This window comes from Tenacibaculum gallaicum (assembly GCF_003387615.1).
GTDB classification, from domain to species: domain Bacteria; phylum Bacteroidota; class Bacteroidia; order Flavobacteriales; family Flavobacteriaceae; genus Polaribacter; species Polaribacter gallaicus.
Genome location: NZ_QUNS01000004.1, coordinates 115,343 through 173,013, shown reverse-complemented (window position 1 = coordinate 173,013; position 57,671 = coordinate 115,343). Strand labels below are relative to the sequence as shown.

At 30.2% G+C, this 57,671-nt stretch carries 54 protein-coding genes (1 of these 54 cut by a window edge); 34 read left to right on the top strand and 20 right to left on the bottom strand.

All coding sequences use genetic code 11. From position 1 onward, the window contains the following. Positions 1-56 precede the first annotated feature (56 nt). The 9 genes from C7448_RS09565 to C7448_RS09525 all read left to right on the top strand — a co-directional run bounded on the left by C7448_RS09565 (position 57) and on the right by C7448_RS09525 (position 8,074). Positions 57-272 carry a hypothetical protein gene (locus C7448_RS09565; RefSeq protein ID WP_115901151.1) on the top strand — a complete coding sequence of 72 codons (216 nt, stop codon included), beginning with the start codon at positions 57-59 and terminating at the stop codon, positions 270-272. 121 nt (positions 273-393) lie between these two features. Beyond that, positions 394-1,206 (top strand): outer membrane protein assembly factor BamD, encoded by an 813-nt coding sequence (locus tag C7448_RS09560; protein WP_245939461.1) that lies wholly within the window; start codon positions 394-396, stop codon positions 1,204-1,206. Positions 1,207-1,209: 3 nt separating this feature from the next. Next, entirely contained in the window at positions 1,210-1,530 is a 321-nt protein-coding gene (locus C7448_RS09555; RefSeq protein ID WP_115901149.1) for a DNA-directed RNA polymerase subunit omega, read from the top strand. Between the two features lies 1 nt (position 1,531). Continuing rightward, the gene (gene coaBC, locus C7448_RS09550) at positions 1,532-2,743 is read left to right on the top strand and encodes a bifunctional phosphopantothenoylcysteine decarboxylase/phosphopantothenate--cysteine ligase CoaBC (RefSeq protein ID WP_115901148.1); all 1,212 of its coding nucleotides are present in this window, start codon (positions 1,532-1,534) and stop codon (positions 2,741-2,743) included. Then, a complete protein-coding gene (porD, locus tag C7448_RS09545; protein WP_115901147.1) occupies positions 2,736-3,626 on the top strand; it encodes a type IX secretion system protein PorD in 891 nt (296 codons plus the stop codon). The genes coaBC and porD overlap by 8 nt, the downstream gene beginning before the upstream one ends. 129 nt (positions 3,627-3,755) lie before the next feature. Continuing rightward, positions 3,756-5,408 carry a DNA repair protein RecN gene (gene recN / locus C7448_RS09540; RefSeq protein WP_115901146.1) on the top strand — a complete coding sequence of 551 codons (1,653 nt, stop codon included), beginning with the start codon at positions 3,756-3,758 and terminating at the stop codon, positions 5,406-5,408. A gap of 50 nt (positions 5,409-5,458) precedes the next feature. Continuing rightward, positions 5,459-6,271: an enoyl-ACP reductase FabI gene (locus C7448_RS09535; RefSeq protein WP_115901145.1), complete on the top strand. Its 813-nt coding sequence runs from the start codon at positions 5,459-5,461 to the stop codon at positions 6,269-6,271. A 70-nt stretch (positions 6,272-6,341) separates the two neighbouring features. Continuing rightward, on the top strand, positions 6,342-7,121 hold the full coding sequence (locus C7448_RS09530) for a DUF3050 domain-containing protein (RefSeq protein WP_115901144.1): 780 nt from the start codon (positions 6,342-6,344) through the stop codon (positions 7,119-7,121). Positions 7,122-7,126: 5 nt separating this feature from the next. Next, the gene (locus C7448_RS09525; protein WP_115901270.1) at positions 7,127-8,074 is read left to right on the top strand and encodes a glycosyltransferase; all 948 of its coding nucleotides are present in this window, start codon (positions 7,127-7,129) and stop codon (positions 8,072-8,074) included. 48 nt (positions 8,075-8,122) lie between these two features. Here the strand turns inward: C7448_RS09525 and C7448_RS09520 are convergent, their stop codons facing one another. The 3 genes from C7448_RS09520 to prfB all read right to left on the bottom strand — a co-directional run bounded on the left by C7448_RS09520 (position 8,123) and on the right by prfB (position 12,577). Next, positions 8,123-10,951, bottom strand: coding sequence for a M16 family metallopeptidase (locus C7448_RS09520; RefSeq protein WP_115901143.1), 2,829 nt, complete (start codon positions 10,949-10,951; stop codon positions 8,123-8,125). A gap of 120 nt (positions 10,952-11,071) precedes the next feature. Continuing rightward, positions 11,072-11,413, bottom strand: a complete 342-nt coding sequence (arsC, locus tag C7448_RS09515; protein WP_115901142.1) for an arsenate reductase (glutaredoxin) — start codon at positions 11,411-11,413, stop codon at positions 11,072-11,074. Between the two features lie 69 nt (positions 11,414-11,482). After that, positions 11,483-12,577, bottom strand: a complete 1,095-nt coding sequence (prfB, locus tag C7448_RS09510; RefSeq protein ID WP_115901141.1) for a peptide chain release factor 2 — start codon at positions 12,575-12,577, stop codon at positions 11,483-11,485. 36 nt (positions 12,578-12,613) lie between these two features. On the opposite strand from prfB, the gene C7448_RS09505 reads away from it, so the two are divergent. After that, the gene (locus C7448_RS09505; RefSeq protein WP_115901140.1) at positions 12,614-13,636 is read left to right on the top strand and encodes a threonine aldolase family protein; all 1,023 of its coding nucleotides are present in this window, start codon (positions 12,614-12,616) and stop codon (positions 13,634-13,636) included. On the opposite strand, the gene C7448_RS09500 is transcribed toward C7448_RS09505, so the two are convergent. The 3 genes from C7448_RS09500 to C7448_RS09490 all read right to left on the bottom strand — a co-directional run bounded on the left by C7448_RS09500 (position 13,633) and on the right by C7448_RS09490 (position 15,308). Continuing rightward, positions 13,633-14,115 (bottom strand): hypothetical protein, encoded by a 483-nt coding sequence (locus tag C7448_RS09500; RefSeq protein ID WP_115901139.1) that lies wholly within the window; start codon positions 14,113-14,115, stop codon positions 13,633-13,635. The two genes, C7448_RS09505 and C7448_RS09500, sit on opposite strands and share 4 nt — an antisense overlap. Before the next feature lie 83 nt (positions 14,116-14,198). After that, entirely contained in the window at positions 14,199-14,807 is a 609-nt protein-coding gene (locus C7448_RS09495) for a hypothetical protein (protein ID WP_115901138.1), read from the bottom strand. A 6-nt stretch (positions 14,808-14,813) separates the two neighbouring features. Further along, entirely contained in the window at positions 14,814-15,308 is a 495-nt protein-coding gene (locus C7448_RS09490; RefSeq protein WP_115901137.1) for an RNA polymerase sigma factor, read from the bottom strand. Between the two features lie 226 nt (positions 15,309-15,534). Between C7448_RS09490 and C7448_RS09485 the strand changes: the two genes are divergently transcribed. From C7448_RS09485 to C7448_RS09455, 7 genes are read left to right on the top strand one after another with little or no spacing between them, the layout of a single operon-like run. Continuing rightward, positions 15,535-15,861, top strand: a complete 327-nt coding sequence (locus C7448_RS09485) for a DUF2141 domain-containing protein (RefSeq protein WP_262510985.1) — start codon at positions 15,535-15,537, stop codon at positions 15,859-15,861. 24 nt (positions 15,862-15,885) lie between these two features. Next, the gene (locus C7448_RS09480; protein WP_115901136.1) at positions 15,886-17,241 is read left to right on the top strand and encodes a 2TM domain-containing protein; all 1,356 of its coding nucleotides are present in this window, start codon (positions 15,886-15,888) and stop codon (positions 17,239-17,241) included. A 1-nt stretch (position 17,242) separates the two neighbouring features. Then, positions 17,243-17,539, top strand: a complete 297-nt coding sequence (locus C7448_RS09475) for a 2TM domain-containing protein (protein WP_115901269.1) — start codon at positions 17,243-17,245, stop codon at positions 17,537-17,539. Continuing rightward, entirely contained in the window at positions 17,529-17,816 is a 288-nt protein-coding gene (locus C7448_RS09470; protein ID WP_115901135.1) for a 2TM domain-containing protein, read from the top strand. The genes C7448_RS09475 and C7448_RS09470 overlap by 11 nt, the downstream gene beginning before the upstream one ends. A 1-nt stretch (position 17,817) precedes the next feature. Beyond that, complete coding sequence (locus C7448_RS09465; protein ID WP_115901134.1) at positions 17,818-18,156, top strand: 2TM domain-containing protein; 339 nt, start codon at positions 17,818-17,820, stop codon at positions 18,154-18,156. Next, positions 18,143-18,451: a 2TM domain-containing protein gene (locus C7448_RS09460; protein ID WP_115901133.1), complete on the top strand. Its 309-nt coding sequence runs from the start codon at positions 18,143-18,145 to the stop codon at positions 18,449-18,451. The genes C7448_RS09465 and C7448_RS09460 overlap by 14 nt, the downstream gene beginning before the upstream one ends. A gap of 20 nt (positions 18,452-18,471) precedes the next feature. Continuing rightward, positions 18,472-19,227 (top strand): LytR/AlgR family response regulator transcription factor, encoded by a 756-nt coding sequence (locus C7448_RS09455; RefSeq protein WP_115901132.1) that lies wholly within the window; start codon positions 18,472-18,474, stop codon positions 19,225-19,227. Here C7448_RS09455 and C7448_RS09450 read toward each other — a convergent pair whose 3' ends face one another. From C7448_RS09450 to C7448_RS09440, 3 genes are all read right to left on the bottom strand, one after another. Continuing rightward, positions 19,228-20,022, bottom strand: a complete 795-nt coding sequence (locus C7448_RS09450; RefSeq protein ID WP_115901131.1) for a helix-turn-helix domain-containing protein — start codon at positions 20,020-20,022, stop codon at positions 19,228-19,230. A 5-nt stretch (positions 20,023-20,027) separates the two neighbouring features. Beyond that, positions 20,028-20,306, bottom strand: coding sequence for a putative quinol monooxygenase (locus C7448_RS09445; RefSeq protein WP_115901130.1), 279 nt, complete (start codon positions 20,304-20,306; stop codon positions 20,028-20,030). A gap of 108 nt (positions 20,307-20,414) precedes the next feature. Further along, positions 20,415-20,930, bottom strand: coding sequence for a flavodoxin family protein (locus C7448_RS09440; RefSeq protein WP_115901129.1), 516 nt, complete (start codon positions 20,928-20,930; stop codon positions 20,415-20,417). Positions 20,931-21,069: 139 nt separating this feature from the next. Here C7448_RS09440 and C7448_RS09435 point away from each other — a divergent pair, with 139 nt between their 5' ends. From C7448_RS09435 to C7448_RS09420, 4 genes are all read left to right on the top strand, one after another. Further along, on the top strand, positions 21,070-21,924 hold the full coding sequence (locus C7448_RS09435) for a PPK2 family polyphosphate kinase (protein WP_115901128.1): 855 nt from the start codon (positions 21,070-21,072) through the stop codon (positions 21,922-21,924). Positions 21,925-22,011: 87 nt separating this feature from the next. Further along, positions 22,012-22,839: a 3'-5' exonuclease gene (locus tag C7448_RS09430; protein WP_115901127.1), complete on the top strand. Its 828-nt coding sequence runs from the start codon at positions 22,012-22,014 to the stop codon at positions 22,837-22,839. A gap of 74 nt (positions 22,840-22,913) precedes the next feature. Beyond that, on the top strand, positions 22,914-23,399 hold the full coding sequence (locus tag C7448_RS09425; RefSeq protein ID WP_115901268.1) for an ABC transporter ATPase: 486 nt from the start codon (positions 22,914-22,916) through the stop codon (positions 23,397-23,399). 73 nt (positions 23,400-23,472) lie between these two features. Further along, positions 23,473-26,397 carry a glycoside hydrolase family 3 N-terminal domain-containing protein gene (locus tag C7448_RS09420; RefSeq protein WP_115901126.1) on the top strand — a complete coding sequence of 975 codons (2,925 nt, stop codon included), beginning with the start codon at positions 23,473-23,475 and terminating at the stop codon, positions 26,395-26,397. Here the strand turns inward: C7448_RS09420 and C7448_RS09415 are convergent. The 7 genes from C7448_RS09415 to C7448_RS09385 all read right to left on the bottom strand — a co-directional run bounded on the left by C7448_RS09415 (position 26,378) and on the right by C7448_RS09385 (position 33,890). Next, the gene (locus C7448_RS09415; protein WP_115901125.1) at positions 26,378-27,424 is read right to left on the bottom strand and encodes a 1-acyl-sn-glycerol-3-phosphate acyltransferase; all 1,047 of its coding nucleotides are present in this window, start codon (positions 27,422-27,424) and stop codon (positions 26,378-26,380) included. The genes C7448_RS09420 and C7448_RS09415 overlap by 20 nt on opposite strands. 3 nt (positions 27,425-27,427) lie before the next feature. Continuing rightward, positions 27,428-28,339, bottom strand: coding sequence for a bile acid:sodium symporter family protein (locus C7448_RS09410; protein ID WP_115901124.1), 912 nt, complete (start codon positions 28,337-28,339; stop codon positions 27,428-27,430). After that, entirely contained in the window at positions 28,323-28,964 is a 642-nt protein-coding gene (locus tag C7448_RS09405) for a DUF4159 domain-containing protein (RefSeq protein ID WP_115901123.1), read from the bottom strand. Before C7448_RS09405 ends, C7448_RS09410 begins: the two co-directional genes overlap by 17 nt. 517 nt (positions 28,965-29,481) lie before the next feature. Further along, positions 29,482-30,552: a helix-turn-helix domain-containing protein gene (locus C7448_RS09400; protein ID WP_147300520.1), complete on the bottom strand. Its 1,071-nt coding sequence runs from the start codon at positions 30,550-30,552 to the stop codon at positions 29,482-29,484. A 147-nt stretch (positions 30,553-30,699) separates the two neighbouring features. Next, positions 30,700-31,410, bottom strand: a complete 711-nt coding sequence (locus C7448_RS09395; protein ID WP_115901121.1) for a 16S rRNA (uracil(1498)-N(3))-methyltransferase — start codon at positions 31,408-31,410, stop codon at positions 30,700-30,702. Continuing rightward, on the bottom strand, positions 31,410-32,528 hold the full coding sequence (locus tag C7448_RS09390; protein WP_115901120.1) for a GTP cyclohydrolase: 1,119 nt from the start codon (positions 32,526-32,528) through the stop codon (positions 31,410-31,412). The genes C7448_RS09395 and C7448_RS09390 overlap by 1 nt, the downstream gene beginning before the upstream one ends. 18 nt (positions 32,529-32,546) lie before the next feature. After that, on the bottom strand, positions 32,547-33,890 hold the full coding sequence (locus C7448_RS09385; RefSeq protein WP_170137030.1) for a transporter: 1,344 nt from the start codon (positions 33,888-33,890) through the stop codon (positions 32,547-32,549). A 141-nt stretch (positions 33,891-34,031) separates the two neighbouring features. Here C7448_RS09385 and C7448_RS09380 point away from each other — a divergent pair, with 141 nt between their 5' ends. Continuing rightward, positions 34,032-34,313 (top strand): DUF4834 family protein, encoded by a 282-nt coding sequence (locus C7448_RS09380; RefSeq protein ID WP_115901118.1) that lies wholly within the window; start codon positions 34,032-34,034, stop codon positions 34,311-34,313. A 2-nt stretch (positions 34,314-34,315) separates the two neighbouring features. Further along, on the top strand, positions 34,316-36,721 hold the full coding sequence (locus tag C7448_RS09375) for a YfhO family protein (protein WP_115901117.1): 2,406 nt from the start codon (positions 34,316-34,318) through the stop codon (positions 36,719-36,721). Here C7448_RS09375 and C7448_RS09370 read toward each other — a convergent pair. Together C7448_RS09370 and C7448_RS09365 are read right to left on the bottom strand one after the other, a co-directional pair. Continuing rightward, on the bottom strand, positions 36,718-38,409 hold the full coding sequence (locus C7448_RS09370; RefSeq protein ID WP_115901116.1) for a helix-turn-helix domain-containing protein: 1,692 nt from the start codon (positions 38,407-38,409) through the stop codon (positions 36,718-36,720). The genes C7448_RS09375 and C7448_RS09370 overlap by 4 nt on opposite strands. A gap of 455 nt (positions 38,410-38,864) precedes the next feature. Beyond that, the gene (locus C7448_RS09365; protein WP_115901115.1) at positions 38,865-41,840 is read right to left on the bottom strand and encodes a DEAD/DEAH box helicase; all 2,976 of its coding nucleotides are present in this window, start codon (positions 41,838-41,840) and stop codon (positions 38,865-38,867) included. A 353-nt stretch (positions 41,841-42,193) separates the two neighbouring features. Here C7448_RS09365 and C7448_RS09360 point away from each other — a divergent pair, with 353 nt between their 5' ends. The 9 genes from C7448_RS09360 (at position 42,194) to C7448_RS09320 (ending at position 53,202) form a co-directional block, all read left to right on the top strand. Then, a complete protein-coding gene (locus tag C7448_RS09360; protein WP_115901114.1) occupies positions 42,194-42,442 on the top strand; it encodes a hypothetical protein in 249 nt (82 codons plus the stop codon). A gap of 732 nt (positions 42,443-43,174) precedes the next feature. Further along, on the top strand, positions 43,175-43,657 hold the full coding sequence (locus tag C7448_RS09355) for a glycine-rich domain-containing protein (RefSeq protein WP_115901113.1): 483 nt from the start codon (positions 43,175-43,177) through the stop codon (positions 43,655-43,657). Between the two features lie 2 nt (positions 43,658-43,659). Continuing rightward, the gene (locus tag C7448_RS09350) at positions 43,660-44,574 is read left to right on the top strand and encodes a hypothetical protein (RefSeq protein WP_115901112.1); all 915 of its coding nucleotides are present in this window, start codon (positions 43,660-43,662) and stop codon (positions 44,572-44,574) included. A 101-nt stretch (positions 44,575-44,675) separates the two neighbouring features. Further along, positions 44,676-46,964, top strand: a complete 2,289-nt coding sequence (locus tag C7448_RS09345) for a TonB-dependent receptor (protein ID WP_211321904.1) — start codon at positions 44,676-44,678, stop codon at positions 46,962-46,964. 23 nt (positions 46,965-46,987) lie between these two features. After that, the gene (locus C7448_RS09340; protein WP_115901111.1) at positions 46,988-48,208 is read left to right on the top strand and encodes a DUF4374 domain-containing protein; all 1,221 of its coding nucleotides are present in this window, start codon (positions 46,988-46,990) and stop codon (positions 48,206-48,208) included. An 8-nt stretch (positions 48,209-48,216) separates the two neighbouring features. Beyond that, positions 48,217-48,918, top strand: coding sequence for an ABC transporter ATP-binding protein (locus C7448_RS09335; protein WP_115901110.1), 702 nt, complete (start codon positions 48,217-48,219; stop codon positions 48,916-48,918). 46 nt (positions 48,919-48,964) lie between these two features. After that, positions 48,965-50,395, top strand: a complete 1,431-nt coding sequence (locus C7448_RS09330; RefSeq protein WP_211321903.1) for a DUF3526 domain-containing protein — start codon at positions 48,965-48,967, stop codon at positions 50,393-50,395. Continuing rightward, positions 50,392-51,813: a DUF3526 domain-containing protein gene (locus tag C7448_RS09325; protein WP_115901109.1), complete on the top strand. Its 1,422-nt coding sequence runs from the start codon at positions 50,392-50,394 to the stop codon at positions 51,811-51,813. The genes C7448_RS09330 and C7448_RS09325 overlap by 4 nt, the downstream gene beginning before the upstream one ends. Before the next feature lie 15 nt (positions 51,814-51,828). Then, positions 51,829-53,202 (top strand): MATE family efflux transporter, encoded by a 1,374-nt coding sequence (locus C7448_RS09320; protein ID WP_115901108.1) that lies wholly within the window; start codon positions 51,829-51,831, stop codon positions 53,200-53,202. Positions 53,203-53,226: 24 nt separating this feature from the next. On the opposite strand, the gene C7448_RS09315 is transcribed toward C7448_RS09320, so the two are convergent. After that, on the bottom strand, positions 53,227-53,829 hold the full coding sequence (locus tag C7448_RS09315; protein ID WP_115901107.1) for a class I SAM-dependent methyltransferase: 603 nt from the start codon (positions 53,827-53,829) through the stop codon (positions 53,227-53,229). A 205-nt stretch (positions 53,830-54,034) separates the two neighbouring features. On the opposite strand from C7448_RS09315, the gene C7448_RS09310 reads away from it, so the two are divergent. Continuing rightward, complete coding sequence (locus C7448_RS09310; RefSeq protein WP_115901106.1) at positions 54,035-54,343, top strand: hypothetical protein; 309 nt, start codon at positions 54,035-54,037, stop codon at positions 54,341-54,343. Between the two features lie 379 nt (positions 54,344-54,722). Continuing rightward, positions 54,723-57,089, top strand: a complete 2,367-nt coding sequence (locus C7448_RS09305; RefSeq protein ID WP_115901105.1) for an outer membrane beta-barrel family protein — start codon at positions 54,723-54,725, stop codon at positions 57,087-57,089. A 256-nt stretch (positions 57,090-57,345) separates the two neighbouring features. Here C7448_RS09305 and C7448_RS09300 read toward each other — a convergent pair whose 3' ends face one another. Continuing rightward, positions 57,346-57,671: the 3' portion of an RDD family protein gene (locus C7448_RS09300; protein ID WP_115901104.1), read on the bottom strand. The gene runs 391 nt beyond the window's last position; the window shows 326 of its 717 coding nt (coding positions 392-717); its start codon lies off the right edge, out of view — the gene reads right to left on this strand; its stop codon occupies positions 57,346-57,348.

Below are 57,671 nucleotides of genomic sequence, written 5' to 3'. Positions count from 1 at the left end.
AAAGTTATTTTTTTACTACATTAGCGTACTAGTTTAATTATCAAAATATTTTATAAATGAAAAAAGAAATTTTAAATTTAGAAGGAGTTACTCTTTTAACAAAAAGCTATCAAAAAGATATAATAGGTGGATTAAGTTACCCTACAGATGGTGGTGATGGTGTATTGTGTCCAGAATCTAACTGTTCTTCAGATTCACAATGTCCTCAATTTGGAAGTTATTGTAAGAGCGTTGGTAGTGGTGATTGTTACTGGAAAGAATGTTCACATTAATAAAAACTAAAACTTGTATTAAATAAGTGTTAAAAGTTCACCTTTTTAAGGTGAACTTTTATTTTAATAGTTTATTGTTTTCTATTATATTAATAATTATTAATTTTGCCAGATGCAAAAAATGAAAAATCTAGCGTATATTGCTGTAATGCTTTTAGTACTTTCTTCATGCGGAGAGTATCAAAAAGTATTGAATAAAGGAACTGTAGAAGACCAATACAAAATGGCTGTAAAAATGTACGAAGCTCAAAAGTACAGTAAAGCCTTACGTTTGTTTGAAAAAATAACACCTTCATACAGAGGTAAACCTCAAATGGAGCGTATTCAATTTATGGTTTCTCAATCTAACTTTAATGAGAAAAATTACGGGTTAGCAGGATATTACTTTAATAGATTTACGGGAAACTATCCTAAAAGTTCAAAGAGAGAAGAAGCCGCTTTTTTATCAGCGTTAAGTTATTACAAAGCAGCTCCAGGCTTTAGTTTAGATCCAACCGATACAAACAAAGCATTAGAAGCCTTTCAAAAATTTATAGATAGCTACCCTGATTCAAATAAATTAGAAGAAGCTAACAAGTATCATGCTGAGTTAAGAGCTAAACTTGAAAAGAAATCTTTTGAAATAGCAAAAACATATTATAGAACTGCAGAATATGACCCTAGAAATTACAAAGCGGCAATCGTTGCCTTTGATAACTTATTAGAAGATTATTTAGGAACGAAGTATAAAGAAGAAGCATTATACTATCGTTTAAAAGCAGCTCATGATTTAGCTGTTAAAAGTAGACAGAGAAGAAAAGCAGAAAGGATTAAAGATGCTATCAAAGCATACGAAAAACTAAAAAGGAATTTTCCAGAATCAAAATTCATGGAAGAATCTAATGAAATGCTAGCAGCATTAAACAAAGAACAAGAACAATTAGCTAAAAGTTAAAAAATGGATTATAAAGAAACGAAAGCGCCGTTAAGTACTATAACTTATAACAAAGAAGCTATTGAGGCTCCAACGCATAATATTTATGAAGCTATTTCTATCATAGCAAAGAGAGCTACACAAGTTAATTCTGATTTAAAAAAGGAATTAGTTGATAAGTTAGATGAGTTTGCTACTTATAACGATAGTTTAGAAGAAGTTTTTGAAAACAAAGAGCAAATCGAAGTTTCTAAATTTTATGAGCGTTTACCTAAACCACACGCTATTGCTGTAGAAGAGTGGTTAGAAGGCAAGGTATATTATAGAACTCCAGAGACAAAATAATATGTCTGTACTAAGCGGTAAAAAAGTTTTACTTGGTGTTACCGCCGGTATAGCGGCATACAAAACAGCGAACTTAGTTCGCTTATTTATAAAATCAGGCGCAGAAGTCAAAGTAATTATGACTCCTGCGTCTAAAGATTTTATAACACCTCTTACACTTTCCACCTTATCAAAAAATCCAGTTCATTCTACTTTTTATGATAAAGAAGATGAAAATGAATTATGGAATAATCATGTAGATTTAGGTTTGTGGGCAGATATAATGATAATTGCTCCAGCTACAGCAAATACCTTGTCTAAAATGACCAGTGGTACCTGCGATAACTTATTATTAGCAACCTATTTGTCAGCTAAATGTCCAGTATATTTTGCACCTGCGATGGATTTAGACATGTATCAACATCCGTCAACAAAAAACAGTTTAGAAAGCTTACAAAGTTTTGGTAATATCTTAATTCCTGCTACTTCTGGTGAATTAGCAAGTGGTTTGATTGGTGAAGGCCGCATGGCTGAACCAGAAAATATTGTAGATTTTATAGAAAAAGACATTGTATCTAAATTACCACTTCGTGGGAAAAAGATGCTAATTACTGCAGGACCAACCTATGAAGCAATAGATCCAGTACGTTTTATTGGAAATCATTCTTCTGGTAAAATGGGGTTTGAAATAGCCAAAACGGCAGCTAATTTAGGAGCTGAGGTGTTTTTAGTAGCAGGTCCATCACATCAGCAAGTAAATCATTCATTTATTAATAGAATAGATGTAAAATCAGCGCAAGATATGTATGAAGCCTGTCATAAGTACTTTGCTGAGGTAGATATAGCTGTATTATCGGCAGCAGTTTCAGACTATCGACCAAAAAATGTAGCTACTCAAAAAATAAAAAAGAAAGAAGCAGCGTTAAGTATTGAGTTAGAACCTACTAAAGATATTTTAAAATCTCTAGGAGAAATTAAGAAAAATCAGTTGTTAGTTGGGTTTGCCCTAGAAACGAACGATGAGGTACAAAACGCAAAAAGTAAGCTTACACGCAAAAATTTAGATTTTATTGTATTAAATTCGTTACGTGATAAAGGTGCTGGTTTTGCGACCGATACCAATAAAATTACAATTATTGATACTTATTTTAATGAGAAATCATTCGATTTAAAATCGAAAAAAGCAGTGTCAAAAGATATCGTTAACGAAATAATACAAAAATTAAATGCGTAAGTTTTTCTTTATAGTTTTTCTTCTTTCAGTTACTTTTTCTTCTTATTCGCAAGAGCTGAACGCTACTGTAATTATCAATTCAGATAAAATACAGAGTAGTAATAAGCAAGTTTACCAAACGTTACAAAAAGCACTAACGGAGTTTATTAATGATAAACAATGGACGAATAGAAACTTTAAGCAACAAGAACGAATTAATTGTGCATTTAATATTATTATAAACGAGCAAAACGGGAGTAATTTTTCAGCAAGCTTACAAGTGCAATCAACAAGACCTGTATATAACTCAACTTATGCAACACCAGTTTTAAATATTAACGATACGAACTTTAACTTTCGTTACAATGAGTTTGATCCGTTAATTTATAACCCAACAGTTTACGAGTCGAACTTAATTTCAACAATTACTTTTTATGTATATACAATTTTAGGCGTTGACGCAGATACTTTTGCTTTAAAAGGAGGAGAAAGCTATTTGAAACAAGCAGAAAATATTATGTTGTTAGCGCAATCTAATGGAGAATCTGGTTGGCAAAACCAAGTAGGAAAACAAAATCGTTTTGCTTTGATAGATAATTTGTTGTCTTCAAAGTTTAGTGCTTTACGTAGTATTTATTACAATTATCACCGTAACGGTTTCGATAATTTTGCAGATAACAAGAATTCGGCTAAAGAAGCAATTGAAAAAAGTGTTTTAGGTTTAGATAAGTTACACAATATTACTATTGGTAATTATATGATCCGTGTTTTCTTAGATGCAAAAGGAGATGAAATAGTGAATGTGTTTTCCGATGGAACTCCTTCAAGAAGTGAATCGCAAATGATAACGGTTTTAAATAAAATTGCTCCTACTTATAAAGACAAATGGAAGAATCTTCAGTAAAATAAGATTTGTTATAAAGGTCTTAAATGTAACGTTTATAAGCTGTTGAAAAATCGATAGACTTCCTTTGTTTTGGTTTGACTTAATTCATTCAAAATCCTTACTTTTATTCACTCTAAAGAATAGAATTTGCTTACACATTTATCTATACATAATTACGCATTAATCAATCAGTTAACGATTGATTTTACAAACGGTTTATCTATTATCACTGGTGAAACTGGAGCTGGAAAATCCATTTTATTAGGAGCATTGGGACTAGTAATGGGGAATCGTGCCGATTTGTCTTCTTTAAAAGACACTGAAAAAAAGTGTATTATTGAAGCTCAATTTTCTGTTGAAGGATATGCTTTACAGGAGCTGTTTGAAGAGTTGGATGTTGATTACGAAAAAAACACCATCATCCGAAGAGAAATTTTACCTTCCGGAAAGTCACGTGCTTTTGTAAACGATACACCAGTTACGTTATCGGTATTAAACGCTTTAAAAACGAAGTTGATTGATATTCATTCACAACACCAAACGTTGCAATTGTCAGATGTATCTTTTCAATTTTCTGTTATTGATGTCTTAGCAAAAAATCAAGCAAAAATAGCCTCTTACAAGAGGGGTTTACGTACATATAATAACTTACGGAAAGAGTTAAAAATACTCCAAGAAGAAACTGAAAAATCAAAAGAACAGTACGAATATAATTTGCACTTGTTTAATGAATTTGAAGAAGCTAACTTAGAAGAAGGAGAGCAAGAAGTTTTAGAAGAAAAACTAGATAAATTAAATAATATTGAAGAAATAAAGCTAAACTTATCAGAGGCTTTAGGAGTTTCAATAAATGAAGAAATAGGGCTTCAAAATCTATTAAATTCATTAGAAAGTAAACTACAAAAAATTAGCTCGTATTCAAAGCAGTATGAAGAGTTATCAAATCGTGTAACAAGTATAAAAATAGAGTTAGACGATATTGTTTCTGAATTAGAAAGTGCAAATGATGAAGTAGAGTTCAATCCGAATGAAATAGAAGAGTTGAATGATAGGTTACAACTAATTTATAATCTTCAAAAGAAACACTCTGTATCAAGTATAACAGAATTACAGAAAATTCATGAAGAGTTAGCAGAAAAAGTAGCACAAGTTGAAGATGCAGGGGGAGTCGTGGCTCAAAAAGAAGCAGAAATTAAAGAGGTGGCTAAGAAGTTAGATGACGTAGCAAAAATGATTACTACATCGAGAAACAAAGTGATTCCGAAGTTGAAAAAAGAATTAGAATACCTTTTATCAGAGTTAGGAATGCCAAATGCTCGTTTTGCTATTGAATTGTTATCTTCTGAAGAATACTTGTCAAACGGAAAAGACAACTTACAGTTTTTGTTCTCAGCAAATAAAGGAGGCAATTTTGGAGAGTTAAAGAAGGTTGCTTCTGGAGGTGAATTATCTCGAATCATGTTATCTATCAAAAAAATATTATCAGAAAACATACAATTACCAACGATTATTTTTGACGAAATTGACACAGGTGTTTCAGGAGAAGTATCTAATAAAATTGCAAAAATAATGCAAGATATGAGTGCTCATATGCAGGTAATAACCATTACGCATTTACCTCAAATAGCTTCAAAAGGAGTACAGCATTATAAAGTGTTTAAAGGCGAAGAAAAAGGAGTAACAACCTCTAACTTAAAGTTACTGTCAGACGACGAACGCATTAGAGAAATAGCAGAAATGTTAAGTGGAAAAGATGTTTCTGAAAGTGCTTTAACTCATGCAAAAGAATTATTAAATTAAGAGTATATTTGCTTTTAAAACAAACAACGATAGACTAAAATATTTTAAATATGTATAATTTATTAAAAGGAAAAAAAGGAATTATTTTTGGAGCATTAGATGAGAATTCTATTGCATGGAAAGTTGCTGAACGTGCTCACGAAGAAGGAGCAGAATTTGTGTTAACTAATGCACCTATTGCAATGCGTATGGGAGGTATTAAAGATTTAGCAGCAAAAACAGGGTCAGAAATTATTCCAGCTGACGCGACTTCTATGGATGACTTAAACAATTTGGTTGAAAAGTCTATGGAAATTTTAGGAGGTAAAATCGATTTTGTTTTACACTCAATTGGTATGTCAGTTAATGTACGTAAAGGACGTCATTATACAGATTCTAAATACGATTTCACAACGAAAGGATGGGATGTTTCTGCAGTATCTTTTCATAAAGTAATGAATATTTTATATAACAAACAAGCCATGAACGAATGGGGGAGTGTTGTTGCATTAACGTATATGGCAGCACAACGTGTATTCCCAGATTACAATGATATGGCTGATAACAAAGCGTATTTAGAAAGCATCGCACGTAGTTTTGGTTATTTCTTTGGAAGAGATCACAAAGTACGTGTAAATACAATTTCTCAATCACCAACACCAACGACTGCAGGTCAAGGAGTAAAAGGGTTTGACGGATTTATTTCGTATGCTGAAAAAATGTCTCCATTAGGAAACGCTACAGCGTTAGAGTGTGCAGACTATACGATTTCATTATTCTCAGATTTAACAAAGAAAGTAACCTTACAAAACTTATTCCACGATGGAGGTTTCTCTAATATGGGAGTAAGTGATGCTGTAATGGAAAGGTTTACTGAAGAATAAGATCTTTATAGAAATAGAATATAGATAAAAAGCAAATCGTTAGATTTGCTTTTTTTATTGATAGTTACAAATGAGCAACATTTTACACATAGAAAAGGAGCTAGCTCCGTTAAGAAAGCAACTAAAAGAACACGAGTTATACAGTTCGTTAAAGCATATTAACGATGTAAAAATTTTTATGGAATCACATGTATTTGCTGTGTGGGATTTTATGTCATTATTAAAAGCGTTGCAACGAGAACTTACTTGTGTGAGTTTACCTTGGTTACCTGCTGTAAATACCAAAACGGCACGTTTTATCAATGAAATTGTATTAGGTGAGGAAACCGATGTTAATGAATTAGGAGAACCAAAAAGTCACTTTGAAATGTATATTGATGCGATGCGTCAAGCAGGTGCAAGTATCGATGAAATTTCAAGTTTTATTTCGGGAGTTATTGACGGAAAACCAATTGAGGAAGCAATGCAAAATTGTTCAATAATTGAAGAAGTAAAAGATTTTGTAAACTTTTCTTTTGAAGTAATTAAAACAGGACAATCATATATTATAGCATCTAGTTTTACCTTTGGTAGAGAAGATGTAATACCAGATATGTTTTTAGAAATTGTAAAAAATACGGAAGAGAAAAAAGGGAGTTCTTACAGTAAACTCACGTATTATTTGAACAGACACATTGAGTTAGATGGTGATGAGCACGGACCTTTATCATTACAAATGATAGAAGAGTTATGTGGAAATGATGAACAAAAATGGAATGACGCATTATATTATGCTAAAGAATCTTTGCAAAAAAGAATACAACTCTGGGATGGTATAGCTAAACAAATTAATCAAGCAGCTTTAGTGTAGTGGATATACAGTTTTCAATAATAATACCTGTTTACAACCGACCGCAAGAAATTGATGAGTTGTTAAAAAGCTTAACAAAACAAGATTTCCAGAGCGATTTTGAAACACTTATTATTGAAGATGGTTCAGAAAAATCATCTGAGGAAATAATAAAAAAATATACTTCTCAACTTAATATAAAGTACTTTTATAAAGATAATAGTGGGGCAGGAGCAAGCCGTAACTATGGAATGCAGAGAGCCTCAGGAAACTATTTTATTATTCTAGATTCTGATGTTGTTGTTCCATCACAATATTTTTCAGAAGTAAAAAAAGCATTAGAAGAAAATTATACGGATGCTTTTGGTGGTCCAGATGCAGCACACCCCAGTTTTACAGCATTACAAAAAGCTATTAATTATTCAATGACTTCGGTGCTAACCACTGGAGGTATTAGAGGAAAGAAAAAAGCTGTAGGAAAATTCCAACCTCGAAGCTTTAACCTTGGTTTGTCTAAAATTGCTTTTGAAAAAACAAATGGCTTTTCTAAGATGAAAGCGGGAGAAGACATCGATTTAACCTTTCGCCTATGGGAGAAAGGTTTTGAAACACAATTAATAGAAAAGGCTTTTGTATACCATAAACGCAGAAGTACCATTAAACAGTTTTTTAAACAAACGTTTGCTTTTGGAACAGCAAGACCTATTTTAAATAAAAAGTACCCTGAAACAGCAAAGTTAACTTATTGGTTTCCGAGTTTATTTATTATTGGAATTGATTTTGCGACTATAGCAGTATTCTTTGGGTATTGGCAGTTGTTAGCTTTTTACGGAGCTTATTTTACGGGGATCTTTTTAGATTCTCTATTACAAAATAAAAACTTGCAAGTAGCTTTGTTGAGTATGGTTACGACCATTACTCAATTTTATGGTTACGGGCTCGGTTTCATGGATTCTAGATTTCTGAAAAAATAAAAGCTCCCAATTTCTTGAGAGCTTTTACTAGTTATAATTTCTTTAAAATTATTTTTCAGGATTTAAAACACCTAAGATATATCCGTCAGTTAAATATTTCTTAGCTACTTTTTGAATATCTTTCTTAGTTAAAGAATTAACTCTGTCTTCAAAAGAAGTTACATCAGAAACATCATTGTTTTGATAGTCTACATTTTTAATGGTTCTTAACCAAAAACGATTCTTTTTAAGATCTTCTTTGTAGTCAGCAATCATTCCCTTTTGAGCCTTCATCAAGTCTTCTTCAGTTGGTCCATTTTTAACAACAGAAGTAACTTCTGAAATAGAGATGTCTTTTAATTTTTCAACATTTTCAGGTGCACAAGGGTATGAAATTGTAAAGTTATACCACCCGTAGGGCATTTTTGATATGTTTCCACGAGTTCTTGAAGAATACACGCCTCCTTCTTGTTCACGTAGTTTTTCAGTTAATTTAATTCCAACTACTTCACCTAGTATTTTAAAAGCTAAAGCATCTTTTTTATTATATGTAGCTTTTCCTTGATAGGTAATGCGAACATTACTTTTAGGGTCTGTCCCTTTACTAACTGTTTTAGAATGTGAGCCATATAAAGGTCTAAAATCTGATACTTTATATGTTTCATTAGAATTTTTCCCTGGTAACCCTGCAATATATTTAGTTGCGTACTCAGCAAGTTTCTTTTCATCAACATTACCTACAAAATAGAAGTTAAAATCACCAGCATCAGCAAAACGTTCTTGATACTTTTTATAGGCTAAATTATAATCAGCATTCTCATATTTTTCAGGAGAAGGAAAACCAGTATAACGGGGATCTTTTCCGTAAATAAACTCACTCATTTCTTTTTGGAAGAAGAAATTAGGACTAGCTAATAAGTTTCCTAAGAAGCTTTTTTGTTTGTTTACATACGAATTAAAAGCTTTTTCATCTTTATTTAAAGAGGTAAAGTATAAATGTACCATTTGGAACAGTTCTTCTAAGTCTTTAGGAGTTGCTGAACCACTAAAACCTTCACTTAACCTAGAAATATATGGAGTGACACGTACAATTTTACCTGACATCATTTTAGATAAATCTGTTTTAGAAAAACCATTAATTCCAGCTTCTGAAAGACCTCTGTTAGCAAAAGAAGTAGCTTTTAATTCTTCATCAGAGTATAAAGAAGTTCCTCCAAAGCTATATGCTTCAAATAGTACTTCATCATTTTTAAAATCGGTTTTCTTATAGGTAACTTTTGCTCCGTTACTTAAGGTCATGGTTTTTGTGCCTAAGTTTTTATTTTCAGTAACGTTTACTATAGATCCAGATGTTGGTTGTTTTGTTATTAATGAAGCAGCAACAGCTTTGTCTTCATAAGGTTTTAATTTTTTTGTTTTAACATCGTTTAAAGCATTGATAATCTCTTGTTCAGTAACTACTTTTTTAGGTCCTGTGATAACAACTACACGATTATCATCATGTAAATAGCTTTCAATAAGTTTATTTATTTCTTCTAGTTTTACTGAAGGTAATAACACTTGGTGCGCTTTGTACTCCCAGTCAATACTAGGAATAGGCTCTTGTTCTAAGAAGTTGTTTACGTATTCACCTACAATTCTTCTAGACTCTCTTTTGTCTTTGTCTTTAAAAGCTTTTTCCATTCGAGCAGAAACATTCATTTTTGCTCGGTCTAATTCACCTTGTTGGAAGCCGTATCTTTTAACGCGCTCGCTTTCATCTAATAAAGCTTGTAAACCTTTTAATTGTCCGTCGGCACTTACACCAGCTCTTGATTGGTACGCTTCTTTTCCGCGAGCCCAAGTCCCACCATGGTAACTATAACCGTATACAAAAGGTGGTTTTTCACTGTTACGTAATTCATCTAAACGATTGTTAATCATCTGAGCAAATAACGATTTAACAATTGAATTTCTATAATCAGTAGTGGTAACATCTGGTGTAGCTTTACCATAATCTTTATACATTAATTGTACACTAGAAAAAGGAGCTTCTTTATCAGCTTCTATTGCGATAAAAGTTTCTTTGTGATTTTTCAGTGGAGCAACCTCTCTTTTACGAGGATTTTTAGCAGCAGGTATTTTATTAAAGTGTGATTTGATTTTTTTTTCTAAAACATCAACACTAACATCACCTACAGCTACTACAGCCATTAAATCTGGACGATACCAATCTTTATGAAAACGACGAATACTTTCATGTTTAAAGTTTTCTAAATTTTCTTTAGTACCAATAGGCAGTCTTTCGGCATATTTAGAACCATGCATTACCTTAGGTAAATATTTTTCTAACATACGGCTATCAGCTCCTCTACGAGAACGGTATTCCTCTAAAACAACACCGCGTTCTTCATCAATATCTTTTCCTTCTAAAAGTGCACCGTGTGCCCAATCTTCAAGAATTTGAAAACCTTTTTCAAGTTTTTCTTTATCATCACTAGGAATAGGTAAGATGTATACAGTTTCATCAAAACCAGTATAAGCATTCAAGTGTGCACCAAACTTTACTCCAATAGATTGTAAGTAATCTACCAATTCGTTCTTTTTAAAGTTTTTGGTACCGTTAAAATTCATGTGTTCCATGAAGTGAGCTAACCCTAATTGATCATCATCTTCTAAAATAGAACCTGCGTTTACAACTAATCGTAGTTCTACTTTGTTGGCAGGTTTTGGGTTTTGTTTGATGTAGTAGGTCATCCCATTTGATAGTTTTCCTATCTTAACCGAAGGGTCGGTTGGGATTTTCATAGCACTTACTTTTCCTTTTTTTGATAGCTTTTGTTGTGCATCTTTTAAAGCTTGGCTATACCCTGTAGATATAAAGAAGGCCAGGGATAGTCCTAATAACGTTTTTTTCATAGTATATGAATTTTAATTTGGAAAGCAATTTACATTGAATTATTGATAAACTAAAAAATTAGTTATAAAAAGTGTGTTAAAATAAAAAAACTCCCAAATTATTGAGAGTTTTTGAATGGTTTATATAACTTCTTTGATAGTTTCCGGCGGTCGTCCAACAACAGCTTTATCACCGTTAATAACAATAGGGCGTTCTATCAACTTAGGATTTTCAATCATTGCTTTAATGACTTCAGCATCTGATAGTTCTTTTCCTTTATATTCATCTTTCCAAATTTTTTCATTTTTACGAATTAAATCGATTGGAGAAATATTTAATAAACGAATAACTTCTTTTAATTCTTTTTCGGAAGGAGTGTTGTCTAAATATTTTACAATTTCAAATTCCTTTCCAGAGTTTTCTAAAATTTCTAAACCTTGTCTCGATTTAGAACAACGTGGATTATGGTATATTTTTATCATTTTATTGTTAGTTTACAAAGTTTAAAGCTTTATTTGTTTGTAAATTGAAAAAACAAATGTTCCTAATTCCTAGTCTTCTTTTTGCCCCATCATCATTAAATAAGCCTTTAAAAACGGATTAATGTTCCCATCCATAACAGCATCTACATTTCCTGTTTCATGAGCTGTACGAACATCTTTTACTAATTTATATGGATGCATTACATAGTTTCGAATTTGGCTTCCCCATTCATTTTTCATTTTATTAGCTTCTATTTCTTCACGAGCAGCTAGTCGTTTTTGTAATTCAATTTCGTATAACTGCGATTTTAACATTTGCATTGCTGTAGCTCTGTTATCGTGCTGAGAACGTGAGTTTGAACATTGAATTTGAATCCCGGTTGGCTTATGTAATAATTGAACCTTAGTTTCAACCTTATTTACATTTTGTCCTCCAGCACCACTAGAACGAGCTGTAGTAATTTCAATATCAGCAGGATTTACTTCAATTTCAATAGAATCATCAGCAACAGGATACACGTATACAGAAGCAAATGAGGTATGACGTTTTGCATTACTGTCAAAAGGAGAGATACGTACTAAACGATGTACACCATTTTCTCCTTTTAACCATCCAAAGGCATAATCACCATCAAACTCTAAAGTAATCGTTTTTATACCAGCAACATCACCTTCTTGATAGTTCAAGGTTTTTATTTTATATCCTTGTTTTTCTGCCCACATGGTATACATACGAGTAAGCATTTCTGCCCAATCACAACTTTCTGTTCCTCCAGCACCTGCGGTTATTTGTATGGTAGCACTTAAACTGTCACCTTCTTCAGACAGCATGTTTTTAAACTCAATATCTTCTAAAAAAGTAGCTGTTTTTTCAAATTGTTCTTCAACTTCGCCATCCTCAATATCACCTTCTTTATAAAAATCGTATAAGACTACTAAATCGTCGCTCATTGCTACAACAGTATTATAATCTTCTACCCATTTCTTTTTAAAACGAAGTGATTTCATAACAGTTTCAGCCTCTTTAGGATTGTTCCAAAAGTCAGGGTTTGCTGTTTTTTCTTCTTCATTAGAAATTTCAATTAACTTCTTGTCAATTTCTAAATATCCTTTTAACTTGCCAATTCGTTCAGCGATATTTTTAAGCTGTTCGTGTGTAATCATAAATGCAAAAATACATTTTATAAATCGTAGTTAGAAATGGAAATAAACTTAATAAGTGATACCGTAACAAAGCCAACTCAAGGAATGTTGGAGGCAATGATGAGTGCTAAAGTAGGTGATGATGTTTTTAAAGCAGATCCGACGGTAAATTTATTGCAAGAAAAAGTAGCAGCTATGTTTGGGATGGAAGATGCGTTGTTTTTTCCTTCGGGAACCATGGCAAATCAAACTGCGATAAAAATCCACACACAACCTGGTGATAGAATGTTTTGTGATAAATGGGCGCATGTATATAACTATGAGGGAGGTGGAGCTGCTTTTAATGCAGGAGTAACCTCTTGTTTAATTGAAGGTAATAGAGGTATGTTTACTGCAGAACAATTAGAGAGTTTAGTTGGAGGACGAAATGATATTCACACTCCATATAGTAGATTGGTTTGTGTTGAAAATACCACGAATAAAGGTGGAGGTGCTTGTTGGGATTTTGAGGAATTAGAAAAGATTCAAAAAGTAGCTAAAACAAATGATTTAGCTTATCATCTTGATGGAGCACGTTTATTTAATGCTTTAGTAGCTAAAAATGAAATTCCAAAACAGTATGGAGAATTATTTGATACGATTTCTATCTGTTTATCGAAAGGATTGGGGGCTCCTGTAGGTTCAGTATTAGTGGGGAGTAAAGCACATATAGAAAAAGCGTTACGTGTACGTAAGTTATTCGGTGGTGGAATGAGACAAGCTGGGTTTTTAGCAGCAGCAGGAATTTATGCTTTGGACAGTCAAGTAGAGCGTTTAGCAACAGATCATCAAAAAGCAAAAGAGATAGGAGAAGTTTTAGAAAAATGTTGGTATGTGACTAAAGTGGAACCTATTGAAACGAATATTGTTATTTTTTATGTAAATGATTCTATAAATCCAGATGATTTTATAAGAAAAATGGCTGATAAAAGGATTTTACTAATTTCTATGGGAGAAGGTAAAATTCGCATCGTAACACATTTAGACTTTACGAATGAAATGCTAAATATTTTATTAGAAGAATTAAATAACTATTCTTAAAAGAAAACCCTTACAATAGGAGAGAAAGCAGAAGCATATACACTTTTGCTTTCTTCATATAAAACATCGTATTGTACACCTAAAGAAACAACACCTATTCTATAAGAAGCTCCAATATTTAAAGCAGGATAGTTATACCTTTTTGAGGTGCCGTTAACGCTTGTATTAACATACATTTGTTGTAAATCGGCAGAAAACTCAATTTCTCTAATAGGTCTAAATAATGTAATTACTTTGGGTGTAATAATATTAGAACTTAAACCATCATTTTTATTGTATGCATAACCAATTCCTACACCTATAGAAAAAGATTCATTAAAGTCATAAACAGCAGCTGGAGATATAGCAAGAGTTGTATTATTTGAACCAAAACCAAAGCTAACATCCCCGCCAAAACGAACATTTTCCCAAAAATAATCTTCTTGAGTAAAAGCTATAGTAGAATAAATAAAAAAGCTAAAAAAAAATAATCTTCTCATAAGTAAATAGTTAACTCAGCTAATATAATGAATAGTCACCATAAAATGTTAAGAGAAGTTTATAAAAATATATAGTAGCTTTTTTAGTTTAACTCTTCAAGTTTAGCTAATTCTTTGTAGTTTTTGTTAAGTTTTCGTAACAAAATTCCGTATAGTAATTGGTAGAAACACCATAAAATTATAAGCATAATTATTAATGTTATTATAGTAACAACTATAGAAATAAAGATTTGTTTTGAATCAAATTCTGGATGGGTTTTTAGAGCTGCAATGGCAACAATAACCCCAAAAATAAATATATATAACAAGTTAAACAAAACGTAGTACTTTACAGTTTTTCTTGTTTTAATAATTTTATTCATTAAAGTTTTAGTAGAGTCGACAACAGATATACTTTTATAGTTTAAATAAAACATAATTAAAAAATAAAATAGTATAGGATAAAGAACAAATTGTGAATAAATCATAAAGTTATACAATCCTAGTTTTTTGTATTCTGTATAGGCCTCTTCCATATCAAAAACAAAATATAGAGAATTTAAAAAAATGAACTCTAGAAGTCCAATAATAAAAATCCATTTTACTATTGATGATGACTTGGAATGTGCCATTCTATAGATATCAACCTTAGAAATTTTGTTTGTTTCTTCAGGTTGATTACCCCAAGCTTTTTTATATTTATCTAAATCCATTTATAATTATGGGTTTAATACTTTTTTTAATTTATCTTTAGCTCTGTTCATTTTCACACGAGCATTTACTTCACTTATACCTAAAGTTTCAGAGATTTCTTTATAGGGTTTGTCTTCTAAGTATAAAAAAATAAGAGCCTTATCAATATCATTTAATTTACGAATTGCACCATACAAAGCTTTTAATTGTACTTCTTCAGTATCATCATATTCTTCTGCTTTAATTTTAAAAGAATAATCTGTAAAATCTTGTGTTTTTATACTTCTTGTAGACTTCCTATATAAAGAAATAGCAGTATTCAATGCTACTCGATACATCCAAGTGCTAAACTTTGCATCTCCTCTAAATTTACTATAGTTTTTCCATAACTGAATGGTGATTTCTTGAAACAAATCGTTATGTGCATTTTGGTTAGTAGTGTAAATCCTACATACCTTATGCACAATGTTTTGATTGGCTTCGAAATCAGTTAAAAATTTATTTTCTAATTCTTTTTTCACTAAGTTTAGTAGAGTTGATATGTTATAAGTAGCTCAAAAATACAAATTGTTACAATTCATCCTAAAAATAATACAATTCAGTTTGTTATTATTTTAGAAATAGCGTTTTCAGTGAATATTTGTATTATAATTAACCATAAAAATAAATACAATGAAATTTTTAATACACATTTTTATTATAGCAGTTTTATTTACAATTGAAACAGTTTCAGCTTAAAACAAAACAATTTCAGTCACAGTTGTAAATACTACTTCTGACAAAGGAAAAATAAAATTTGCTTTATATACAAAAGAGCCATTACAAGTGAAAGAATCGGTAATAATAAAGGGAAAAAGTACTGTGGTTTTTGAAAAAATACCAGATGGAGAGTATGCTATTATTTGTTTTCATAATAAAAATAGTAACAATAGAATGGATTTTGAACCTAATGGAATGCCTTTAGAAGATTATGGAGCATCAAATAATAATTTATTGCGTTTTGACCCTCCACAATATAAAGCTGCTAAATTCTTAGTTAAAGATAAAAATGTATCTTTCGATATAAAATTATAGCCAAGAATAAATAAAAGTAAATACATGAAAATACCATCAAAAAACAAACTTAAAAACTTTAAAAATGATATTTGGATTTGTACAAAACTCACTATTATTTTTGGAATAGTTTTTACCTTAATAAACAAGGCATTTACTTTAAAAGAGGCAGGTTTAGTGTTTTTGTTTTCTGCAATGTATTCTTTTGTTTTAGGGTTAGGTAATGGAGTTATTAATGATTATTTAAGTAAAAAATGGAACTGGGTTTTACAAACCAACCAAAGAGTTTGGGCAGGGATTATAGCAACAATTAGTTATACAGTAGTAGCTGTATTACTAATTCATTATATACAATACTTTGTTATTTTTAATAATAATATAGGTAATTTTTTTAAAGGGCAGTTTTTATGGATGCATTTATTTGCAATTATACTTTCATTGGCCATTGCTGTATTTTTTCACGCGAAAGACTTTATGGTTAACTGGAAAGCTTCTGTAAAACAAGAAACTACACAACATGAAATAGTAGCCAAAACAGAAACTGCAAAGTTTGAAACTTTAAAAAGTCAGATAGATCCACATTTTTTGTTTAATAGTTTAAATGTGTTAACCTCTTTAATTAGTGAAAACCCAAAGCAAGCTGAAAGGTTTACAACAAAACTATCTAAAGTATATAGGTATGTGTTAGAACAGCGAAATAAAGAGTTAGTGCCTATTCAAGAGGAGTTACAATTTGCTAAGACGTATATGGAATTATTGCAAATGCGTTTTGAAGAAGCTGTACAATTTAATATTCCGGAAGAAGTAAGTAATCCAGATTTAAAAATAGTACCATTATCACTTCAATTATTATTAGAAAATGCAGTGAAACACAACGTAGTTTCGTCAACCAAACCTTTAGAAATAAATATTTTTGAAGAAGAAGGATTTTTAAAAGTTCAAAATAACATTAATCCAAAAGAAGCTATAGGAAAAAGCACAAAAGTAGGAATAAGAAACATAGCAGATCGCTATGGTTTAATAACCGATAAAAACGTTCAAATAATTAATAACAACAAAACATTTACGGTGTGTTTACCACTGTTAAAATCAATAAACAATAATATTATGAACACAAAGAGTTTAGAAAATAGTAATTACGTAAAAGCAGTAGAAAGGGTAGAAAAATTAAAAGAATTTTATCAAAATTTAATATCGTACTGTTTAGTAATTCCTTTTTTAATATTTATAAACCTTAAAACATATTCGGGGTTTCAATGGTTTTGGTTTCCGATGATTGGTTGGGGAATAGGAGTTGTTTTTCATTACTTAGAAGTAAACAATTATAATTTGTTTTTAGGTAAAAACTGGGAAGAGCGTAAAATTAAAGAATTAATGGATGATGATAAAAACTACAAATAAAATGGAAAAAGATTATTCATTAGAACATAAATATATTAAAGCTAAAAAGAAAGTAGGACAAATAAAAGGATTATATATTCATCTTTTAGTAACTTTATTAATTATACCTGTTATAGTTTTTATCAATTTAAGATTTGTCCCAAATGCTCATTGGTTTTGGTATCCGATCATAGGAATGTCTGTAAGTTTATTTTTTCATTGGTTCAATGTTTTTGGTACTGAAAAAATAGGTTTTGGAAAAGATTGGGAAGAACGAAAGATTAAAGAATTTTTAGAAAAAAACCATCATGGAAAATAATTTTACAGAAGAAAAAAGATATTTGGAAGCCAAAAAGAAGGTGAAACAAGTAAAAGGATTTTATGCTCATGTTTTGGTGAATATAGTTTCAATAATCATTATTGTAGTAGTAAACTTAAAGTTTTCACCTTATTATCATTGGTTTTGGTTCCCTGTAATAGGTATCGTATTAGTTACATTTATTCATTGGATGTTAGTTTTTGGTGTAGATGTATTAGGTTTTGGAAAAGGTTGGGAGGAGAAGAAGATAAACGAATACCTAAATAAAAAAGACTAATATGAAAAGAGATTATACAGAAGAGCATAAATACTTACTAGCCAAAAAAAGAGTAGAAAAAATAAAAGGGTTTTATTGGCATTTAGCATCTTATATTGTTGTAAACATCTTTATTTCAGTAGTGGTTATTATAGGCTTGATGAATGAAGATAAATTAACTTTTAGAAAAGCAGTGAGTAACTTTGGAGTGTATGCCACTTGGCTTTTTTGGGGGATTGGAATATTTTTCCACTGGTTAGGAGTATTTGGAACCAATACATTTTTTAATAAGGAGTGGGAGCAACGTAAAATACAAGAGTACTTAGATGAATTAAAAAAGAAAGAAAATGGAAACTTTTAATAAAGAAGAACAATACATAAGAGCTCAGAAAAGAGTGGATGAAATTAAAAAGTTCTACAAGCATTTAGTGGTTTATATACTGATAAATTTAGTTTTTATTGGAAGAAGAATATATAAAGATATTGTTTATAGAGATGAATCAGTAATGGAAGCCTTTTTAGATCTCCATAATTATAATTTGTTTTTTTGGTGGGGAGTTATCGTATTTTTACACGGATTTAGTGTTTTTGCAAAGGAAAAGTTTTTTTCAAAGAAATGGGAAGAACGAAAAATTAAAGAATACATGAATAAATGATTAATTACTAAAACCAAACTATGAATGTTATAATTATTGAAGATGAAAAGCCAGCTGCAAGAAGGTTAAGTAGAATGTTAGCTGAGTTAGGTTTAGAAGTTCAGCGAATGTTACATTCGGTAGAAGAATCTATTAATTGGTTTCAAAATAATACACATCCAGATTTAATATTTTTAGATATTCAGCTTTCTGACGGGTTATCATTCGAAATTTTTGAAGAAGTAACAGTAAAATCGGCTATTATTTTTACGACTGCTTATGACGAATATGCATTAAAAGCATTCAAATTAAATTCAATTGATTATTTGTTAAAACCAATAGACGAAGATGAATTAAAAATAGCAGTAGATAAATTTAAAGAACATCAGCCTTTACAGAGTAATATACAAGTAAATATTAATGATATTCGTAAATTACTAATTAACCCTGTAGATAGAAAATATAAAAAACGATTTACTATAAAAGTAGGACAACATTTAAAAATAATTAATACTGAAGATATCGAATGTTTTTATTCAGAAAATAAAGCAACCTATATTCACACATCTTCTAACAGAAATTATTTAATAGATAACTCTTTAGAATATTGGCAAGAGGAGTTAGATCCAGAGCATTTTTTTAGAGTAAATAGAACTTTTATAGTGCATATAAAAGCCATAAAAGATATTGTGTCTTACACCAACTCACGCTTACAACTTAAATTACAATCTTACGATGATACTGAAATAATTGTAAGTAGAGAACGAGTAAAAGAGTTTAAGAATTGGATTGATTAGTTAGTCTTCTAAAGGTTTATAGAAAAAATGATTTTCAAAGTTTTTGGAAACAAAGTACTCAGAAGGTTTAAGGCTTGTGAAACTTTGAAATTCTCGTATAAAATGACTCTGATCATAATAACCATTATCTAAAGCTGTACATAAATAATGTTTATTTTTAGTTAATAGTACTTCTTTTGCTGTTTTTTGCAGCCTAGTAATTCGTTGAAATTTTTTTGGGGAAACTCCAAACTTTTGTTTAAAAACCCGTTCAAACTGACGATAACTTAAGTTACAATGAGAGGCTAATTTATGAAGAGGTATTGAATTAAAGTTTTTATACAAAGTTTTAATAACTAAATCCCAATCAATTATATCTGTTGATTGTTGCTTTTTTAATTGGTTGCATAGAAAGAAATCTATTGCTTTAATTCTTTCTTCTATACTAGGTAATGAAAAAAGGACTTCTGAAAGTTCTTCTCCTTCTTTTCCCCATATTTCTTCTACAGATAAATATTGGTTAACAATATGTGTATGCGGAATTGAAGTAAAGTGCCTAAAACCACCACTGTGAAAACGTACTGAAATGTAATTTATAGTATTTGAAGAATCAAAAATTAACTTTTCTCTTGGGCAAATAATATGAGCAGAATCTAACTTTTTGTTAGCTATAGATAATGGATTGCCTATATGAAAGAGCAATTCTAAGCCTGTGCCAGGTAGAATAAGAGGAAGACTTTTGGTTTGACAGCAAACAAAATACCTATCAATATAAGGAGATAGGTATCTTGATGGTTTATAGTGTTTTTTATTCATTTACATTAATATACGTTTATAATAGGGGGCTTAGTGATTAAAGGTGTAATATCTTTTATAAACTTATGAAAATGTGAAGAGTTGTTATGTACATCTACGGCACTACTATTAACATACTCTTCATAAAATAAATAATTATTATCATTAAACAAATCTTTGTGTAATCGATAAGTTATGCACCCTATTTCAGAGTTACTTATTTTTACCATTTCTTCAGCCAATTCTAAAAATTTGCTTTCTTTTCTTTTTTTGATGGCTATCTGAGCTACTATTACTTTTTGCATATAAAAAAAATAAAAATTATACTGCAAAAGTAGTACTAAGAGTTTTTTATAAATTGTAAAAAAACGACACTTTTACAAGGTAAAGAGTTAAAGCAAACTTAAAAACATTTAGGCATTAAATAAATTTTTAAACTCGTCAATTTTTAGTTTTGCTTCTGGGTGTATATCGTTTTCATCCTCAGTAAACCAAGCATGAGTACTGCCAATATAGTTCATGCCTAAATACTTAGCGCTTTCAATAAAGGGCATTTCAAAACCATTTCTAAGATCGTTAGCACCAGAATTACTAATCATAGCCATGTTCTTACCACGTAATTGTCTTCCTAAATCTTTTTTGTAATGTAATAAGTCTGACAGCCTATCAAAAAATGTTTTCAAAGTAGCACTCATTGAGTACCAATATACAGGAGTAGCAAAGACCAGTGTATCATACTTGTTAATAATTTCTTCCATTAGAGGAATAAAATCATCATCAGCATTACTAAAATCATATTCAAACACACCAATTTTTTTTGTTTTTAAGTCAACAAAATCAAAAGATTCATTGTTGTTGAGGTAGTTAATCACTTTATTAGTGTTTCCTGTACTTTTAGAACTAGCTTGTATAATAATTGTTTTATTCATCTGTTGTTTATTTGGAAGTAAAGCTCAAAAAAATAAATAAAAAAATATTTCAGCTTTAATTGTAATAATTGATAATAACCAAGAAAAAATCAATAGAAGAAGTCTATATTTTTGTACTTTTATGCTATAAAAAAAGCGGATGAACACAAATACTTATAAATTTTCTGAAAAAAGGGAGTTAAAAGAGTTTTCTACCCAAGAAGTTGTTGATAATGCTAAGAAAAAACTAAAAAAAGCAAGAAAAAAGATTAGCGATTTACAAGACACAATGTATGCAGAAGGTAAGTATAGTGTTTTACTATGTTTACAAGGAATGGATACAGCAGGTAAAGATAGTTTAATTCGCGAAGTTTTTAAAGATGTAAACGCACGTGGAGTAGTGGTACATAGTTTTAAAGTACCAACAGATTTAGAGCTAAAACATGATTTTTTATGGCGCCATTATGTAGCGTTACCAGCCAAAGGAAAAATAGGTGTTTTTAATAGAACTCATTACGAAAATGTTTTAGTTACAAGAGTACATCCAGAATATATATTTGCCGAAAATATTCCCACAGTAAATAGTCTTGATGATTTAAACGATGCTTTTTATCAAGGTAGAATGGAGCGTATTAATCAGTTTGAGAAACATATATCGGAAAACGGAACTATTATCTTAAAGTTCTTTTTAAATGTATCCAAAGAAGAGCAAAAAAATAGGTTATTACGAAGATTAAACATCCCAGAAAAAAACTGGAAGTTTTCTGCTGGAGATCTTGAAGAACGAAAGCTGTGGAATAAATACCAAAAATGTTACGAAGATATGTTACAGAAAACGTCAACAGATTATGCTCCTTGGTATGCCATTCCTGCTGATGATAAACCAACAGCACGTTATATTGTAGCGAAAATTTTAGAAGAAGAATTAGAAAAATATAATTTTAAAGAGCCTACATTACCACAGAAAGTGTTAGAACAAATAGATGAATTTAAAAAAGAATTAAATAACGAATAAGAGTTAGAAAGTGTAAAGTTGGAAAGTTTTGAAGAGACACCAGCTTATTAAATATTAGAAACTTTCAAACTATATGAAACAATATACATGAAACTAAACTTAACAAAACCAATCGTATTTTTTGATTTAGAAACCACAGGAATAAACATAGCTAAAGATAGAGTAGTTGAGATATCTATCTTAAAAGTGTTTCCTAATGGAAATAAAGAAAGTAAAACATGGTTGGTAAATCCAGAAATAGAAATACCAAAAGAATCTTCAGAAATTCATGGAATTACTAATGAAAAGGTAGTTACTGAGCCAACCTTTAAAGAGTTAGCACAACAAATAAATGAACTAATTGGAGATGCCGATTTAGCTGGGTTTAATTCAAACCGATTTGATATTCCTTTATTAGCAGAAGAGTTATTACGAGCAGGAATTGATTTTAACATGAATGATCGTAAAGCGGTAGACGTACAAACTATTTTTCATAAAAAAGAGCAACGAACATTAAGTGCAGGATATCAATTTTACTGTGGAAAAGAGTTAGTAGGAGCGCATGGTGCTGAAGCGGATACGAATGCAACCTATGAAATCTTATTAGCACAGGTTGAAAAATATGAAGATTTAGAAAACTCAGTAGAAGCATTGAGTGAATTTTCAACTCATGGAAAAAGAGCAGATTTTGCAGGGTTTATCTTATTTAATGATAAAGATCAAGAAATCTTTTCTTTTGGAAAGTATAAAGGAAGAACAGTTGAAGAGGTATTTAAAGAAAACCCAGGGTATAATGCTTGGATTCAAAATGCCGATTTTCCGTTGTACACAAAAAAGGTATTAAAAAAAATAAAAGAACGAATGTCGGCACCCAAAAATACGATGACCGATGAAGAAAAGTTACAAGCCTTACAACAGAAGTTTAATTTAAGGTAATCTTTAACATTTATTTTTAGTAATTATCTCAGTTGTTTTTTAATTTAGATAGTACGAAAACAAATACAATAAAAATGTTCACAGAATATAAAAAACTACCCCAAAATGCAAGAATTTGGGTGTATCAGTCAGATAGAGAGTTTACACAAGAAGAAATAGAATTTATCAGTGCAAAAGCACTACTTTTTATTGACAATTGGACACGTCATGGAGATGATTTAAAAGGATCATTTACTATTAAATATAATCAGTTTTTAGTATTAGCAGTAGATGAGAACTTCAACGATGTCTCAGGTTGTTCAATTGATGCTTCTGTGCGTTTTGTACAGGAATTAGAAAAAGAGCTAGAGCTAGATTTAATGAATAAAATGAATGTTTCTTTTAAAGATGGAGATAACATTAATATTGTTAAACTTCCAGAGTTCCAAAACTTTGCTAAAGAACAAAAAATAACTGCAGAAACAGTCGTTTTTAACAATATGGTGAACACTAAAGAAGATTTTGAAACAAAATGGGAAGTACCAGCAAATCAGAGTTGGCATGCACGATTTTTGGTATAACTATTGATTTTATAAAAAAAGAAAATATTAAAACTTTACAAAAAACTGTAAAGTTTATAAAGAAGTAAGATATATGAAGGGAAAAATAGTTACGTTATTAACGTTTGTTTTTGTACAAATAATTCAAGCCCAACAAGTAGATCCTTTGTTGGCTAAAGATTCTATAGCGCAAAATGTGTGGGTAGATAGTATTATGAAAAACATGTCTATTGATGAAAAAATAGGACAGTTGTTTATGATACAAGCATATTCAAATAAAGATATAAAGCACGAAAATTTTATTTCAAATATGGTAACGAAGTATCATGTAGGGAACATTATTTTTATGCAAGGAACACCCGATAAACAAGTAGTTTTAAATAATAAGTATCAAGAATTAGCAAAGGTACCTTTAATGGTTGGTTTTGATGGTGAATGGGGCTTGGATATGCGTTTAAAAAATACGTACCGTTTTCCATGGAACATGACTTTAGGTGCTATTCAAGATACAGTTCTACTAGAAGAAGTAGGTAAAAGAATAGGAGAACACTGTAAACGTGTAGGAATTCATATGAATTTTGCTCCAGTAGTAGATGTAAATACTAATCCAAAGAACCCTATCATAGGAAATCGCTCTTTCGGAGAAAGTAAAGAAAATGTTGCTGAAAAAGCGATAGCATTTACTAAAGGAATGCAAGGAGCAGGTGTATTAGCAAACGCAAAACACTTTCCAGGACACGGAGATACCGAAGCAGATTCCCATCACACATTACCAACAATTAATTTTGGTGAACAACGATTAGACTCGATAGAGTTATACCCATTTAAAAAAATATTTGAAGCAGGGGTAGGCAGTGTTATGACAGCACATTTAAGCATACCAGCTTTGGAAACCAATCCAAAATTACCATCATCATTATCAAAAAATGTAGTAACTAATTTGTTGCAAAATAAGTTAGGTTTTAAAGGGTTGGTTGTTACGGATGGTTTGAATATGAAAGGAGCAGCAAACTATTCAACACCTGCAGAAATAGATTTGGCAGCAATTTTAGCGGGGAATGATATATTATTAATTCCTCAAGATGTGCCAGGGTCAATAAGTTTGATAAAAAGAGCAATTGTAGAAGGAAAATTGCCGGAAGCACGTATAAATAATTCGGTAAAAAAGATTTTAAAAGCAAAATATTTAGTTGGGTTAAATAAGTACAAACCTATTGAAACAGAAAATGTTTCTAAAGATATAAATAGTCCTTATGATGAGGTTTTACACCGTAAATTGATAAAGAACTCTATCACGATTTTAAAAAATCAAGAAGCTATTTTACCAATTAAAAATCTTAAAGAAAAAAAAGTGGCTTATGTTTCTTTAGGAAATGATAATGGGTCAGACTTTTATGAAATGCTAACAAATTATACGAAAGTAGATAAGGTTTCTGATAAACATTTAAGTGTGCTAACAAAGAAGCTGGAAAAGTATAACCTTGTAGTTGTAGGATTTCATAAGTCGAATAAGAACCCATGGAAAAGTTACAAGTTTTCTAATAAAGACCTTGTATGGTTGCAAGAAATAGCTAGAAATAATAAAGTCATTTTAGATGTTTTTGCTAGTCCATATAGTTTACTTCAAGTAGCTTCGTTTGCTAACATTGAAGGACTAGTAATATCGTATCAAAATAGTAAGTTAGCTCAAGAGCTTTCTGCACAGGCTCTTTTTGGTGCTTTTGACTTAAAAGGGAAGTTACCAGTATCTATAAAAAATGAATTTAAAGTTGGTGATGGACTATTTGTAGACGGTTTAGATGTGTTGCAATATACAATCCCTGAAGAAGCAGGAGTTTCATCAGAAAAACTTTCAATTATTGATAAAAGAATTGATACGATTTTACAAGAGAAGATGGCTCCTGGAGGGCAAATCTTAGTAGCCAAAGATGGAAAAGTAATCTACAATAAAAGTTTTGGCTATCATACCTTAGTAAAAAAAAATCCTGTTAAGAATTCAGATATTTACGATTTAGCTTCTTTAACTAAAATTTTGGCCTCGTTACCTATGATAATGAAAGCTGAAGAAGAGAGAAAAATTAGCTTATTTTCAAATTTAGGAGATGTGTTACCAAGATATAGTAAGTCGAATAAAGATACTTTACTATTAAAAGAATTACTATCCCATTATGGGCGTTTACGAGCTTGGATTCCGTTTTATTTACATACGAAAGATAGTATAACAAGGAAAAACTCTACACAGTTTTATAGAAAAAAACGTACACCAAAGTTTAGTATAAAAGTTGCTAACAACTTATATCTAGCTAAGGAGTATAAAGATTCAATTTATAAACAAATAGTTGATTCAGAGCAACGAAAAAGAGTAGGTTATAAGTATAGTGATTTAGGGTACTATATTTTTAAAGAAATTATAGAGAGTAAATATAAAAGACCTTTAAATAAGCTAGTAGATGAACAATTTTATCAATCTATTGGGGCAAATAGGATGACTTATTTGCCTTTGAATAAATTTACAAAAGATGAAATTGTTCCTACAGAAAGAGATAATTATTACAGGCATCAGTTAGTTCATGGTTATGTTCATGATATGGGAGCAGCAATGCTTGGAGGAGTAGGTGGACATGCAGGTTTATTTGCAAACGCAAATGATGTAGCTAAAATTATGCAAATGTTTTTACAAGATGGTTCTTATGGAGGAAATAAGTATTTAGAGCCTGAAACAGTACATAAGTTTAATAAACGCTATTATGAAAATAAAAGAGTACGAAGAGGATTAGGTTTTGATAAACCACAATTAAACCCTAAAGTGAAGGCTACTTGTGGTTGTGTATCAGACGTAAGTTTTGGACATAGTGGCTTTACAGGAACTTATACTTGGGCAGACCCAGCAACAGGTGTTGTGTATGTCTTTTTATCAAACAGGATTTATCCAACAATGAGAAACTATGGTTTAGTAAAAAGTAACATACGTACCAAAATTCAGCAAGATATTCAAGATGCTATTTTGATGGTGGAGTAGGTGATAGTTTAGTATATAATAGAATAAGAAAAAGAGAAGTTAATAAATATACTAAAGCTAATTTCCAACCAAAAAATATACCTATTGCCCAGCTTTGTACACAATAAAAGAAAGGAAATAAAATAGCATTTACACCGAATCTAAAAGTATCAATAAACTCTATTTCATCCACTTTTTTACTTAAAAGCTTCCAAATTAAATACGGAACTAAACTATTTAAAATAATTAATAATAAGAAAGGAAGAGCGTAGTTAATACTACGTTTTTTTTGTGTAAGTATTTTTTTACTTCTTATATGAGCGTTTATTTGATTGACTTTGGTAAAATCAACTTGAGCATTATTTAAGTTAGATAAAGTAGTTTTGTAATCGTCATTTTGTTCTATATGAACACTCAAGTTTTCTAATTGATTTGAAACAAGTTCTTTTATATCCTTTACTGATTGATTTATATTTTGTTCATTATAATAATCGTTGGCAAGAATAGGCAAGCCGAAATGTATAGCAGTTTTTGAAGGATAGTTAGATAGATTTTGATATGTAATTCCTACAGGAACAATATTAATTTTAGTGTCAGGGAAACTATCTAAAGTTTTAAAAATAATTCTTGTAAATCCTTTACTCAAAGGTCTAATAGCTCTGTCTTTTTTATGAGTTCCTTCAGGAAAGATTAGTAAGGTTTTATTGTTTTTTAAAAGTAACTGACATTTGTTAAAAATTTCTTCATTTTTACTAAGTTGTTGTACACCGTCTCTAATACGGTAAATAGGCATCATTCCAAGTAAATTAAAAAACTTAGCTATAATAACATTGTTAAATACTGCTGCACGTACTAAAAAGTTTGTTCTTCTTTTTATATGAGTGGCTATAAGTAAAGGATCAATCAATCCGTTAGGGTGATTAGCAGTGAAAATTACAGCTTCTTTTTTGGGTATATGTTCAGATCCAACAACTATTATTTTTTTAGAATAAAAGAATAAGCCGGTTTTTACAAAAAGTTTAAAAAAGTAGTATATCAGTGTTTTCATTTATTATTTATTTCTTCCCCAATAAGTAGCTAACATCATACCTGAAAAAATATCCCAGACGCCCCAAAATGCTGCAAGAAGAGCCATTCCTCCTAAACCGTCAAAAAAGCTAAAAATAAGAAGTAATCCTAAGCCACCGTTTTGGATTCCTGTTTCCATAGAAATGGTTTTACAGTCTTTTTTATTTAATTTAAAAGATTTAGCTGTTATATAACCTATTGCAAACGCATAAATGTTATGAAATATTACGAGAAACAATACTAAATGTATGTAGTTTTTAAAAACATCGGCATTATCATACAGGGCTATTACAATTAATAAAAGAAAAAATAAAATAGAAAATGGACGTAAGAGTTTATTTATTTTTTTAGCCATTTCATGATGATAGTGATTTACGAACATTCCTAGTACTATTGGAATACCTAAAATGAGAAGTACCAGTTTAAAAAGTTCAAAAGGGTTTAAAGAAACACTTTTAAGAATTTCGTTTGTGGGTTCATATAAACTTCCCCATAATTGCAAATTTAAAGGAGTCATAATTAAACAAATTAGAGTTGAAAAAGCTGTTAAACTTACCGATAGCGCAGCATTACCTTTTGCCATTTTACTAAAAAAGTTAGAAACATTTCCTCCTGGACAAGCAGCAATCATCATCATGCCTAAAGCAAAACTAGGGTAAGGGTTAATGATGTTAATAAGAATAAAGGTTAAAAAAGGAAGCAAAATAAACTGAGATAAAAGTCCTATAAATAATATTTTAGGTTTGTTAATAAGCCTTTTAAAGTCATTTATTTTAATATCTAAAGCAATGCCAAACATAATTATAGCAAGGGCAACGTTAAGCATCCATAAAGCCTCAGTATCAAAATTAATTTTGATACTGTCAATTTGTAAAGTGTTAATGTTTAAAAGCATACTCTATTATATTAGCTCCCATTTGTAGCGCTTTTAGTCTAGTTTCTTTAGGGTTATTATGTACAGCCATATCTTCCCATCCATCACTTAAATCACTTTCATAATCATAAAAAACTAAGAGTCTTCCTTCGTAAAATAAACCAAAGCCCTGAGGTGGTTTTTTATCGTGTTCATGAATTTTTGGTAATCCTTTAGGAAAGGAAAAAGTTTGATGATAAATAGGGTGGTTGTTTGGTATTTCTTGAAGTTGTAGTTCAGGGAAAACTTTTTTTAGTTCTCTTCGTATGTATTTGTCAAGACCATAGTTGTCAGATATGTGTAAAAAACCTCCGGAAATAAGATAATTTTTTAGCGTTGAGAGCTCATTATTTGTGAATAAAATATTACCGTGCCCAGTGATAAAAACTATTGGATAATTAAGGATAGTTTCGTCGTCAAGGGTGATGCTTTGTATGTCTTTATCAATTAGTGTTTTTGTGTTTAGGTTAGTGAATTTTACAAGGTTTGGCAATGCAGTAGGATTAGCATACCAATCACCACCACCTTTATATTGTATAATTGCTATTTCTTGAGAAAAAGTATTGAGATTTAGTAGAAAGAAAAAAAACAGGGTGAGGTTCTTCATTAATTAACTTAAATTTAAAAGCAATATAGTAAAAACAATAATAAAAAACACCAACAAACTTGTTGGTGTTTTTTCCCCTAAAAAATAAATTAAGCTTTTATTCCGAAAATTCCCCAATTTTTTAGAAAAGCATTTTTATTTATGTGATAAATGTATTGTATGCTTTTATATACCCAGTTCAATTACATCCAAAAAGGTGTTTTAAAACCAACTTTTTGTAAAAAGCATAGTTAGTAAAAATTGTATATAGGTTGTGTTAGGTTTATGAAAAGTAAAAAACACCAATATTAATATTGGTGTTTTTATAGCTATAGCTTTTCCTTTTTCGTATTGAGAATAAGTACTCTCAATAATTTTTTAGAAATCTTAATTATCAATTGAAAACCCCTTCAACTATTTTCAATTATTAATTTTTTAATTTCAACAAGTAAATATACTTTGGAATAAGGAAATAGGGGTTCGAAAACATCCATTTTGGACGTTTTCGAACTGTCTTTTTATAAAATGAAAGTAAATTTTAATTTAAAACAGCTAATGATAAGCTTTTAAATTCAACTGGTGTGTGCCCAGTATGTTTTTTGAAAACGGTATAGAATGTAGATTTAGAATTAAAACCAGACTCTAAGCCTATAGAAGTTATTGTATAATTAGTATAATCTGGATCTAACAAAAGAGTTTTAGCTAAATCAATTCTCATTTCGTTTAAATAATCAGTAAAAGATTTTCTAGCAATACTATTTATAATAAGAGAAAGTGTACTAGAGCTTAGTTCTGTGTCTTTCGATAAGTCCTGTAGTGTATATTTATTTAATAAATATTTCTTTTTAGATCTAATGAATCTATCTATTTCTACAAATTGTTCTTTTTGCTTTTCAACTTGATTTTCAGAGAAGTTTTTCTCGGTATTTAAGTTAATTGTAGCTACACTAAAGTCACCATTTAAATCAATTAGAAGAGATTCTCTAATTCTTTCACGTTCTTTTAATACACGAATTTGTTTTAACCCTTGGTAACCTAACCAATAAATTAAGATAGTGGTATAAACTCTTAAAGGGTAGTAAGAAAATAAAAAACCAGTAAAGTTCATTCTTACTTTAATGATTAAAGCTAAAATCCAAAGAGCGTATCCAACTGAAGTTAGTATGAAGAACGTATAAATCCATCTAAGATTATCAAATGATAGAATTTTAGGAAACAGTTTTTCTTTTTTATATAAAATGTAAAAAGAGTAAATAAAAATACTTAATGAAGTTGCTAAACTGAAGATTTCTTCTATAGAAGTATATCGTTCGTAAATAAAATTTAAATATTCTCTAGAAGCTGAATCACTATAATAAAGAACAAAACTAATTTGACTTGTAACTAGAATTAAGAAAAGTGGAATAATTATTTTTAATATTTTATAGGATCTCTTAGCAATATTTAAATAATGAATTAAAAACATATATAAAAAGGGCATCGCTAAAAAGTGCCAAGGCACTTGTACATAGTCTAGAGCAAACTTATGTTGAAATAATTCTCTTTCTAAAGCCCAAGATTGTATGTTGTTTAATGAGATAGCTAATATTAAAAGGTTTAAATATATCATACTTTTTTCTCGTCCATTTTTTGAACAGAAAAGTATAATACTAAAAGCGAAACCATGAATGGCACTAATTAACAAAAAGAGATTAAAAAAATCTGCTGTAGTCAAAATAAAAAACCTTTAAGAGTAGCTAAATATACAAAAAATGAATTACTGATGTAAATAGGCAATACTCTGTACTACATGTAAGCCAGCTGTTTCAGTTCTGAGCCTGTTTGCACCTAAAGAAATAGGAATGAATTTTTTGTTTAAAGACTGTTGAATTTCATCGAGTGAAAAATCTCCTTCGGGACCAATGAGAATTGTGTATCTAGATTTTGGAGAGGCAATGTTTTTTAAAAACTTTTTTTCTGTGTGTTCTTCACAATGGGCAATGTAAACCTCTTCTGAAAAATCATTATTTATAAAGTCAGAAAAACGTATAGGGTCGTTTAGTTTAGGTAATGTAAATTGTAATGATTGCTTCATAGCAGATTGTACAATCCTCTGTAAACGATCAATTTTAACAACTTTTCTTTCGGAATTTTCACAAATAATAGGTGTTACTTCATCAACACCTATTTCTGTAGCTTTTTCTAAAAACCATTCTAAACGATCATTGTTTTTGGTAGGGGCTATAGCTACATGTAAATAATAATCTCTTGTACGATGTTTTTCTTCATATCTAATAATTTTGGCAATACATTTTTTATCGTTTCCTATAATTATTTCAGCAAAAAAAAGGGTTCCATTTCCGTTGGTAATATGTAAAATATCTCCTTCTTTTTTTCGTAAAACACGAATTATATGACGACTCTCATCTTTATTGAAAGTAATTTCTTTTGAAGTAGTTAGTAAATCTGAATTATAAAAAAGTTGCATTATAAACCGAGTTTGTATGTTCTTCTTCTTTTGTGAATTTTAGGATCAAAATCTTTCCAAATCTGATGAATTGCTTGGTTTTCTTCAAGTTCTGGTGTTCTAATACAATTTTGAATTCCTCTAGCTGAAAATATAGTGTGAAATTGTTCAAAAATAATAGCTGTTACTCCTTTGTTTTGGTATTCAGGATCAATGCCAATTAAATAAAAAGTAACATCTTTTGAGTTCTTTCTAGCATTTAATAAGTGAAAAATTCCAAAAGGGAAAAGTTTTCCTTTTGCTTTTTGTAAAGCTTCAGAAAAAGAAGGCATTACAATAGCAAAGGCTACTAGTTTGTGGTTTTCATCAACAACAAACTTTATATATTCAGGATTTATAAAGTTTATATATTTCTTTTTAAAATAAGCTATTTGAGCATTTGAAATAGGTACATAGGTTGATAGTTTTGAGTAAGCCTTACTAAACAAGTCAAACATTTCATCAACATAAGGCATAATCTTATCTGTAGACGTAAAGTTCAAAGGAGTTAAATTATATCTTCTTTGAATAATATTGCTTGCTTTTCCATATTTTTTAATATCAACATTACTAAAAGAGAATATGCTTTCAATGTATTCTTTCTCTTTTTGAAAGCCTAATTGCTCTAAGTGTTTAGCATAGTATGGATGATTGTACCAAGTAATCATAGTACCAACGTAATCAAACCCCTCAATAAGGACTCCAGTTTTATCCAAATTATTAAAACCAACGGGTCCCTCTACGTACTCTAAGTTATTTTTACGCCCTATTTCTGCAACTTTATTTAATAAAGCCTTAGAAACCTCTATATCGTCAATAACATCAAACCAACCAAAGCGTATTTTTTTTATGTGTTGTTTCTCTATTTCGTAAGAATTGATAATAGCTACAACTCTACCAACTATTTCATTGTCTTTTAAGGCTAAGAAAAAGCGAGCATTGGCATACTCAAAAACTGGATTTTTATTTTTGTCAAAACTTTCAATTTCATCCTTAATAATAGGAGGAATCCAGTACTTGTTATTTTTATAAAGAGAAAAAGGAAACTTAACAAATTGTTTCATTTCCTTTTTGGTAGTTATTTCTTTAATTTGAATCATTTTGCAAATTTAAGCCTTTTAGTTATCCTCTTTTTCTTTTTCCTTTTCTTTCTCTTGTTGCTCTTCTTTCTTGATTTCTTCTTCTAACTTTTTTATCTCTTTTTCAAGTTTTAAGCGTTCTTTTTCTTTACGCTTGGCTTCTTTTTCTTCCTCTTTTTTAATCTTCTTTTCAAGCTTTAAGCGTTCTTTTTCTTTACGTTTAGCTTCTTTTTCGGCGTTCTTTTTAGCTTTTTTGGCAGCCTTTCTTTCTTCTTTGGCTGTTTTCTTCTTTTGTTTTTTATCTTCTTTAATAATCATGTCAACCAAAGATCCTTGACGTTCTCTCTTAGGTTTTTCATTCAAAAGTTTGCTATTGCTAGGTTCAGTATCTAAATCATCTTTTCTCTTTTCCTTTTTAGAAAATAAATTACCTACTTTACTAAACATTCGACCAAAGAAGTTTCTATTCTCGTCGTATTTTACAGGTTTTTCTTCTTCAATCTTGTTTCCAAATTCATCTATTTCAACAAAATCGTCTTTATGTCTATTAAGTCTGTATGATACTCCTAAAGAACTATACACACCAATTTCATCTTGTTGTAAGTTAGCACGTAAAGAAGCATTAAATTGTAGGTTTTCACTAAAGAGGTAAGCGGCACCAGCACCTATATTAGTTTTCTTCTCATATTCTTCAAAAATGCCTTGTATTTCAGCAAAACCAGACCAATAATCATTAAAGTTATAAGTACCCGTTACTATATAAGAAAATTGAGAAAAATCAGTTCCAATATAATCGTAATGAAGGTTGGTGATAACATTTAATTTGTCTGAAAATTCATTTTGAAGTAAAATACCGACTTTAGGGCTAAAACCACCTCTTTCGTGATAATCAGTTAAAAAACTTCCAACATTCATACCTGCTGAAATACCAATGTGTGGTATCCATCGCTTCCAGTCAAAAGAGTGTCTAGCTTTCCAGCTTCTTATTTCTTTACTTTTATCATCATATTTAGGAGCATAAATCATGTATTTTGCACCTAAACTGAATTGACTCAATCCTGTTTTATTATATGATGATTCAAAAATATTTTTAAAAGCTATTTTATCTCTTTGTAAAGAAGTGTTTACATTAAACTCTAGTTTTTCAGAAAAAAAACTAGTTCTAAAAAACAGGTTTAAACCTAAAGCTTCTGGATTGCTAAAAGTTGGCGTAGCATTCATTTTTCTATAAAACAGGCTTGTTTCAAACTGATAAACACCCGAACCAACACTGTATGGACTCTCAGAAAAACCTGGTCTATTTGAATTTATAACAGGTGTATACTGCGCGTTAGCAGTTAAAATAGAACAAAAAACAAAAAGGATAAGAAGTTTCTTAATCATATATAATAAATCCAAATTTTTGGGTTGTACAAACATACGTAAAAATACAATTACCTATATAATATAAGTTTTGTAAACTCTTAACGCTTCCTTTTGCTTCAAATTGTTATTTTTGATTGATTTTTTTATTTTAAGAAAAAGATGACATATTTAAATGAAGCTGGACCTGTGAATTTTTTAAAGACCATATTAATTATTCTGTTAGTTTATTACGTTATAAAGTTTTTAGCGAAACTTTTTGCACCATACCTAATAAAAAAAGCAGTAGACAAAGTACAAAAGAAAGCTGAACAACAGCATAGAAACCAACAACAAGCATCTGATGTTGAAGTGGGGAAAACTGTTATTGATAAAAAGCCAAATAATTCGAAAGAAAGTAATAATTCTGTTGGCGAGTACGTTGACTATGAAGAAATAGACTAACCATGAACTTAAAGAAATTTTTACCGTTTGCAATAGCAATTATTGTTTTTGCAATAGCATCTGTATTGTATTTTAATCCGGTTTTAAGCGGAAAACAAATTAAACAAAGTGACATTACCCAATTTATAGGAATGTCAAAAGATGTAAAAGAGTATAGAGCTGAAAAAGGAGAAGAGCCTTATTGGTTAGATAATGCTTTTAGTGGAATGCCGGCATATCAAGTAAGTGCTTACTATCCGAATGATTTTGTACGTTATATTGATAAGGTTATTCGTTTTTTACCTAGACCTGCAGATTATCTTTTCTTATACTTTTTAAGTTTTTTTGTACTGTTAATAGCTTTAAAAGTAGATTGGAAGCTAGCGGTTTTGGGAAGTTTGTCCTTTGGGTTTTCTACCTATCTGATAATTATTTTTGGAGCAGGACACAATGCGAAAGCACATGCTATAGGTTACATGCCTATGGTTATAGCTGGAGTTATTTATATTTTCAGAAAACGATATTTACTCGGGTTTATTCTAACGGCCTTAGCAATGGCTTTAGAAGTTTATTCAAATCATCCGCAAATGACTTATTATTTAGGATTTTGTTTGTTGATTTTGGCTATTGTTGAGTTTATTGAAGCTTTTAAGACCAGAACATTACCTGTATTTTTAAAACAATCGTTAGTTTTAGTAGCAGCTATGTTAATAGGTATTGGTGCTAACTCAACAAGATTGTTAGCAATGAAAGAATATGCTGACTATAGTACGAGAGGTAAATCGGAGTTAACAATTACTCCTGAAGGAACACCTAAAGAAAAATCTACTGGATTAGATAAGAACTATATAACTGAGTATAGTTATGGAATTGCTGAAACATTTAATTTGATGATTCCTCGTTTTATGGGGGGAGGGACTGTTGAAGAGTTAGGAGAAAATTCAAATTTTTATCAAATTTTAGAACAAAATGCAGGTAGAAGTGTCGCAAAAGACTATTCTAGTCAAGTGTTAACCTATTGGGGAAAGCAACCTATTGTTGAAGCTCCAGCTTATATTGGTGCCATTGTTTTCTTCTTATTCTTTTTAGGGGTTTTCTTAGTAAAAGGACGATTAAAGTATTGGTTAGTTGCTGCTACTATTTTTTCAATTGTATTGAGCTGGGGTAAAAACTTCTCTATAATAACTGATTTCTTTATTGATTATATTCCGTTATATAATAAGTTTAGAGCAGTTTCGTCTATTCAAGTAGTTGCAGAATTATGTGTTCCGTTATTAGGAGTTCTAGCATTAAAAGAATTTTTCTCTTCAGAAAATTCTTCCGAAGAAAAAGAAAATGCAGTAAAAAAAGCTTTTTATATAGTAGGGGGTATTTCTTTATTATTCTTACTGTTTGGATCTAGTTTGTTTGCTTTTGAAGGATTACGTGATGCGCAGTATATGGGAATTGAAAAGCAGTTACCAGGGATAATTGATGCTTTAATTTCTGATAGAAAATCAATGTTGTTTAATGATAGTTTACGCTCTCTTTTTCTTGTTTTAGCTGTTGCAGGAATGTTATGGTTTTATTTAAAAGGAAAACTGAAGCAAGTACCTGTGTTAATTGTATTGGGAGGCTTGATAATTTTTGATTTAGTATCAATAGATACCAATTATGTTAATAAAGAAGATTTTACTTCAGCAAGAAGAGTGCAAAAGCCATTTACAGCAACAAAAGCTGATACAGAAATTTTAAAAGATAAAGGATATTACCGAGTTGCTAATTTTAGCGTAAGTCCTATGCAAGATGGTAGAACTTCTTATTTCCATAACTCGATAGGAGGGTACCATGCAGCCAAAATGAAACGTTATCAAGAGTTGTTTGATTATCAAATAGCTAAAAACAACATGGAAGTACTAAATATGTTAAATACCAAGTACTTTATTATTAGTGATGAGCAGTTTCAGGAAAATCCCGAAGCTAATGGAAATGCATGGTTTGTAACTTCTTTAAAAGAAGTTGATTCTGCAAATGAAGAAATTATAGCATTAGATAGTCTGAGAACAAAAACGGAAGCAGTTATAAACTCAAAGGAATTTAAAGTAGGAGTTGATGCGTTTGAAAAAGATTCAACAGCTACTATTTCTATAAAAAAGAAAGATCTTACTGAATTGGTGTATGAATCAAATACAAGCTCAAATCAATTTGCTGTATTTTCAGAAATCTATTATAAAGATGGATGGAAAGCTTATATTGATGGAGAGAGTGTTCCGTATTATAGAGTAAATTATATATTAAGAGGACTCAATGTTCCTGTAGGTAAACACATCATAACTTTTAAATATGAGCCTACTGTAATAAAAACAGGAAGTTTACTGTCTATGTTTTGTTACGTTTTATTACTAATAGTGCCTATTGGTTGGTTTATGATAAAAAAGAGAAAAAACTAATTTTCAATATCTTTTAGAAATATAGAAGGGGTTACACCAATGTGTTTTTTAAATGCTCTTGTAAAAGCAGAAGCATTGGTGTAACCTATTTCTTCCGCAATAGCTTGTATAGAATATTTCCTAAAGTTTTTTTCCGTCTTTAACTTTTCTACTACGTAGTTAATTTTAAGTTTTGTAGAGTACTGTTTAAAAGATTCATTGTGATGTTTATTAAAAACGAATGAAATATAAGTGGTGTTGGTATCTAATTTTTCAGCAATGAAATTAATTGAAAAGTTAGGTTTTAAAAAGTCTAAGTTTTTAGTTGTGTTTTTAAATTCATTAAGAATTTTAGTTTCTAAGACTTCATCAATGTTATATTCTTTCTTTTCTGTTTCTACAGGTTTGTTTTCGTTCATTATTAAAATAAGTTCCTTTTTCTTTTCTTTTTCTTTTTTTAAAAGGTAAAAGGTTATAATAAAGAAAGTTAATAACAATACAATAAAAGAGATAATTAGTTTTCGTTGTTTATTAGTTTCTCTTTCTTTAATAATATTGTTAAGTTGCTGAGCTTGTTCAAAATTATTATTATAAAATAAATTAAAAGTTTTATCCTTGGTGTTTTTTGCTGAGCTATATTGCTCTAAGGTAAGCTTAGAATATTTATAAGCACTATCTAATTTATTTAACTGATTGTATTCGTTAGAAAGGATGTTATATAGAGTAATTAACTTACTAGGTTCACACTTCTTATATTTTTTTAAGAGTTTGTTTGAATAGTAAATAGCAGAATCAGAATTGCTTAAGTTATGGAAAGAGATAGCTTTTTGAAAATATTCTCTATGAAGGTAAGGGGATCCATTATTTATTTTTTTATAACGATTAATTAAATCTATAGCTTTAGAAAACTCTTTTCGAGCCATTAAAACTTCAGTCTTTCTAAAATTATAAATAATTTCAGAATCTTTATGAGGAGGGGTAAAAAGTTGGGTAACTTTATATGCTTTGTCAAAATAGTAATCAGCAGAGTCTAAATAAATTTTATTTGGTTGCTTACTGTTTATAGACATATATGTAATCCCCAAACAATTAAATGAGTTTGCTTTCCACTGAAGAAAAAAGTCATTATTTTGAACATCTTTTAGAATAGGGTTTTTGGATTCAGAAATAATATTTAATAATATATTTTTAGCTTTTTCTTGCATGTTGAGCTTGTTTTTTATCACAGCTTTACTGAGAGCAAGACCAAGTTTATTTCTAATCCATTTTTGATCTTTTATAGGATGGTTTAACACCTCATACTCATATTTTATAAGGATAGAATAGGCTTCTTCATATTTTTCTTGATTTTTTTTAATCCAAAAAAGTCTATTTAGAGCGGCAATTTTCCTGTCAATAAGACAAGTTAAATTTTTTGTTTCTAATAAAGAGTCTACTTGTTTTATTACATCAATAGATATTTTTTCTGTTTTATTGTATTTTTTTAATCTATAAAAGCCATAAGCTCTACCAGTAGAAGCTTCTATTTTTTTACAGATATTGTTTGATTTTTCTAATTTATCACAGTAAAAAAATAAGCTATCATTATTAATATTTTTGTAGAAATCAATTTTATTATGATTTATAGAGTCTAAATACGTTGTTTGAGATACAGTTTTTACAGAGAAAAAAAAAGTAATAAGTATTATTATAGTTATAAATCTGGTCATTTTAATATAAAATCAATCAAAAAAGAAAGGTCTTTTTCTAAAAATACATACGCAAGAACATCAAATATACATTATTTTAATGATGCTTTTTATAAAATACGGCATATAGTGTTTTTTTAATAAGTGAAACAATGATATGTTTGCTGTAAGTAAAATGTACTGATAAATAAGTATGAATTGCTATGGAAAATTAATTAGTTAAAAACGGAAGGAGTAATCTATTTATCGCTCTTTTTCGTTGTTTGTTAGTTTTAAGAGTAAAAATATAAAACTAACATTTTTCTAAATGTTAATAAATACAACTAATATTTAGTTAAGTGCTTTTTGTACACTTTTTTAATTGCTAACTTTTTTGGTGTACAAGTACTGTACACTTTTTATTTTATCAATTTTTTTAGTGTACAACAGTTGTACACTTTTTTAGTTGTAATTTTTTTTGGTGTACAAGAGCGTAATTAGTTTGCCATTTCATAAATATTCAGGTGTCTTTTTAAGATTCCAGAAGGTGTGTTTTTGGTCTCGTCAAATATTCGGGTATCTCCAAAAAGAATAAAACTTTCTTTGGCTCTTGATACTGCTACATTTAGCATGTTAGGCTTGTTGTCTCTTTCAAAGAAAAGAGTTCCTTCATCGTCATTAGAATATACGGAGCTGAATAAGATAATATTTCGTTCTGCACCTTGCAAGGCGTGTACCGTACCTAGTTTTATATCACTTACTTTATAACCCGCATCGGTTAAGGCTTTTGATAGTTCTCCTTTTTGGCTTGCAAAAGGGGTGATGATTCCTAAAACAGGTTCAATAGTATCTACATTGTATGCTTTTTGAATGGTTTCTTTGTTTTGTTGTAGCCAAGAGATAATGGCTTTAACTTCACTGGTATTTTGACGACTGTTGTATTTGCGTTCACTAACACCTTCAATATGATATGCCATCATGGACGGGAATACCTGATTTTCTCTTGCTTTTCCTTTCATAGGTTTTAAAATACCATCGTACGCCAATTCGTTACAAAAACTAATAATTTCATCATTGCATCGTCTGTGTTCCAATAAAACTAATCCTTGTTCTTTTTTTGCGGGTAATGGTGTTTCAAATTCGCAGGCATTTTGAGCCATTTTCATAATACTTCCGCTAGAAGCTAAAAAACCTAATTCGTCTAAATGTGCATCATTTTGATTTTCAATAATATCAAGGCTTGTTAAGTTTCCTTGATCAATTTTTTTAGGAATAGACCAAATAGGTTCAATTTGTTGTAAATCACCTACTACAAATGCTTTTTGGGTTAATGAAAATATTGGAATACTTACCTCTGGCGTAACCTGACCTGCTTCATCAATAATTAACAAATCTAAAAAGTTGAATAAAGGTAAATATTCAAAAATAGGTTTCCCGTTTTCGTTTTCTCCTTGAAATTGACTGTATAAAAAGTGACTTGGTGCTGTGTAAAAGGTAGCTACAAAGCAAGGAGTAAGCATGGCTCTTCGTTTCCATTTTGCTTTAATAGCATATTCTCCTGTTCCTTTTTCGGTGTTCTCTTCTAACATTTCTCTGGTTTCTAGTAACCAGCGAGCTTCCCAATAATGGGTTGCTAATAAAAATGCTTTGTGGCGTAAATTGATATCTAATTCATCATAAAAGAAACGCTGTGTTGCATCGTTAGAGTTTATTTTTTCATATTCGTATGCCCACATTTGTTCTTCTGAAACAAAAGGAAATCCTTTGATGTTATTTTCGTACTTCCAATTTTTTAGGCTTAAATGTGATTGCAGTAGCAGATTTACATTGTTTGTGCATTCTTTTATGTATGCAGCAGCTTTTTTAGCGTCTACTAATGTTTCTGCTGTAGCCTTAAAGATATGTTCAGCATTTCTTGATTCAAACTGAGCTTCATCAATAAAATAGTGTTTTACTTTATCAATAAAATCAGTGTCTTTTGTCGATGTTTTTAAATCGTTTAAAACAGTTCTCCATTCCTGTAGTTTGGAGATTTTAAACGTGCTTTTTTGAACAAAATCTTCTTCGTGTACAAGTATGCTGTTAATATAGTTTACAGCATTTATATAGTTTCTAGAGAAATCAACACCATCTGCTAAAATAGTTTGAATACCCATAGTTTCTTCTTGGAGATGGTTACACACATCATCAAGTGAATTTGTTTGGGTATTGAAATATTGACAGTAGTTTGTTAAAAAGTAATATTCTGCTTCTGAAATGTATTTTTCATTTTCTAGATTACAGAGTGTTCCTTCATGACCAAATAAGTTTCCTTTTAAATAATTGATATTGCCCAGTTTTTTCTCACTTTTTGAACTGGATGGGAGGTAGGTAGCATATCCGTTAAAATCAGGAATCCAACGGTTGGCTAATTCTCCCATAGTACTTTCAGAATTGATAAAACTATCAATAATATTGGTTACTGCTTGGTTGTTGTTAGAGCATGCTAAAATTATTGGAGCTTCTTCACCGTTAATAGCAGCTTTTACAAATTCGGTAGCAACTAAACTTTGCAATAACGTTGTTTTTCCAGTTCCCGGGGGTCCGTTTACAGCGGTAACTGCATTTTCTTCGGCTACTAAATAGGATAATAATGTTTTACGCTGACTAACAGAAAGTGGAAATTTATTTGACATTTGCCCTAAATGCAAATGATTGTAGATTAAAAATCCGTTATCGGTAATGGCTTCTTGTCGCTCTCTAGTATATGGGTTGATAATTTTAGAAAGTACAGGTAGTTCATCCGTATTTTTAAGTAGGTTTTCGTACAGAAATAAAATACTTTTTGCTGTAGAAATTTTAGAACTTAAAGCAAAATAAGTAAGTTCATATTGTGTGGTATAGCGTTCTACTTGGTAACGGTATAGGTTGCTAAAAGTTATCGCAGAAAATACTTCGTTAATATAGTTCCAGTATTCATCCCAAGGCACAGGGTCTTCGCTATTTTCAAAATCGGGAGAAGCTAACTCTTTTGCTTCTAAAACGATATCGATAGAAGAGAAGATAAAATCGTTCTTAATATCTGCCATAGGAGTTAGATAGTTACGAACAATTAAAGGAAATCCATCTTTTGGAGCCGATAATTGTCCTGAACGATTTACAATAGCACTAATCCAAAAAGGGTGTATGGGACGTTGTTTAAATTTTGTATTGTCGGTTTGATATACTAAATGAAAAGGAGCAATTAATATTTTAGTTTCTTCTACCGTATGCCACTTTGGGTTGTCTTTTTTAGTAATTCCTTTTAGTCGATTAATTCTTCGTTCTTCAACATCTAACAACTGATTTGCTTGCTTAGAGCTAATAAGTGCATTGCTTAAATCAGATGATTTTTGATGAAAAAGGTTTTTTATTTTACTAATGTCAATAGCTAAGTTTTCACTATCAGATAAGCTGTTTTTATAATATTGTAACCAGTTTTTTTCGTCGTTCATAGTTGTTCTCGTACCCTTGAAATATGATTTTTTCTGTAAGAAAGGGTGCGAAAATACTATATTCAACGTATGAAAAAACAGTTTTTATATCCTTTTTATTAACGAAAAAATAAGAGAGAGGATAGTGGGGTTGTTTTCAGTAAATTAAATTGTTATAGCTACGATGTTGCTTTTATACTAAAAAAGATTTCTATAAATATAGTTCGCTTAACGACAATAGTTTGTAATAAAGTTTTAAGTAGTAAGTAATATTTATGTGTTTTTATAATTTAATTTATTATATTCGTTGCCAAATGGAAAGTAATCGTTTAAAAAATAGCATTGCATATTTATTTCTTGTCCTGTTTCTATCAATGAAAGTAGGCGGGTTACACGTGCTATCTCATACAGACGATAAAGACCATACATCACACTGTACGATATGTGATCATGCAGTTGCAAGTGATTTAACTCCGTTAGTTACTCCTGATACTTTAGATTTTTCAGTAGAAAACAATGAATATGTTGTTTTAAGAGAAGTAATTAAAGATTATAATTTTATTATTTCAGGAATTATTACTACGGGGGAACTTTTTTCTAGACCACCACCTTCTTTAGTGTAAGAGTTTTATTTACACATTTAATCTTTTTATTAATGTTTTTTATTCAAGTATTTAAGCAGTTATAGAATATTGGCTTATATAATGCTTGTGATGAAGAAGAGAAACAGAATGTAACTTTTCAGTTTTTTTAAGAGGAAAAATACAAGCTTAAAAACTCTTACCACTACTTTGTTTTTATTTTAATAACCTATTTTCTTTATTGTTTTAAAGGATTGGCTCGTAGTATATTTAGATGCAGGATTATCTTATCTGGAATATATTACAGCAACTTAAATGTCTTTCGTGTTTTAAGGGTTTTACAACAGTTATAGACATTAGATAATATAAGAAGTGAGAAAAGTGCCTAAATATAAATATACTAGAGCATAGGTTATTACTAAAATTTAAATTTCAAAAGAATCTTTACAGAAATCTTTTAGTTTTTCAAAAGACTAAGTCTCATTTTGAAAAGCCTAGGAATTCTATTGGATTTATGTACCATAATATTAAAGAAGTTGCAACAAAGGGGATGCTGAAAACCTTATAAAATAGAGTAGGCAAAACTTTAAAATTTTTAATTATGAAAACCAAAGAATCAATGATCTCAGAAATTTTAGCTGATAAGTCTAAACAAGCAGCTGGAACTACACATTGTAGTAATTGTGGACACTGTGTTAACACTTTATAGTCCCAAATTTTTGGCGGTAGGTATTTATCCTACCGCTTTTTTTAAAAGTAAGAAGAGTTAAGTATATGGAAGAAAGAGTTACAGAAGAACAATTAGACAGGCTCCTAACTTTTAGTGACGAAAATGTAATATCTAGATTTTTAGATATGTATGATGTTACTGAAACCGAAGCTGAAGACATTTTGTTGGAAACTTTGAAGTTTTTGTATATCAGCCAAATTCCGGGAGTTTTCATCCCAGACGATTTATTAATTATAGATGAAATGTGGCACAATCTTATATTGTTTACACCTCTTTATCATAAGTTTAGCAAAGAATATTTAAACACTCCTTATTTTCATCATCTTCCTGCAACTAAAAAAGAAAAAGATGAAAGAGGAGAGGCTATGAGAATTGCACCAGATGAAGCAAAAAAAGAGTATCTCAAGAAACTGGAATTTTTGTTATCTACAACCTACGATTATTTTGGAGAAGAAACCATTGTAAAATGGTTTAAAGTATATCCTCAAAAATACAGCAAAGAAAATATTAAAAAATTGAAAAAATAAGAATGAGCATTTTTCCCAAAAGAACCATTCAAGGTACCACTGTTACCATTCATTGGAATTTTAATACAGCACACTTAAAAGATAAACATTTATGCCCATTGGTAAAAATAGGAGTAAAAGACCCTAATGGTAATATAACAATGCTTTTTGAAAATCATGTTGTTGCTTTTCCAGAAGAAAATGAAAACAAGGAAGTAGTACCACAAAAATTAAAATATTTAAACAAAAACACCCCGCTTTTAGTGTTGGCTGCGTATTTAGAAGGAGCTTGTAAACGTGAAAAACTTGTAGAAATTCTTACAAACATACAGGCTGGTCGCCATTATTATTTTACATATAATGTACCCGATAATGCTCCTTTAGGAAAATATACTCTTGTATCTGAGGTGCATAATAATGGAAATATAAAATACTCTAAAACTCACTTAGATGATCATTTTTGGGTAGAAAAAGTTTCGCTAATCAATGTAAAAAAAGAAGAAAAAACAGCAATGGTTTACAATCATTCAGAAGAGAAAACACCCGTAAAAATAGTAAGGTACTTTATCAATTCTGAAGGTTGTATGAAAACAGAAATGGAAGCTTTTGAAATGAGTCCAAATGAAACAAAGTCACTTTCAATTTCAACAGGTAATACTTTTTTACTCTACAATGAAGAACGAGAAATAGTACCATTATTAGAAGAGAAGCCGATACATTTAATAAAAAATCACGAAATACTATTAGTTAGTAAATCACCAGAACTTAATTATCTCATGAAGAAAGATACAGATGAAGCTTTTTCTCTTACGTCAGAAGCAAAAGAATTATGGGATAAAGCGGATGGATTACTCACTAAAAATAGCCTGTCAAAAAAAGAATTAGAGATATTTAAAGAAATGGAAGCGGAAGGACTGATAAAGCAAGTAAGGTTATAATGACTAAAAATTATTTTAAATCAGAGATGTTATACTTTGAAAAATTAGAAAGTATAAAAATTATATGCATATTATTTTTTAGCCTATTAACAAGTAGTTTTTTGTATTCGCAAACAGTAAAAGTTTCAGGAGTAGTAACTGACAATTTAGGGATTCCTTTATTTCAGTCTCATCTCCAAATACAAGAACTTAATAAAAATACACTAACCAATGAAGACGGAAAATTTACATTTAAAAAGATTCCGAAAGGAAAATATAGCTTAAAAATATCTTATGTAGGTTTTAAAACAAATTACCAGACGATAGATGTTTCAGGTAAAAAAACGAATATAAAACTTACTATTCAATTAAAACCTCAGCAAAATCAGCTAAACGAGGTAACTCTTGAAGGAAAATCATCAGTTCAAAGACTAAAAGAGAGTACAGCTAACGTGTCAGTTTTACAAATGGAAAAGTTTCGAGAGAGAAACATTAATACAAGTGATATTGTAAAACAAATTTCAGGGGTAAATGTACGACAAACAGGAGGTTTTGGTAGCGAAGCAAAAATCTATGTAAATGGGATGACAGGGAAATCGGTACCTTTTTTTCTAGATGGAATTCCTCTATCATATTTTGGAGCTGGATTAGGGTTAAACGTATTGCCCTCAAACTTAATAGAACAAATTGAAGTTTATAAGGGGGTAGTACCTGTAGATTTAGGAGCAGATGCGCTTGGAGGAGCGGTTAATATAATTCCTAGAAAATTATATTCAGACTATTTAGATGTTTCCTATTCAGCAGGATCGTTTAATAGCCATAAAATGAGTGTAAATGCGCAATTAATGAGTTCAAACAATCAATGGATGTTTGGGGTGAATTCATTTTTTAATCACTCAGACAATAGCTATAAGGTTGATGTTGAAATACCAAACGAACAAGGAAACCCAGAACCTGCAAGAGTTAAACGTTTTCATGATAAATATTCTAATCATCTTTTAAACGTTTATGTAGGAGTTTTGGATAAAAAGTATGCAGATCGATTGGTTTTTAGTGCGCGTTATTCAGGACTTGACGATGATATACAGCACAATGCTATTATGGCCCAACCTTATGGAGAGGCTACTTATGGTGAATCAACTATTGGGACTTCTTTAGAATATGAAAAAAAGAATATTTTAAAGAAAATGGATATGAAATGGTATAGTGCTTATAACCGTACCAGAGGACATTTTATTGATACTACTTTGAATGCCTATACTTGGGATGGTAAAATATATCGTAAACGGACAGATGGTGGAGAAATTTCTGCCTCACGAAATTCTTTAAAATTAACCTCCCAAAATGTTTTAAATCGAGTTAATTTAAACTATCACCCCTGGGAAAAAGGAACGTTTACGTTGAATCTTTTTACAGCTTGGTTTAGAAGAGTAGGAGAAGATCCAATTGCAGCTGAGTTTTATGGAGAAGATTTTTTTAAGAATCCAACCCAACTTTTTAAAAACGTTTTAGGAATTGCTTATGAACACCGTTTTTCAAAAAGTTTAGCGAGTTACACGGGAGCAAAACATTTTTGGTTAGGTGCGGATGGGTATGAAATAAAAAACCTTGAGTTTGTTCCTAACCAGCAAGAAACATCAAATTTTGGGTTTTTGCAATCGCTTCGTTACCATATTACAAAATCTTTCTTAGTAAAATCTTCTTACGAGTATGCTACGAGACTTCCTGATGAAGTGGAGCTTTTTGGAAATTTTACTTTAATAAAATCCAATCCGTTTTTAGAACCAGAACAAAGCCATAATCTTAATTTAGGTTTTCAGCTAAAAACAAAGAAGGTTAGTTGGGATACGAATCTTTTTTATAGAGGAAGAAATAATCGTATTAGGTTACGAACCTCACAATTTTATTCTCAATATCAAAATTTATTAAAATCACGTACGCTTGGGGTTGATATGGAGCTGCGCTATCGTCCGGTTGATTTTTTTGATATAAAAGCAAATGCTACTTATCAAGATTTACGAAACCGTTCACCGAAAAACATTACTGGGGCTGTGGACAATCGTTATTTTAATGCAAGACTACCTAATGAACCTTATTTTTTTGGTAATGCAGAAGTACGCTATCACAAAGAAAACTTTTTGCACACAAAAAATAATATTTCAGCATGGTGGTCTGCAAACTACGTAAATGAGTTTTATCTGTTTTGGGCTGTAGATGGCAATAAAGATTTAAAAAACATCATTCCACCTCAATTTACTCAAAATTTAGGGATTACTCTTTCTCACCCAGAAAATAGATGGACGGTTACTGCCGAAGCGACCAATATATTTAACGAAAAAGTATTCGACAACTTTAGTGTACAACGTCCTGGAAGAGCATTTTATATTACACTTAGAACATTTATAAATTAGAAATAAACATTAATAAATAAAAAATGAAAACACAATTCTTAAAAAAAATAAGTTTAGTATCACTTTACACATTTGTATTAGTTTTTACATTCATAGGGTGTAGTAGTGATGATAATTCACCAGTTGACGGAACCGATCCAGTAACTATTAATTTTGGGATTACAACAGTAAGTGGAGCGTTTCCTAATCAGACCTCTTATATTCAAGGGGAATCAAATTTAGAGTTTTCAACGATAGGAAATGATAAGGCGTTAGAATTAACTGGAAATACAAGAACAGTTTCTTATAATAAAGAGCTGTATGCATTGCCTTTTGGTGCACCTGCAACCCTTGCAAAATATTCATTTAATGAAGAAGGAAATACAGTTGAAGATCAACGTATTGTTGTTCCTGGAGCAAATACTTTTTCAGCACTTTACTTTGAAAGTAAGGAGGTAGCGTATGCTTCAGTAGCAGGAGGGATTTCAAAGCTTATTGTTTTTAACCCAACTACGATGCGCATTACTGATGAAGTAACTTTAACATTAATAAAAGAAGAATTTCCTGAAGCTACACGTACGTATTATACAGATATGATTGAACGTGATGGAAAGTTGTTTATGGGAGTACATTATGAGAAAAATTTTACTCCATTAAACGATTGGGCGTATGTAGCGGTAATAGATTTAAAGGAGAAAAAGGTAGAAAAAATAATTTCGGATAAAAGAACAGGAATGGTGTTTGGCGGACATGCAGCAAATGCTGGAATGATTAAAACGACTAATGGAGATATTTATGTACAAGGTTTAGGAACTACAATGAGTAGTGGAACTAGTCCTAGCGGTTTACTAAGAATACCTAATGGAGAAACTTCTTTTGACCCAGATTACTTTATGAATATGCAAGAAGTAACAGGAAATGTATGTTATGGAATTTATCATACACCTAATGGAAGAAGCTTTACAGCAAGAGTAGAGGAGGTAAGTGATTTTTATGAGTATCAAACTGGTCAACCCCAATTCAAATATTTTGAGATTAATGTTCAAAAAAAATCGAGTTTAGGGGCGGTACCAGGACTTCCTACCACTTATGGATCTCGTAGTATGATTATTCTTCCTTATAAAGACCAAAAATTGTTATTTACGACAGCAACCAATGATGAAAATGCTGTGTTTAGTTTTGACACCAGTTCAAACACATCTAGTAAAATGTTTACGTCTACAGGGGGGTACATATCAGGTATTGAGGATTTTAATAACAAATAGAATACACCATGTTAAAAGCACAAGACCTCACAAAAAAATATGGTGATTTTACCGCCTTGAATAGTTTAAATTTAAATATTAAAGCAGGAGATATTTTTTGCTTGCTCGGTGCTAATGGTGCGGGAAAATCAACAACGATTAATTTGTTTCTAAATTTTATTGAGCCTACATCTGGTAGCGCTTTTGTTAATGATTTAGATGTAACAAAGAACCCACAAGAAACAAAAAAATGGTTGTCTTATATTCCTGAAAATCTCCAGTTGTATCAATATATGACAGGGCTGGAGAATCTTCACTTTTTCTGCGGTCTACAAGGTGTGGATATAGAAAAAGAAGCATTAGAAGACTTATTAATACAATCAGGTTTACAAAAAGATTTTATTAAGAAAAGAGTTCGTAGTTATTCTAAAGGGATGCGGCAAAAAGTAGGGATTGCTTTAGCGAGAGCTAAAGGAGCCAAAGTATTGCTTTTAGATGAACCTACATCTGGATTAGACCCTAAAGCAAGCAATGAGTTTTCTGAGCTTCTACTTAACATGAAGCAACAAAAAGTAGCTACTTTAATGGCAACACACGATCTTTTTAGAGCTAAAGATACAGGAACACATATTGGTATTATGAAAGAAGGGGTTTTGGTTGAAAAGATGGAATCAAATCAAGTTTCTTTTCATGATTTAGAGCAAAAGTACTTAAAACACATGCATGAATAGAGTGTGTAGTAAGTCATTAATCTAAAAAAATAAAAATGTAAACAAGATGATACATCAAGTATTCTTAATAGCTAAAAAAGAACTTACCAATATAGCAAGGCAAAATGCTTTAAAAATTTTGTTTCCTATTATTTTGTTTCTCTTGGGGTTTTCACTTTATGCTGGGCATATTGCTTATAAGCAGGAAATGGATATGGTAAAAAAGGCTCAAGAAGAAAGAAGAGCTGAGTGGTTAGAACAAGGAAAAAAGCATCCGCATATTGCGGCTCATTATGGAACGTATGTTTTTAAGCCTAAAACACTTCTAAGTCTTTTTGATTTTGGGTTAGATACTTATACAGGTACCTCCGTTTATTTAGAAGCACATTATGCACATGAGTTTATGTTTAGGCCTGTACAAGGGTATGGTAATATGGTTCGCTTTGGAGAGCTAAGTGCAGCTTTGGTTCTTCAGTTATTATTACCACTTCTTATTATATTCATCACTTTTCAAACTTTTAGTAAAGAAAAAGAAACAGGAACCTTAAAGCTGTTAATAGGACAAGGAGTTTCAATGAGATCCATTTATTTAGGTAAAGTTTTGGCTTATTTTTTAATAGTCCTACTCATATTAATATTGTTTTTTACAGGACTTTATATTGTAGGAATAATTGAAGATGATAGTTTAGTAATGCAAGATGTAGGTTTACGAGTTTTATTTCTCTTTTTTCTTTATGTTGGGTACTTATTTGTTTTTACAAACTTTTCTGTTTGGGTTTCTTTTAAATCTACAAATGCACGAAATTCTCTTCTAACATTATTAATGTTTTGGATTACGACTGGTATTATTATTCCAAAAACTTCGGCTAATATAGGAGAGAGTTTATATCCTTTACCATCTCTTAAAGCATATAAAGAAAAAATTAAAAATGATATAGATAAGGGTTTGCCTATGGATGGCTCTAAAGAAGAGAGACTTGTTAAATTAAAGGAACAGTACTTAAAAAAATATGGAGTAGACTCTTTACATCAATTACCACTAAATTTTGAAGCAATACGAATGCAAGAGGGAGAAGAATATGCTTATAAAGTACAAAAAGTTCATGATTCTCTTCTTAATAGAAGGTTTGAATATCAAAATAGAATAGGAAGTATAATAGGGTTTGTTGCACCTTACATTTCAGTAAGAAATTTTTCAATGGCTTTTGCTGCAACAGACGGGTATAGTTTTAATGATTTCCAAGAAAAAACAAAAGCATACCGCCTTAAACTAATGAGAAAAATGAATAATGATATGGCTGTAAATTCACGTTATGGCGAGTTTTACGAGTACAAAGCAGGAAGAAATTTATGGGAAACGGTTTCTGGGCTAGAATATCGTACACCAAGTGTAATGAAAACCTTCAAAAATTACAGAATAGAATTAATGTCATTAATTTTTTGGGTTTTAATAATGTTCTTACTAATACCTTCTTCTCACAAAAATAAATTGATATGAAATTAACTATATTATTATGGAGACGCGAAGGTATTTCAATCGTTAGAAATACGTTTCAAATAATTTTGCTGGTCATTGTATTTTTATTGGGAATTTATGCTGTTTATTATGGGCATTCAAAAATAACGGAGCAACGTAAAATAATTGAGAATGTTAAGCATATTGAAAAGAAAGAATTTGAACAGTATAAAGAGAGTTTTTATGCCAATCATACTTCGTTAAAAGATAAACAGTTATTTGACATAGCTTCTAAACCTGCCTATGCATGGTATCGACATGGATATCATGCAATTTTACCTCCTCATGGTTTAGCACATATGTCTTTAGGACAAAGAGATATAGAGCCTTATTATTATAAGTTAACGGGAATGAGTTTATATTATCAATTATTTGAAAATGAACTGGCAAATCCACTTAAACTCTATGTTGGAAATTTAGACCTATCGTTTGTTTTTGTTTATTTGTTTCCATTGCTTATCATAACTTTTACGTATGGATTATATGCAGAGGAAAAGGAAAACGGAATGTTACCATTATTAAGGTTACAATCTATAGGGTTAAGAAAAATTCTCTTAATAAGAATTGCTTTTTACTATGTTTTAGTTTTAGGATTAGGAGCTCTTTTGTCTATAATAGCTTTTACTGTTGCTGAAAAAGTAAGTGCTTTAAGTGTTTGTTTATGGCTATTAGCAGTTTTGTGTTATTTCAGCTTTTGGTTTGCCTTAATGTTTCTTTTAATAAGCTTTAAAAAGAACTCCTCATTAACAGCGATTACTGCTGCTGGTTTATGGTTGCTTTTTTTAATAGTTTTTCCTGCAATATTAAATATATATGCAAATATTGTACATCCGATAGACAATACTTCATTAGCTGATATAACCAGAAGAAGAAGTCTTGAAAATGAAGAAAATATAGAAGAAGCTAAAGCTGTAGTTGTTGAGTATTTAGATTATCGAGACGACTTAAAAGGAGCAAAATCTTTAATAAACGTAAATACAATGGCAAAAGCTTATGCAGCTTTTACTGCACTTAATGATGATCATCATAGAGAAGAAGTACAGGAGTATTTTAAACAAATTGAGTTAAGGCAAGAATGGGTTTCTAAATTTAGATGGGCAAACCCAGCAGTAAATGCTCAAGGAATGTTTAATGAAATAGTTGAAACGGATTCTGAAATTTTTCAATCCTTTTATAAATCAATTGAACTTTTTCATAGAGATATTACCAATTTTTACTTTAACAAATTGTTTTTGGGTAAACAAATAACACTAAGAGATTATGAAAGGTTACCTAAGTTTAAGTTGAACACTGATTATACTAAAAATGAAAGAATAGGAAAAAGTTTACTAGAAGTTATGCTTATTACTTTTTTAATCTTTGGTACATCACTGGTTTTTTTTAAGAAAGTAACTTTTTAAAAGAGTGATGCAAATATGAGTTCCAAAATAAAGAAAAACACAAAACAAAAGCTTGATTTTATTAATGATAGCCTTTGGAGTCTTATGCTAAAATTATCTGTTCCAAGCATTTTAGGTATGATGGTTATATCTATAAACGGGCTTGTAGATATATTTTACACAAGCTATTTTATAGGAATAAAAGCTTTTACAGGAATATCAATGTTGTTTCCTTTAATGCTCATTGTTACAAGTATTACTGTTTTTATAGCTGCAGGCTCTGCCTCTGTTCTTAGCAGAGCTATAGGAGCCAAACAAATTGAAGTCCAAAAGAAAATAATTCCAAACATGATAGCCTTATCTCTCATAGGGGCAACTTTAGTAACTGTTTTTGGAATTATTTTTTCTCATGAAGTAGTTTCAGTAATAGGAATTTCAGGAGAATTATTTACCTATGCTTTAGAGTATTTTAAAGTATACGTTTTGGGAGCATTATTCAGTATTTATGGCTTGTCAGCTAATAGTTTAATACGGGCAGAAGGAAACATAAAAGTAGCAATGCAATTCACAATAGCTTCAGTAATTCTAAACATTTTATTAACTCCTATATTCATTGGTGTTTTGCATATGGGAGTAGCAGGTGCAGCATGGAGTAGTATTACAGCAATGTTTATTTATAGCTTGTTAACATCTCTATATTTTATCCGTGGAAAAGCAACATTTAAAACAGGACATTTTCGAATAAGATTGGAGTACAAAATACTAAAAAATGTTTTAAGTATTGGTTTTTCAGCATTTACAATGCAACTATCTAATTTGTTTAGGCAGTTTTTACTTTTCAGATTAGTGGTTTTCTATGGAACAGTAGAGGCTATGGCTTTTTTTAATGCTGTTTTTAGGCTGTTCACTTTTTTAGCTATCCCGCTTTTAGGGCTTTACCAATCTATGCAACCAATTATAGGAATTAATTACGGAGCTAATAAGCCGTCTAGGTGTTTAAAAGGAGTAAGGATATACAGGTTAGCAGGGGTTGTTCTTGGTGCTGGACTATTAATTCCGATACTGATTTTTCCTGAGGCAATGGTTAATGTTATATTACCTAATGTAGAACTTAATAATACAGAAATTTTTAATGTACGAATGTTGTTAAGTATTTTATTAGTTATTCCAATATCTTCTAGTAGCATAGTTCTTTTTCAAGCTATAGGTAAGGCAAAATTAGCAACATTATTACCCATTGGTAGACAATTATTATTGTTTGTTCCGGTAGTATTACTTTTAACTAAATATTTTGGAATAAAGGGGATATATTATAGTTTGGCTTTAGAAAACATACTATATGCACTAGTTTTATATATTGTATCTAGAAAAACGCTTAAACAAATATCGCAGGGAATAGCACAAGAGTAAGTATAAACGTGGTAGTTTGTTATTTTAAAAGGTGTTTCTTTTTGCCACAATATGAAAAACATGCCAAAACTTTTCTTTTCCAGATAATGTTTTTCCTTTTTTAGAAACTTCATTAAAATAAAGGAACTCAAATTTATCAAATAAGTTTTTTACATCTTGTATATTGTGAAAAGTCATATCAGAATTAGAGCTCCAAGAATCTAGTGGTCCAAAAAAATGTCCACAAAAAATCCCTTCAGGGGATATACATTCGATAATATTCGACCATAACTTATCAAATTGATTCGGATGACAAAAAGGAAGTGAAAAAGAGGCATTAACCAAATAAGCAGAAGGAAGCTTTTCTAAATCCTCAAAAGAAACGTTATTAAATTTTAATAGTTTTAAATGTTCAGGAGCTAAATTTTGTTGTAAATGAAGCAATGAGTTAGAGTTGCTATCTATGGCAAATACAGAAAAACCATTTTCTAATAAAGCAAATGTATCTACACCATTACCACAGCCCAAGTCAACAGCCATCTTTTCTGTTATATTATCTTGGGGAGCTATAAACTCCAAAGCTTTACGCAATGTATAAGCTGGGGGATGTTTTTCTTCTTTTATTTTACTATAATGCTCTTTCCACATTTTATATTTTTTTTCTGCGATAAACAAATATACTGAAGTATTACAATGGTTAAATTAAAAAATAAAACATTCTATTATACTTTACCCTTTATAGAAGTAAAAAGTTTATTTATATGTTTTTAACTTGATTGAGGTATTTGTTTTTAGCGAAAGCAAGTGTGAAATTAACACCTTTTTTAAGTTAATTTTAGTAGGTTTGTAAGTAATGAAAAAAGGATGGTTAAAGAATAGTGTAACCTATTTATTCCTTGTGCTTTTTCTTTCAGTGAAAATGACAGGAATTCATGTATTGATGCATACGGATGATATGGATCATGCAGTACATTGTACTATGTGTGACCATAGCATAACACATGATTTAACTCCTGCGCTTACTCCTAATATCCAAAATTTAATTATTGATAGGTTTGAAATTATAGTTCAAAAATCAATTATTAAAAACTACAAGTTTATTGCTACAAGTAACTTTGCCTTGTATCAGTTTTTCTCCAGACCTCCTCCTTTCTTATTATAATTTTTTAGAGAAAACCAAAGTTAAATATCATCTTGGTTTTTTATAAGTTGTTCTAGTTTCTTTTAACGATAGCGTAATCAAAAGTTAAAAACTTTGAATTGTAATATGTGTCTGAATATTTAGAGCATATAAAAAGGCTATGTGTAAAGAAAAAACATTTCCACGTTTAATTTTTTGAAAATAATTACAACTTTTTAAAAAGGAGTTGAAGAATATTTTATTCAACTAATTGTAATAAAAAACTTCTAGAACTTATAAAACCAAAAAGAATTCATTCTTAAGTAATACTTAATATTTAGGTATTTGTGTGAAAACAGAAACTAAATATGCAGAATGATTACAGGTAGTAAATCTATCTAACCAAAAAATAAATTAAATAATGAAAAATTATATAAAAATACTTGTACGTTACTTTTTAGTTCTTTTCCCATGGTTTGTTTTTTCACAAGAGATTGAAGTAAAAGGAACCGTTAGTGATGTTACCAATCAAGCATTACCAGGTACAACAGTTTTTGTAAAGGGAAGTAATAAAGGAACAGTTACCAATTTAGATGGGAAATATTCAATAAAAACGACTAAGGGAGCTGTTTTGGTGTTTTCTTTTGTAGGAATGATTACGAGAGAAAAAAAAGTAACTGATGAAAAAAAGATAAATATAACCTTAAAAGAAGATGCTAATGCATTAGACGAAGTAGTGGTTAATTTTAAAAAACCACTTATTGAAGCTGGTAAAGGTAAATTAACATTTAACCTAAAAAAATCCACTCTTACAACAGGGCAATCTGCTCTTGATATGTTAAAAAAATTACCAGGGGTAAGTGTAGCACAAAACGATGCTATTTTATTTAGAGGGGCGTCTGGGGTAAATATTATGATAGATGGTAAAATGACCTATTTGTCTGGAGGTCAATTGTCAAATTTATTAATAGGAATGAGTGCTGAAGACCTTAAAAAGATAGAATTGATAACATCACCAACAGCCGAGTTTGATGCAGCAGGTAATACAGGTATAATTAATATTGTTCTCGAAAAAAAACTCAAAAAAGGTTATGCAGTCAATTTACGAACTACTATTTCAAAAGGAAAATATTGGATGACAAACGAAAATATTTCGGCAAGTTTACGTACAAAAAAAGTAAATTTATATGGTTCTTTTGATTATAATACCCCTCATAGATTTACTAAAAATGAGAGTGGAAATACCATTAATGAAGATGGAGAATCTCTGTGGCTTAGTCGTAAAAATGAAAGTAATTATAAAATAAAATATTATACTTGGCGATTTGGAGCTGAATGGCAGTTTTTACCTAAACATAGTTTAAGTATTAACTATCATGGCTACTTAGATGACTTTAAAAAACAAAATTATTCTACAGTTAATAAACTCAATAACTTAAATGAATTACAATCTTATACATTAACCGATAATAAAATAATTGAACCTTATCATTACGATGCGGGGAGTGTGCATTACAGGTTTGTTATAGATTCTCTTGGAAAAAAAATAACAGCAGATGCCAATTATACATCCTATCGTAATTATTCAGATGGAGTGTTAATAACAGATAATTACGATGCAAATCAAAATAAATTAGATACCAACGTACTTAAGTCACATCAACCAGGGAATGTAGATATTCTTTCAACACAAATTGATGCTAATTTGCCTTTTAAGAAGTATGCTATTAAAACAGGAGTTAAATATGCTAAGGTTAAAAACGATAATCAATACAAATTTGAATCGTTAGAAGAGGGGACTTATGAAAAAGTACCAGCATTAAGTAATCACTATAAATATAATGAACAGATAGCAGCAGCATATATAACTGGATCAAAAGAAATAAATAAAACAACAATAGATGCTGGACTTCGTGTAGAATATACCAGAGCAGAAGGGTATACGGTAAAAGAAAATGAAACAAATCAATGGCAATATACAAAGCTGTTTCCCTCTTTTTCAATAGGGCAAATTTTAAATAAAGACAATAAAATAGATTTTTCGCTTAATAGACGTATCAATCGTCCATCTTACACCGATTTAAATCCAGTACGATGGTATAGGGATCAGTACTTCTATTATTCAGGAAACCCTAATTTAGTACCTGAATTGGCTTGGGTATATTCGTTTACATATAGCCTAAAAAATAAATATGTTTTTTCTGCAACGTATAACCAAAGTGATAATTTTATAAATCGAAGACTTTTAGTAGATGATAATGGTACTACTATTAAAAGTCAAAGCGATAACTTTGGTAATCGAGAACGTTTTGATTTTACAGTGTCAACCCCATTTAAATTATATTCGTTTTGGAATTTACTTTTCTTTTCAGACATAAGTTATACTACTTATCCTATTTCACAAGTTTCAGGAGAAAAACAACTATCAAAGTGGGCTACGGCGTTTACATTACAACAAGATATTTCCTTGCCAAAAGACTATAAAATAAATCTTTCTACACACTGGTTTTCATCAGAATTACTTGGTTTGTACAGTACAAAAGCAACAGGTTATGTAGATTTTGGAATAAAAAAAACATTCCTAAATAAAAAACTAGTAGCCCAATTGACTATAAGTGATATATTTAATACCAATCATTATGAAGCTTATTCTCAAAGTGATATTATAGATTATTACTATAACAATAAACCAGATTCAAGAAGGTTTGGTATAACCTTACTTTACCACTTAGGAGGAAACTTAGTAAAGGAAAATAGAAATAAAACGGATGAACAAAAAAGACTATGATTTTCTAAGTTAAATTACTAGTTAGAGTTCCATAAAAAAACAAAGAATGCCATCTTTTTAGAGCGGCATTCTTTGTTTTTTATCACGGTGTTTGTTTTCAGTAAATTAAAGGATATTATGTGTTAAAGTAGATTTTATTTCCAAACAAAATTTTTAAATAAAAAATATACAATTACAATTGTGCCAATGAGAAGGATAAAAATTTCCTTAATAGCTTTTTTGTTTTCTAGATTCATATATCTCTAAGTATTAAAAACTACTGCCTCGCGTAGTAATGATAATCTTTAATCACAGTATCTATAAATTGAGCAGGCTTTTGCTCGGTAGTAATTCCTGTTAACTCAATAACTTTTGTATGTAGTTTTAAAATTACTTTATGATTTCTTTTTTTCATAGCATCTTTATATACTCTTGTAATGGTATGAATATCATTATCACTTAATAGTGTTACTTGTGAATAGGTAGGGGTGTAATTATCGACCACATCGCTAGCAATAGTATCTTTTAAAGTAATTCTTTTCTTTTCAGATATAACAGTCGTTCCTGCTGCAATATCTCCTAAACGTTGTCCTTTTCCGTTTA

Excerpts from the sequence above, each read along its gene's own strand:
- C7448_RS09565 (WP_115901151.1), top strand. The coding sequence starts at position 57 with ATGAAAAAAGAAATTTTAAATTTAGAAGGAGTTACTCTTTTAACAAAA.
- C7448_RS09560 (WP_245939461.1), top strand. The coding sequence starts at position 394 with ATGAAAAATCTAGCGTATATTGCTGTAATGCTTTTAGTACTTTCTTCA.
- C7448_RS09555 (WP_115901149.1), top strand. The coding sequence starts at position 1,210 with ATGGATTATAAAGAAACGAAAGCGCCGTTAAGTACTATAACTTATAAC.
- coaBC (WP_115901148.1), top strand. The coding sequence starts at position 1,532 with ATGTCTGTACTAAGCGGTAAAAAAGTTTTACTTGGTGTTACCGCCGGT.
- porD (WP_115901147.1), top strand. The coding sequence starts at position 2,736 with ATGCGTAAGTTTTTCTTTATAGTTTTTCTTCTTTCAGTTACTTTTTCT.
- C7448_RS09535 (WP_115901145.1), top strand. The coding sequence starts at position 5,459 with ATGTATAATTTATTAAAAGGAAAAAAAGGAATTATTTTTGGAGCATTA.
- C7448_RS09530 (WP_115901144.1), top strand. The coding sequence starts at position 6,342 with ATGAGCAACATTTTACACATAGAAAAGGAGCTAGCTCCGTTAAGAAAG.
- C7448_RS09520 (WP_115901143.1), bottom strand. The coding sequence starts at position 10,951 with ATGAAAAAAACGTTATTAGGACTATCCCTGGCCTTCTTTATATCTACA.
- arsC (WP_115901142.1), bottom strand. The coding sequence starts at position 11,413 with ATGATAAAAATATACCATAATCCACGTTGTTCTAAATCGAGACAAGGT.
- prfB (WP_115901141.1), bottom strand. The coding sequence starts at position 12,577 with ATGATTACACACGAACAGCTTAAAAATATCGCTGAACGAATTGGCAAG.
- C7448_RS09505 (WP_115901140.1), top strand. The coding sequence starts at position 12,614 with ATGGAAATAAACTTAATAAGTGATACCGTAACAAAGCCAACTCAAGGA.
- C7448_RS09500 (WP_115901139.1), bottom strand. The coding sequence starts at position 14,115 with ATGAGAAGATTATTTTTTTTTAGCTTTTTTATTTATTCTACTATAGCT.
- C7448_RS09495 (WP_115901138.1), bottom strand. The coding sequence starts at position 14,807 with ATGGATTTAGATAAATATAAAAAAGCTTGGGGTAATCAACCTGAAGAA.
- C7448_RS09480 (WP_115901136.1), top strand. The coding sequence starts at position 15,886 with ATGAAAATACCATCAAAAAACAAACTTAAAAACTTTAAAAATGATATT.
- C7448_RS09475 (WP_115901269.1), top strand. The coding sequence starts at position 17,243 with ATGGAAAAAGATTATTCATTAGAACATAAATATATTAAAGCTAAAAAG.
- C7448_RS09470 (WP_115901135.1), top strand. The coding sequence starts at position 17,529 with ATGGAAAATAATTTTACAGAAGAAAAAAGATATTTGGAAGCCAAAAAG.
- C7448_RS09465 (WP_115901134.1), top strand. The coding sequence starts at position 17,818 with ATGAAAAGAGATTATACAGAAGAGCATAAATACTTACTAGCCAAAAAA.
- C7448_RS09460 (WP_115901133.1), top strand. The coding sequence starts at position 18,143 with ATGGAAACTTTTAATAAAGAAGAACAATACATAAGAGCTCAGAAAAGA.
- C7448_RS09455 (WP_115901132.1), top strand. The coding sequence starts at position 18,472 with ATGAATGTTATAATTATTGAAGATGAAAAGCCAGCTGCAAGAAGGTTA.
- C7448_RS09450 (WP_115901131.1), bottom strand. The coding sequence starts at position 20,022 with ATGAATAAAAAACACTATAAACCATCAAGATACCTATCTCCTTATATT.
- C7448_RS09445 (WP_115901130.1), bottom strand. The coding sequence starts at position 20,306 with ATGCAAAAAGTAATAGTAGCTCAGATAGCCATCAAAAAAAGAAAAGAA.
- C7448_RS09440 (WP_115901129.1), bottom strand. The coding sequence starts at position 20,930 with ATGAATAAAACAATTATTATACAAGCTAGTTCTAAAAGTACAGGAAAC.
- C7448_RS09435 (WP_115901128.1), top strand. The coding sequence starts at position 21,070 with ATGAACACAAATACTTATAAATTTTCTGAAAAAAGGGAGTTAAAAGAG.
- C7448_RS09430 (WP_115901127.1), top strand. The coding sequence starts at position 22,012 with ATGAAACTAAACTTAACAAAACCAATCGTATTTTTTGATTTAGAAACC.
- C7448_RS09425 (WP_115901268.1), top strand. The coding sequence starts at position 22,914 with ATGTTCACAGAATATAAAAAACTACCCCAAAATGCAAGAATTTGGGTG.
- C7448_RS09420 (WP_115901126.1), top strand. The coding sequence starts at position 23,473 with ATGAAGGGAAAAATAGTTACGTTATTAACGTTTGTTTTTGTACAAATA.
- C7448_RS09415 (WP_115901125.1), bottom strand. The coding sequence starts at position 27,424 with ATGAAAACACTGATATACTACTTTTTTAAACTTTTTGTAAAAACCGGC.
- C7448_RS09410 (WP_115901124.1), bottom strand. The coding sequence starts at position 28,339 with ATGCTTTTAAACATTAACACTTTACAAATTGACAGTATCAAAATTAAT.
- C7448_RS09405 (WP_115901123.1), bottom strand. The coding sequence starts at position 28,964 with ATGAAGAACCTCACCCTGTTTTTTTTCTTTCTACTAAATCTCAATACT.
- C7448_RS09400 (WP_147300520.1), bottom strand. The coding sequence starts at position 30,552 with ATGATATATTTAAACCTTTTAATATTAGCTATCTCATTAAACAACATA.
- C7448_RS09395 (WP_115901121.1), bottom strand. The coding sequence starts at position 31,410 with ATGCAACTTTTTTATAATTCAGATTTACTAACTACTTCAAAAGAAATT.
- C7448_RS09390 (WP_115901120.1), bottom strand. The coding sequence starts at position 32,528 with ATGATTCAAATTAAAGAAATAACTACCAAAAAGGAAATGAAACAATTT.
- C7448_RS09385 (WP_170137030.1), bottom strand. The coding sequence starts at position 33,890 with ATGATTAAGAAACTTCTTATCCTTTTTGTTTTTTGTTCTATTTTAACT.
- C7448_RS09380 (WP_115901118.1), top strand. The coding sequence starts at position 34,032 with ATGACATATTTAAATGAAGCTGGACCTGTGAATTTTTTAAAGACCATA.
- C7448_RS09375 (WP_115901117.1), top strand. The coding sequence starts at position 34,316 with ATGAACTTAAAGAAATTTTTACCGTTTGCAATAGCAATTATTGTTTTT.
- C7448_RS09370 (WP_115901116.1), bottom strand. The coding sequence starts at position 38,409 with ATGACCAGATTTATAACTATAATAATACTTATTACTTTTTTTTTCTCT.
- C7448_RS09365 (WP_115901115.1), bottom strand. The coding sequence starts at position 41,840 with ATGAACGACGAAAAAAACTGGTTACAATATTATAAAAACAGCTTATCT.
- C7448_RS09360 (WP_115901114.1), top strand. The coding sequence starts at position 42,194 with ATGAAAGTAGGCGGGTTACACGTGCTATCTCATACAGACGATAAAGAC.
- C7448_RS09355 (WP_115901113.1), top strand. The coding sequence starts at position 43,175 with ATGGAAGAAAGAGTTACAGAAGAACAATTAGACAGGCTCCTAACTTTT.
- C7448_RS09350 (WP_115901112.1), top strand. The coding sequence starts at position 43,660 with ATGAGCATTTTTCCCAAAAGAACCATTCAAGGTACCACTGTTACCATT.
- C7448_RS09340 (WP_115901111.1), top strand. The coding sequence starts at position 46,988 with ATGAAAACACAATTCTTAAAAAAAATAAGTTTAGTATCACTTTACACA.
- C7448_RS09335 (WP_115901110.1), top strand. The coding sequence starts at position 48,217 with ATGTTAAAAGCACAAGACCTCACAAAAAAATATGGTGATTTTACCGCC.
- C7448_RS09330 (WP_211321903.1), top strand. The coding sequence starts at position 48,965 with ATGATACATCAAGTATTCTTAATAGCTAAAAAAGAACTTACCAATATA.
- C7448_RS09325 (WP_115901109.1), top strand. The coding sequence starts at position 50,392 with ATGAAATTAACTATATTATTATGGAGACGCGAAGGTATTTCAATCGTT.
- C7448_RS09320 (WP_115901108.1), top strand. The coding sequence starts at position 51,829 with ATGAGTTCCAAAATAAAGAAAAACACAAAACAAAAGCTTGATTTTATT.
- C7448_RS09315 (WP_115901107.1), bottom strand. The coding sequence starts at position 53,829 with ATGTGGAAAGAGCATTATAGTAAAATAAAAGAAGAAAAACATCCCCCA.
- C7448_RS09310 (WP_115901106.1), top strand. The coding sequence starts at position 54,035 with ATGAAAAAAGGATGGTTAAAGAATAGTGTAACCTATTTATTCCTTGTG.
- C7448_RS09305 (WP_115901105.1), top strand. The coding sequence starts at position 54,723 with ATGAAAAATTATATAAAAATACTTGTACGTTACTTTTTAGTTCTTTTC.